The 56,739-nt window shown below is 69.2% G+C and carries 50 protein-coding genes and 1 CRISPR repeat array (1 of these 51 only partly in view); of the genes, 22 read left to right on the top strand and 28 right to left on the bottom strand.

Features of this window, described 5'->3' with window-relative positions; all coding sequences use genetic code 11:
- Positions 1 to 51 precede the first annotated feature (51 nt).
- Positions 52 to 1,182 carry a pyridoxal phosphate-dependent aminotransferase gene (locus CEK65_RS18070; RefSeq protein WP_152182578.1) on the top strand — a complete coding sequence of 377 codons (1,131 nt, stop codon included), beginning with the start codon at positions 52 to 54 and terminating at the stop codon, positions 1,180 to 1,182.
- A gap of 355 nt (positions 1,183 to 1,537) precedes the next feature.
- Here the strand turns inward: CEK65_RS18070 and zipA are convergent, their stop codons facing one another.
- From zipA to CEK65_RS18100, 6 genes are all read right to left on the bottom strand, one after another.
- Positions 1,538 to 2,275 carry a cell division protein ZipA gene (gene zipA / locus CEK65_RS18075; protein WP_152182579.1) on the bottom strand — a complete coding sequence of 246 codons (738 nt, stop codon included), beginning with the start codon at positions 2,273 to 2,275 and terminating at the stop codon, positions 1,538 to 1,540.
- Between the two features lie 114 nt (positions 2,276 to 2,389).
- The gene (smc, locus tag CEK65_RS18080; RefSeq protein ID WP_152182580.1) at positions 2,390 to 5,893 is read right to left on the bottom strand and encodes a chromosome segregation protein SMC; all 3,504 of its coding nucleotides are present in this window, start codon (positions 5,891 to 5,893) and stop codon (positions 2,390 to 2,392) included.
- Between the two features lie 331 nt (positions 5,894 to 6,224).
- Positions 6,225 to 6,674, bottom strand: a complete 450-nt coding sequence (gene rplI / locus CEK65_RS18085) for a 50S ribosomal protein L9 (RefSeq protein WP_010342531.1) — start codon at positions 6,672 to 6,674, stop codon at positions 6,225 to 6,227.
- Between the two features lie 191 nt (positions 6,675 to 6,865).
- Entirely contained in the window at positions 6,866 to 7,096 is a 231-nt protein-coding gene (rpsR, locus tag CEK65_RS18090; protein WP_002804494.1) for a 30S ribosomal protein S18, read from the bottom strand.
- Positions 7,097 to 7,107: 11 nt separating this feature from the next.
- Entirely contained in the window at positions 7,108 to 7,542 is a 435-nt protein-coding gene (gene rpsF / locus CEK65_RS18095; RefSeq protein WP_010342529.1) for a 30S ribosomal protein S6, read from the bottom strand.
- 346 nt (positions 7,543 to 7,888) lie between these two features.
- Positions 7,889 to 8,236: an iron-sulfur cluster assembly accessory protein gene (locus CEK65_RS18100; protein ID WP_017907178.1), complete on the bottom strand. Its 348-nt coding sequence runs from the start codon at positions 8,234 to 8,236 to the stop codon at positions 7,889 to 7,891.
- Between the two features lie 137 nt (positions 8,237 to 8,373).
- Here CEK65_RS18100 and asnS point away from each other — a divergent pair, with 137 nt between their 5' ends.
- From asnS to CEK65_RS18120, 4 genes are read left to right on the top strand one after another with little or no spacing between them, the layout of a single operon-like run.
- A complete protein-coding gene (gene asnS / locus CEK65_RS18105; protein WP_017907179.1) occupies positions 8,374 to 9,768 on the top strand; it encodes an asparagine--tRNA ligase in 1,395 nt (464 codons plus the stop codon).
- Positions 9,769 to 9,790: 22 nt separating this feature from the next.
- Positions 9,791 to 10,096 carry a hypothetical protein gene (locus CEK65_RS18110; RefSeq protein WP_017907180.1) on the top strand — a complete coding sequence of 102 codons (306 nt, stop codon included), beginning with the start codon at positions 9,791 to 9,793 and terminating at the stop codon, positions 10,094 to 10,096.
- Positions 10,093 to 10,407, top strand: a complete 315-nt coding sequence (locus CEK65_RS18115) for a hypothetical protein (RefSeq protein ID WP_017915419.1) — start codon at positions 10,093 to 10,095, stop codon at positions 10,405 to 10,407. Before CEK65_RS18110 ends, CEK65_RS18115 begins: the two co-directional genes overlap by 4 nt.
- A 7-nt stretch (positions 10,408 to 10,414) precedes the next feature.
- On the top strand, positions 10,415 to 11,035 hold the full coding sequence (locus CEK65_RS18120; protein ID WP_152182581.1) for an FMN-binding negative transcriptional regulator: 621 nt from the start codon (positions 10,415 to 10,417) through the stop codon (positions 11,033 to 11,035).
- Between the two features lie 75 nt (positions 11,036 to 11,110).
- On the opposite strand, the gene CEK65_RS18125 is transcribed toward CEK65_RS18120, so the two are convergent.
- From CEK65_RS18125 to CEK65_RS18165, 9 genes are all read right to left on the bottom strand, one after another.
- Positions 11,111 to 11,821, bottom strand: a complete 711-nt coding sequence (locus CEK65_RS18125; RefSeq protein WP_017912470.1) for a response regulator transcription factor — start codon at positions 11,819 to 11,821, stop codon at positions 11,111 to 11,113.
- Between the two features lie 334 nt (positions 11,822 to 12,155).
- Entirely contained in the window at positions 12,156 to 13,202 is a 1,047-nt protein-coding gene (locus tag CEK65_RS18130) for a hypothetical protein (RefSeq protein ID WP_152182582.1), read from the bottom strand.
- Between the two features lie 48 nt (positions 13,203 to 13,250).
- Entirely contained in the window at positions 13,251 to 14,033 is a 783-nt protein-coding gene (locus tag CEK65_RS18135) for a hypothetical protein (protein ID WP_193314829.1), read from the bottom strand.
- Positions 14,034 to 14,074: 41 nt separating this feature from the next.
- The gene (locus CEK65_RS18140) at positions 14,075 to 14,263 is read right to left on the bottom strand and encodes a hypothetical protein (protein ID WP_017910929.1); all 189 of its coding nucleotides are present in this window, start codon (positions 14,261 to 14,263) and stop codon (positions 14,075 to 14,077) included.
- Positions 14,256 to 14,714, bottom strand: coding sequence for a hypothetical protein (locus CEK65_RS18145; protein ID WP_152182583.1), 459 nt, complete (start codon positions 14,712 to 14,714; stop codon positions 14,256 to 14,258). Before CEK65_RS18145 ends, CEK65_RS18140 begins: the two co-directional genes overlap by 8 nt.
- A complete protein-coding gene (locus tag CEK65_RS18150) occupies positions 14,714 to 14,974 on the bottom strand; it encodes a hypothetical protein (protein ID WP_017910927.1) in 261 nt (86 codons plus the stop codon). The genes CEK65_RS18145 and CEK65_RS18150 overlap by 1 nt, the downstream gene beginning before the upstream one ends.
- A 46-nt stretch (positions 14,975 to 15,020) precedes the next feature.
- A complete protein-coding gene (locus tag CEK65_RS18155) occupies positions 15,021 to 15,653 on the bottom strand; it encodes a DUF2589 domain-containing protein (protein ID WP_026143450.1) in 633 nt (210 codons plus the stop codon).
- A gap of 13 nt (positions 15,654 to 15,666) precedes the next feature.
- A complete protein-coding gene (locus tag CEK65_RS18160) occupies positions 15,667 to 16,245 on the bottom strand; it encodes a DUF2589 domain-containing protein (protein WP_173003349.1) in 579 nt (192 codons plus the stop codon).
- A 70-nt stretch (positions 16,246 to 16,315) separates the two neighbouring features.
- On the bottom strand, positions 16,316 to 16,855 hold the full coding sequence (locus tag CEK65_RS18165; RefSeq protein WP_017910924.1) for a glycosyl hydrolase 108 family protein: 540 nt from the start codon (positions 16,853 to 16,855) through the stop codon (positions 16,316 to 16,318).
- A 194-nt stretch (positions 16,856 to 17,049) separates the two neighbouring features.
- On the opposite strand from CEK65_RS18165, the gene can reads away from it, so the two are divergent.
- The 8 genes from can to CEK65_RS18205 all read left to right on the top strand — a co-directional run bounded on the left by can (position 17,050) and on the right by CEK65_RS18205 (position 26,120).
- Positions 17,050 to 17,712: a carbonate dehydratase gene (gene can / locus CEK65_RS18170; RefSeq protein ID WP_152182584.1), complete on the top strand. Its 663-nt coding sequence runs from the start codon at positions 17,050 to 17,052 to the stop codon at positions 17,710 to 17,712.
- 37 nt (positions 17,713 to 17,749) lie between these two features.
- The gene (locus CEK65_RS18175; protein ID WP_017910922.1) at positions 17,750 to 18,271 is read left to right on the top strand and encodes a 3-hydroxyanthranilate 3,4-dioxygenase; all 522 of its coding nucleotides are present in this window, start codon (positions 17,750 to 17,752) and stop codon (positions 18,269 to 18,271) included.
- A 31-nt stretch (positions 18,272 to 18,302) separates the two neighbouring features.
- Positions 18,303 to 20,447, top strand: a complete 2,145-nt coding sequence (locus CEK65_RS18180; protein ID WP_152182601.1) for an FUSC family protein — start codon at positions 18,303 to 18,305, stop codon at positions 20,445 to 20,447.
- 139 nt (positions 20,448 to 20,586) lie between these two features.
- A complete protein-coding gene (kynU, locus tag CEK65_RS18185) occupies positions 20,587 to 21,858 on the top strand; it encodes a kynureninase (protein ID WP_152182585.1) in 1,272 nt (423 codons plus the stop codon).
- Positions 21,859 to 21,904: 46 nt separating this feature from the next.
- On the top strand, positions 21,905 to 23,269 hold the full coding sequence (locus CEK65_RS18190) for an NAD(P)/FAD-dependent oxidoreductase (RefSeq protein ID WP_152182586.1): 1,365 nt from the start codon (positions 21,905 to 21,907) through the stop codon (positions 23,267 to 23,269).
- 83 nt (positions 23,270 to 23,352) lie between these two features.
- Positions 23,353 to 24,792, top strand: coding sequence for an exodeoxyribonuclease I (gene sbcB / locus CEK65_RS18195; protein ID WP_152182587.1), 1,440 nt, complete (start codon positions 23,353 to 23,355; stop codon positions 24,790 to 24,792).
- On the top strand, positions 24,789 to 25,475 hold the full coding sequence (locus CEK65_RS18200) for a DUF2461 domain-containing protein (RefSeq protein ID WP_152182588.1): 687 nt from the start codon (positions 24,789 to 24,791) through the stop codon (positions 25,473 to 25,475). The genes sbcB and CEK65_RS18200 overlap by 4 nt, the downstream gene beginning before the upstream one ends.
- Before the next feature lie 108 nt (positions 25,476 to 25,583).
- A complete protein-coding gene (locus tag CEK65_RS18205; RefSeq protein ID WP_017914979.1) occupies positions 25,584 to 26,120 on the top strand; it encodes a DUF2939 domain-containing protein in 537 nt (178 codons plus the stop codon).
- Positions 26,121 to 26,261: 141 nt separating this feature from the next.
- Here the strand turns inward: CEK65_RS18205 and CEK65_RS18210 are convergent, their stop codons facing one another.
- From CEK65_RS18210 to CEK65_RS18230, 5 genes are all read right to left on the bottom strand, one after another.
- Positions 26,262 to 27,074 carry a fused MFS/spermidine synthase gene (locus CEK65_RS18210; RefSeq protein WP_017914980.1) on the bottom strand — a complete coding sequence of 271 codons (813 nt, stop codon included), beginning with the start codon at positions 27,072 to 27,074 and terminating at the stop codon, positions 26,262 to 26,264.
- Positions 27,071 to 28,036: a 5'-nucleotidase gene (locus CEK65_RS18215; protein WP_017907609.1), complete on the bottom strand. Its 966-nt coding sequence runs from the start codon at positions 28,034 to 28,036 to the stop codon at positions 27,071 to 27,073. Before CEK65_RS18215 ends, CEK65_RS18210 begins: the two co-directional genes overlap by 4 nt.
- 131 nt (positions 28,037 to 28,167) lie before the next feature.
- Positions 28,168 to 28,938, bottom strand: a complete 771-nt coding sequence (locus CEK65_RS18220; protein ID WP_026143327.1) for an NAD kinase — start codon at positions 28,936 to 28,938, stop codon at positions 28,168 to 28,170.
- A 201-nt stretch (positions 28,939 to 29,139) separates the two neighbouring features.
- Complete coding sequence (locus tag CEK65_RS18225; RefSeq protein ID WP_148828601.1) at positions 29,140 to 29,766, bottom strand: hypothetical protein; 627 nt, start codon at positions 29,764 to 29,766, stop codon at positions 29,140 to 29,142.
- Between the two features lie 278 nt (positions 29,767 to 30,044).
- Entirely contained in the window at positions 30,045 to 35,165 is a 5,121-nt protein-coding gene (locus CEK65_RS18230) for an NAD-glutamate dehydrogenase domain-containing protein (RefSeq protein WP_193314830.1), read from the bottom strand.
- 241 nt (positions 35,166 to 35,406) lie between these two features.
- Here CEK65_RS18230 and CEK65_RS18235 point away from each other — a divergent pair, with 241 nt between their 5' ends.
- Genes CEK65_RS18235 through CEK65_RS18245 form a run of 3 tightly spaced genes read left to right on the top strand, consistent with a single transcriptional unit; the run spans position 35,407 to position 40,526 of the window.
- Complete coding sequence (locus tag CEK65_RS18235; RefSeq protein WP_043092161.1) at positions 35,407 to 36,060, top strand: TetR/AcrR family transcriptional regulator; 654 nt, start codon at positions 35,407 to 35,409, stop codon at positions 36,058 to 36,060.
- Positions 36,057 to 37,340: an efflux RND transporter periplasmic adaptor subunit gene (locus tag CEK65_RS18240; protein WP_017907604.1), complete on the top strand. Its 1,284-nt coding sequence runs from the start codon at positions 36,057 to 36,059 to the stop codon at positions 37,338 to 37,340. The genes CEK65_RS18235 and CEK65_RS18240 overlap by 4 nt, the downstream gene beginning before the upstream one ends.
- Before the next feature lie 12 nt (positions 37,341 to 37,352).
- Positions 37,353 to 40,526 carry a multidrug efflux RND transporter permease subunit gene (locus tag CEK65_RS18245; protein WP_017914984.1) on the top strand — a complete coding sequence of 1,058 codons (3,174 nt, stop codon included), beginning with the start codon at positions 37,353 to 37,355 and terminating at the stop codon, positions 40,524 to 40,526.
- Positions 40,527 to 40,877: 351 nt separating this feature from the next.
- Here CEK65_RS18245 and CEK65_RS18250 read toward each other — a convergent pair whose 3' ends face one another.
- Entirely contained in the window at positions 40,878 to 42,026 is a 1,149-nt protein-coding gene (locus CEK65_RS18250) for an acyl-CoA dehydrogenase family protein (protein WP_017907602.1), read from the bottom strand.
- A 126-nt stretch (positions 42,027 to 42,152) separates the two neighbouring features.
- Between CEK65_RS18250 and CEK65_RS18255 the strand changes: the two genes are divergently transcribed.
- The 4 genes from CEK65_RS18255 to CEK65_RS18270 all read left to right on the top strand — a co-directional run bounded on the left by CEK65_RS18255 (position 42,153) and on the right by CEK65_RS18270 (position 48,148).
- Positions 42,153 to 43,154, top strand: a complete 1,002-nt coding sequence (locus tag CEK65_RS18255; RefSeq protein ID WP_193314831.1) for a metalloregulator ArsR/SmtB family transcription factor — start codon at positions 42,153 to 42,155, stop codon at positions 43,152 to 43,154.
- Positions 43,151 to 44,296 (top strand): homocysteine S-methyltransferase family protein, encoded by a 1,146-nt coding sequence (locus tag CEK65_RS18260; RefSeq protein ID WP_152182590.1) that lies wholly within the window; start codon positions 43,151 to 43,153, stop codon positions 44,294 to 44,296. The genes CEK65_RS18255 and CEK65_RS18260 overlap by 4 nt, the downstream gene beginning before the upstream one ends.
- Positions 44,297 to 44,399: 103 nt before the next feature.
- The gene (gene metH, locus CEK65_RS18265) at positions 44,400 to 47,162 is read left to right on the top strand and encodes a methionine synthase (RefSeq protein ID WP_152182591.1); all 2,763 of its coding nucleotides are present in this window, start codon (positions 44,400 to 44,402) and stop codon (positions 47,160 to 47,162) included.
- A gap of 74 nt (positions 47,163 to 47,236) precedes the next feature.
- The gene (locus CEK65_RS18270) at positions 47,237 to 48,148 is read left to right on the top strand and encodes an NAD(P)-dependent oxidoreductase (RefSeq protein ID WP_226980637.1); all 912 of its coding nucleotides are present in this window, start codon (positions 47,237 to 47,239) and stop codon (positions 48,146 to 48,148) included.
- A 249-nt stretch (positions 48,149 to 48,397) separates the two neighbouring features.
- Positions 48,398 to 49,278: direct repeats of the CRISPR family, unit length 31 nt; unit sequence GTCGCGCCCTCACGGGCGCGTGGATTGAAAC.
- A gap of 57 nt (positions 49,279 to 49,335) precedes the next feature.
- On the opposite strand, the gene CEK65_RS18275 is transcribed toward CEK65_RS18270, so the two are convergent.
- From CEK65_RS18275 to CEK65_RS18305, 7 genes are all read right to left on the bottom strand, one after another.
- Positions 49,336 to 50,193 carry a transporter gene (locus CEK65_RS18275; RefSeq protein ID WP_226980638.1) on the bottom strand — a complete coding sequence of 286 codons (858 nt, stop codon included), beginning with the start codon at positions 50,191 to 50,193 and terminating at the stop codon, positions 49,336 to 49,338.
- Positions 50,194 to 50,232: 39 nt separating this feature from the next.
- Complete coding sequence (locus CEK65_RS18280) at positions 50,233 to 52,380, bottom strand: acyltransferase family protein (RefSeq protein WP_152182592.1); 2,148 nt, start codon at positions 52,378 to 52,380, stop codon at positions 50,233 to 50,235.
- 2 nt (positions 52,381 to 52,382) lie between these two features.
- Positions 52,383 to 53,078: a DUF2058 family protein gene (locus CEK65_RS18285; protein ID WP_152182593.1), complete on the bottom strand. Its 696-nt coding sequence runs from the start codon at positions 53,076 to 53,078 to the stop codon at positions 52,383 to 52,385.
- Between the two features lie 27 nt (positions 53,079 to 53,105).
- Positions 53,106 to 53,342 carry a SlyX family protein gene (locus tag CEK65_RS18290; protein WP_017908102.1) on the bottom strand — a complete coding sequence of 79 codons (237 nt, stop codon included), beginning with the start codon at positions 53,340 to 53,342 and terminating at the stop codon, positions 53,106 to 53,108.
- Positions 53,332 to 54,678, bottom strand: coding sequence for a UDP-glucose/GDP-mannose dehydrogenase family protein (locus CEK65_RS18295; protein ID WP_017908103.1), 1,347 nt, complete (start codon positions 54,676 to 54,678; stop codon positions 53,332 to 53,334). The genes CEK65_RS18290 and CEK65_RS18295 overlap by 11 nt, the downstream gene beginning before the upstream one ends.
- A 15-nt stretch (positions 54,679 to 54,693) precedes the next feature.
- Positions 54,694 to 55,644: an FKBP-type peptidyl-prolyl cis-trans isomerase gene (locus CEK65_RS18300; protein WP_148827766.1), complete on the bottom strand. Its 951-nt coding sequence runs from the start codon at positions 55,642 to 55,644 to the stop codon at positions 54,694 to 54,696.
- Between the two features lie 100 nt (positions 55,645 to 55,744).
- Entirely contained in the window at positions 55,745 to 56,311 is a 567-nt protein-coding gene (locus CEK65_RS18305) for a glutathione peroxidase (RefSeq protein ID WP_017908105.1), read from the bottom strand.
- Between the two features lie 130 nt (positions 56,312 to 56,441).
- On the opposite strand from CEK65_RS18305, the gene CEK65_RS18310 reads away from it, so the two are divergent.
- Complete coding sequence (locus tag CEK65_RS18310; protein ID WP_010344229.1) at positions 56,442 to 56,684, top strand: hypothetical protein; 243 nt, start codon at positions 56,442 to 56,444, stop codon at positions 56,682 to 56,684.
- Between the two features lie 2 nt (positions 56,685 to 56,686).
- A protein-coding gene (locus CEK65_RS18315) for a GntR family transcriptional regulator (protein WP_017908106.1) crosses the window boundary here: on the top strand, positions 56,687 to 56,739 show its 5' end (the start). The gene runs 310 nt beyond the window's last position; only the first 53 of its 363 coding nucleotides appear in the window; the start codon lies at positions 56,687 to 56,689; the stop codon falls past the right edge of the window.

Below are 56,739 nucleotides of genomic sequence, written 5' to 3' on the forward strand. Positions count from 1 at the left end.
GCCCTTAACACCTCGTTAACGTGACCTCCCCCACCCGCTCTGGAGAGCCACGTGTCGCTACCGGTCTCGCGCCGTTCCTTCCTGTCCCTGGCTACCTCCGGTTTGGCGCTGGGCGCCGTGGGCCTGGCGCCCGTCGCCGAGGCGGCGCGGCGCAAGGCCGCCGACACTGCTGCGGCAACACCTGGCGTAGTGCCAGCAACCGGCCCGGTGTACCTGAATTTCAACGAATGCCCGCTGGGCCCCTCGCCCGCGGCGCTGGCGGCGGCACAGGCGATCCTGCCGCGCAGCGGGCGCTATCTGTTCGAGCTGTCGGACGAGCTGATCGCCGCTTTCGTCGGCCAGCAGCGCCTGCCGGCCGACCACGTGGCGGTGTATCCCGGTTCCAGCGAGCCGCTCGCCCGCGCCGCGCGCGCCTTCACCACGCCGCGCGCCGGCGTGGTGGTGGCCGATCCGACCTTCGAGGCGGTGGCCGATGTGGCTGCCGCGCATGGCGCGCCGGTGCGGCGGGTACCGCTGCGCGCCGACGGCGCGCACGACGTCAAGGCCATGGCCAGCGCCGATCCGAACGCCGGACTGATCTATCTGTGCAATCCCAACAACCCGACCGGGTCGGTGACCAAGCGCGCCGACATCGAATGGCTGCTGGCCAACAAGCCTGCGTCCAGCGTGTTGCTGGTCGACGAGGCCTACCTGCACTACAGCGACGAGCCGTCGGTGATCGACCTGATCGGCCAGCGCCAGGACCTGCTGGTGCTGCGCACCTTCTCCAAGCTGTATGGCATGGCCGGGCTGCGCCTGGGCTTGGCGGTGGCCGCGCCGGGGCTGCAGACCAGGCTGGCCGCGTTCGGCCAGAATCCGGTGTCGGTGCCTGCGCTGGCCGCCGGCATCGCCAGCCTGCAGGACCTGCAACTGGTGCCGACCCGCCGCGCCGAGAACGCGCGCATCCGCGACGCCACCATCGCCTGGCTGCAGAGCAAGGGCTACAAGTGCCTGCCGTCGCAGGCCAACTGCTTCATGGTCGACGTCAAGCGCGACGGCGCCGCCTTCGCCGCGGCGATGGCAAAGCAAGGCGTGATCCTCGGCCGCAGCTGGCCGATCTGGCCGAAGCTGGTGCGCGTCACCGTCGGCAGCGAAGCGGAGATGCTGCGGTTTCGGGAGGCGTTTGTTAAGGCGCGCAAGTAGCGCGCCTGGGATTGGGGAGTTGGGATTGGGGATTCGTAAAAGCGGGGCTGCGGCGTGGCTGAGGCGGGGCTGGTTTTGCCCCGGCCTTCTCGTTCCCCATGAACGCGATTCGCTAGTTCTGGCGCCAGCGCGCCAGGAGTGGGGAGCAGGAATTCGGAGATGAGAATTGGGGATTCGCGAGAGCCAAAGTCAGGCTTCTGGCGTCGGCGGCGGTCGTACCCTCATCCGCCCCTTCGGGGCACCTTCTCCCGAAGGGAGAAGGGAAAAGCGCGCCGGGAATCAGCGCCAGGGAATCGCTTTTACGAATCCCGACTCCCTAATCCCTAATCCCGGCGCCGCGCCGTCGGCGCGGCGCTCACCAGCGCGGCGCCTTCGTCAACGGCGGTGCCTGATGCTGGCGGTCGTAGGCGCGCAGGTCGTCGCGGATGTGGGCGATGCGCTGGCGTCCGAGGGCGTTGCGGCTGTCGTCCAGGACCACGCCGTCGAGCAGTTCGCCCATGCGCTGCACGGTCGGCAGCATCTTCTCCCAGGCGTCGAGCGCGGTCAGCGGCGCCGGCAGGGTCAGGAAGAAGGCGATCGCCGGGGTCTCCATCTCGCGGATGTGCGCCATGTCGAAGCTGCCCGGCTTCATGATGCTGGCCATGCTGAAGATCGGGCCGCGCTCGGGATGCCCTTCCACCAGGCGGTGGAACACGTTCATGTGGCCGAAGGTCAGGCCGGTCTTCTCCGCGGCCACCACGATGTCCTCGCCGCGCAGCACCTGCCCGGCGCGGGCGGCGACGTACAGCGAGACGATCTTGTCGAAATCCTGGCTCGGCCGCTTGCCGAGGTCGGCGCCGGGCGCCTCCGCCGCTGGCAGGCCCAGGTCGGGCTGGTGCGCTTCGCCGTCCGCGCCGGGCGCGACCAGCGCGTCGTCGCCGGCGGCCGGGGCGGCGTCGCCCAGCGAGGGTTCACGGCGCGGCGCGGCCGGATCGGCCGGCTCCACCCGCCGGCCCTGGCTCGGTTTCTTCGGGCGGCCGAACAGGAAGATCGCCGCAATCAACAGCAAGCCGGCGGCGAGGATGCCGATGCGTAGCATTGCCATGTCGGACATTCAGGGGTTACTCCGGCAAGGGTACACAGGGGGAAAATAACTGGCGGGTGCGCATCGGGTCCGCCAACGCGGGAACCAAGCCTCGACGCGCATCACGTCCTTTAGCATGTCACGTCAGGCCGCGCCCGCCAAACGCGCGGCCTCCTCGAGGTCCACGCTGACCAGGCGGCTGACGCCGGGCTCGCGCATGGTGACGCCGCTGAGCTGATGCGCCGCCTCCATCGTCGCCTTGTTGTGGCTGACGAACAGGAACTGCACTTTCTCGCTCATTTCCTTGACCATCGCCGCCAGGCGGCCGACGTTGGCCTCGTCCAGCGGCGCGTCCACCTCGTCGAGCAGGCAGAACGGCGCCGGGTTGAGCTGGAAGATCGCGAACACCAGGGCAACCGCAGTCATCGCCTTCTCGCCGCCGGACAGCAGCGAGATGCTGGACACACGCTTGCCCGGGGGCCGCGCCATGATCGCCACGCCGGTGTCCAGCAGGTCCTCGCCGGTCAGCTCCAGGTAGGCATGGCCGCCGCCGAACAGGCGCGGATACAGCGCCTGCACGCCGGAGTTGACCCGGTCGAAGGTGTCCTTGAAGCGGCCGCGGGTCTCGCGGTCGATCTTGCGGATGGCGTCTTCCAGGGTCTCCAGCGCGGTGTTCAGGTCGACGTCCTGCGCTTCCAGGTACTCGGCGCGCTGCGCGGCCTCGCCGTACTCGCTGATCGCCGCCAGGTTGACCGGTTCCAGCCGGCGCATGCGTCCATCGATCTGCTGCACCGCCTGCTCCCACTCGGCGGGGTCGGCGTGTTCGGGCAGGCCGTTGATCACGTCCTCGAGCACGAAGCCGGCCTTGACCACCGCCGCCGACAGCTGCTCGGCGCTGAGCACCAGCGCCTGCTGATCGAGCCGGCGCTGGGCGATGCGTTCGCGCTGCGCCAGCGCCTGTTCGTCGCGCTGCTGGCGGGTCTGCTCCAGCGCGCGCAGTTCGTTGTCGATGCCATCCAGCAGCGCGCGCGCCTCGCCGAGCGCGCGGTCGGTGCGCACGCGCTCGCTGAGCGCAGCCTGGTGTTCGGCCTCCAGCGCCAGCACCGGCGAGTCGCCCTCATTCAGCTGCGCGCTGAGTTCGCCCAGGCGCGCGTCCAGTTGCCCGCGCTGGTTGCCCATGCGCTCCAGCGCCTGGCTCAGCGAGGCGATCTGGGTGCGCTGCGACTCCAGGGTCAGGGCCAGCGCGTGCGAGGCTTCGCGCACCCGCCGCGCGGCGTCGCGGGCCAGGTCGCGCGCCTCGGTGAGCTGGCGGCGCTCGCTTTCCAGCGCGTGCCGCACCGATTCCAGGTCGCCCATGCTGGTGACCGCGTCTTCGAGCTTGGAACGCGCCTCGCGCGCCTGCTCGCGGCTGCTGTCCAGGGTTTCCAGCAGCTGCGCGACCTCCAGCTCGATGCGTTCGATGCGGGTGCGCGCGGCGTCGACCTTGCCTTGCTGGCTCTGCAACTGTCCGGCCAGTTCGGAGGCGCTGCGGTGCGCCTGGTACAGCTGGCGCTGCGCGTCCTCGCGCTGCTGCTCGCCAGCCAGCAACTGGGCGCGCATCTCGCCGAGGCGGTGTTCCAGGTCGGCCTCGCGCTCCTGCAGCGTCTCGATCTGGCCGCGCAGGCTCTGGATCTCGCGCTCGCGCAGCAGTGCGCCCTGCTTGGCCGCGCCGGACCGCGCCACGCGCAGCCAGCCCTGGCCCAGGCGTGCGCCATCGCGGGTGACGATGGAATCGCCCTCGCCCAGCTGCGGCAGCAGCGCCCGCGCTGCGCTCAAATCCTCGGCCGCGTGCAGCCGCGCCAGCAGCCGGCGAATCGCGATCGGCCCCTGCACCTTGGCCGCCAGCGAAGTCGGCGCGAAGGTCTCGGCCGCCTCCTCGCCGCTGACCAGGGCGATGCGGCCTTCGCCGAGTTCGCCCAGCGCGTCGACCAGTTGTTCCGGCGCCTCCACCAGCACGCCTTCGATCAACTGCCCGAGCGCGCCTTCGACGGCGTTCTCCCAGCCGCTCTCGACGCTGAGCCGTTCGCCGACGCGCGCCGCCGAATCCAGCCCGCGCGCCTGCAGCCAGGCCACCGCCGCGCCCTGCTCCTGGCCGAGTGCGGCCTGCTGCAGGGTTTCCAACGACGACAGCCGGCCGCGCGCGGCCTGCGCCTGCTTGCGCACGTCGGCCAGTTCGGCCTGCGCGGTGCGCTGCTGGTCCTGCAGCGCCGCGACCGCCTGCTTGCGCGCCTCGACCTGCTCGGTCAGGCCGTCCAGCGCGGCGCGCTGGGTCTCGTGCTGCAATTCCAGTTGCGCGAACGCCTCGGCCAGCGCGTCCAGGTCCAGCCCGGCGCGCTCGGCCAGCAACGCCTCGCGGCGGCGCTCGGCCTCCAGCGACTGCCGGTCCAGGTAATCGACGCGGGTGCGCTCCACTTCGCCGGCACGCGAGGCTTCGGCGGTGTTGCGCTGATGCGATTCCCAGCGCTGCTGCCAGTCGGCCAGGCGCGCCTCGGCCTCGCGCAGCGCTTCCTGCTTGTATTCGTTGTCTTCCTGCAGCTGCTCCAGCTGCGGGCCGGCCACGTCGACCGATTCGCGCAACAGGGCCAGCTTGGCCTCGTCGGTGCCGATGTGCTGGCCGAGTTCGGCCAGCGCCGTCTGCGTCTCGTCGCGCGCCTTGTGCAGGCGCTGCGACAGGTCGCGCTGGTGCTGGATCTGCTGCTCGATCCGGGCCAGGGTGCTGCCGACCTTGTAGACCTCGGCCTGCGCGGCGCTGAGCGCCTCGGCAGCCTCCTCGCGACGCACGCGGCCGGTCTCGATGCGCGCCTCGGCATCGCGCTGCTCGGCGATCAGCTGCTGCAGGCGGGTCTCTTCCTGGCCCAGCGCCTCGCGCAGGCCCTGCAGGCGCCCGTCCAGGCCGCGGTACTCCAGCGCCTTCCACTGCGCATCCTTGATCCGCCGCTCTTCCTGCAGCGCCTGGTACTGCTCGGCCTGGCGCGCCTGCCGCTTGAGGTGCTCGAGCTGCTTGCCGATCTCCTCGCGCAAATCGCCCAGGCGCTCCAGGTTCTCGCGGGTGTGGCGGATGCGGGTCTCGGTCTCCTTGCGCCGCTCCTTGTACTTGGAGATGCCGGCGGCCTCCTCCAGGTACACGCGCAGGTCTTCCGGGCGTGCCTCGATGATCTGGCTGATCATGCCCTGCTCGATGATCGAGTAGCTGCGCGGGCCCAGGCCGGTGCCCAGGAACAGATCGGTGATGTCGCGGCGCCGGCACTTGGTGCCGTTGAGGTAGTAGCTGCTGCTGCCGTCGCGGCTGACCTGGCGCTTGACCGAGATCTCGTTGAACGAGGCGTACTCGCCGGCGATGGTGTGGTCGGTGTTGTCGAAGATCAGTTCCACCGTGGCCTGCGACACGGGCTTGCGCGCCGACGAGCCGGAGAAGATCACGTCCGTCAGCGAATCGCCGCGCAGCCGGTTGGCCGAACTTTCGCCCATCACCCAGCGCACCGCGTCGATGATGTTCGACTTGCCGCAGCCGTTCGGACCGACGATGCCGGTCATGTTGGTCGGCAAGTGCAGCGTGGTCGGATCGACGAAGGACTTGAAGCCGGACAGCTTGATGGTCGACAGGCGCATGGTGCAGGCAATCCATGGCAGACGCCGCCGGCATTCCGAGCTGCGCTGCCGCTAATGAAGATCCAGGTGAGGTCCTGCTTCCAACCCATTGATGCGGCTACACCGCCGGGCCGACATCGGACACGAGTCGCTGAGTATAGCGGCCCCCGCGCGAGGCTGGGGCGGCCTGCGCCGGGCGGCGGTGATGCGACGGCGGTCGCACTCGCAGCCGGCGGGTCTTGCGCCGGCCGCGCCCGGCTAGGGCCGCATGGCCCGCCGAGGGCGGCGCCGGTCGGCAAAAACGACACGGGCACCTTGCGGTGCCCGTGTCGGTACAGCGATGACGCAAGGATCAGGCGTCGGCTTCGACCACGACCTTGACCGTGGTTTCCACGTCGGCGTGCAGGCGCACCAGCACCTCGTACTCGCCGATGTTGCGGAACGCGCCTTCGCCCAGCACCACTTCGCCCTTCTCCAGCGGCATGCCGGCGGCGGTGAAGGCCTCGGCGATGTCGCGCGGGCCGACCGAACCGTACAGCTTGCCTTCGGTGGAGGCGTTGGCCTTGACGGTCACGCTGGCGCCTTCCAGCTTGGCAGCGCGGGCTTCGGCGTCGTCGTGGATCGACTTGGCCTTGGCTTCGTACTCGGCGCGCTTGGCTTCGAACTCGGCGATGTTGGCGGCGGTGGCCGGCACGGCCTTGCCCTGCGGCACCAGGTAGTTGCGGCCGTAGCCCGGCTTGACGTCGACCTTGTCGCCGAGGCCGCCCAGGTTGGTCACTTTCTGCAGAAGAATCAGTTGCATGGTCTTGCTCCGTTATTCGTTAGCGTCGGCACGCGGCCGGCGCAACGGGTGCTGTCCGAATAGGAGAAGCCGGGATTGGGGATTGGGGAGTCGGGATTGCGCCCGACGGCACCGCACTTTTCTAATCGCCAGACTTCGCTTGAATGCCCGCACCGGAGGGTGCGGGCCGTATCGCTCCGGGAAACCCGGAATTAAACGTCGTGGTTGTCCGTGTACGGGATCAGCGCCAGGAAACGCGCGCGCTTGACCGCCGTGGCCAGCTGACGCTGGTACTTGGACTTGGTGCCGGTCACGCGGCTCGGCACGATCTTGCCGTTCTCGGTGAGGTACTGGCGCAGGGTGTTGAGATCCTTGTAGTCGATCTCCTTGACGCCCTCGGCGGTGAACTTGCAGAACTTGCGACGACGGAAGAACTTGGACATGAGCGTGCTCCTTAGGCGGCTTCGGCGGCGTCGCCGTCGGTTTCGGTGGCGGCGGCGGGCGCATCGCCCTCTTCGTCGTCGCGACGACGGCGCTCACCGCGCTCGGGCTTGTCGGCCTTCTCGTCCTTGCTCTTCATGATCAGCGACTGCTCGGTGTCGGCGCCGTCGCGCTTGATCACCAGGTGGCGCAGCACGGCGTCGTTGAAGCGGAAGCTCTCGACCAGCTCGCTCAGCACGGCCTGGTCCACTTCGATGTTCAGCATGACGTAGTGGGCCTTCACCAGGTTCTGGATCGGGTACGCCAGCTGGCGGCGGCCCCAGTCTTCCAGACGGTGGATGGTGCCCTTGCCGTTCTCGACCAGCGACTTGTAGCGCTCGATCATGGCCGGGACCTGCTCACTCTGATCCGGGTGGACCAGGAACACGATTTCGTAATGACGACTCATGGTGTGTACCTTTCGGATGTGGCCTTGCGGCCGGACAGCCCCCCGCGGTGCGACGGCGGTGGGGCAAGGACTCCTGCCGGGAAGGCAGGAAGCCGCACATTATGGCGTAGAAGTGCCGCTGTGGACAAGGTGCCGTGGCGGGCGGCCGGGTGATGTCCTGACTCGATGAAGCCGGGACCCGGGGCCCGGGACCCGGAAAAGCGAGGCCGACCAGCCTTTCGTGGCGACATGCCTCAACCAGCCTGCACCAGGCAGCGCATCCGGGCCGCTCTTCCGGGTCCCGGGTCCCGGGTCCCGGCCTTCGAGCTCATCCCACAAGGAGGCCGCGCCGCCGCAGCGGCGACGCTCAGGCCGCGCCGGCGTGCGCGGCGTCGGTGGTGAAGCTCTCGCCGCAACCGCACTCGGCGGTGGCATTCGGATTGCGGAACACGAAGGTCTCGCCCAGGCCCTGCTTGGCGAAGTCGATCTCGGTGCCGTCCACCAGCGGCAGGCTGGTGGCATCGACATAGATGCGCACGCCATCCTGCTCGAACACCGCGTCGTCCGCACGCGCCTCGCGCGCCAGGTCGGTGACGTGGCCCCACCCCGAACAGCCGGTGCGCTCCACGCCAAAACGCAAGCCCAGCGCGCCAGGCGTCTGCGCGACGAAGCGCTGCACGCGGGCATGGGCGACGGGGGTGAGACGGATGGCCATGACGAACGACTCCGGCGACTGCGAGCGGACATTATAGGAAGGTTGGCGGCCAATCGCCGCCACGCCTCGCAAGCGCTGCGCTCCAGCCAGTACACTTGCCCCTTCCATATCGAGTCGCTGCGGCGAGGATTCAAGTCATGACGGTGGTGAGCGTTGCACATGCGCTGGCCGGGAAGATCCCGGAAGGCGGCGAAGTCACGGTGCGGGGATGGGTGCGCACGCTGCGCGGATCTGCCGGACTGGCTTTCATCAACGTGTCCGACGGCTCCTGCTTCGCCCCGATCCAGGTGGTGGCGACCGATGCCCTGCCCAACTTCGACGAGGTCAAGCGGCTCACCGGCAGTTGCTCGCTGATCGCCAAGGGCGTGCTGGTCAAGTCGCAGGGCAAGGGCCAGTCGTACGAGATCCAGGCCAGCGCGGTCGAGGTGGTGGGCTGGGTCGAGGACCCGCTGACCTACCCGATCCAGCCCAAGCCGATGTCGCCGGAGTTCCTGCGCGAGGTCGCGCACCTGCGCCCGCGCACCAACCTGTTCGGCGCGGTGACGCGCATCCGCAACTGCCTGGCGCAGGCGGTGCACCGCTATTTCCACCAGAACGGCTACAACTGGATCAGCACGCCGATCATCACCACCTCCGACGCCGAAGGCGCCGGGCAGATGTTCCGCGTCTCCACCCTGGACATGGCCAACCTGCCGCGCGACGCGCAGGGCCAGGTCGACTTCGGCCGCGACTTCTTCGGCAAGGAGACCTTCCTGACCGTGTCCGGCCAGCTCAACGTCGAGGCCTACTGCCTGGCGCTGAGCAAGGTCTACACCTTCGGCCCGACCTTCCGCGCCGAGAACAGCCACACCACCCGCCACCTGGCCGAGTTCTGGATGATCGAGCCGGAGATCGCCTTCGCCGACCTGGCCGAGGACGCGCGCGTGGCCGAGGACTTCCTCAAGTATCTGTTCCGCGCGGTGCTGGACGAGCGCGCCGACGACCTGGCGTTCATCGCCGAGCGCGTGGACAAGACCGCGATCAGCAAGCTGGAGACCTTCATCAACTCGCCGTTCGAGCGCATCGAGTACGGCGATGCGATCGGCCTGCTGCAGAAGTCCGGACAGAAGTTCGAGTTCCCGGTGGAATGGGGCCTGGACCTGCAGACCGAGCACGAGCGCTGGCTGACCGAGCAGCACGTCGGTCGCCCGGTGGTGGTGACCAACTATCCCGAGCACATCAAGGCCTTCTACATGCGCCTGAACGACGACGGCAAGACCGTCGCGGCGATGGACGTGCTGGCGCCGGGCATCGGCGAGATCATCGGCGGCAGCCAGCGCGAGGAGCGCCTGGACGTGCTCGACGCGCGCATGCTGCAGTTCGGCCTGGATCCGCAGCACTACGGCTGGTACCGCGACTTCCGCCGCTACGGCACAGTGCCGCATGCCGGCTTCGGCCTGGGCTTCGAGCGCCTGGTGGTGTACGTGTGCGGGCTGAGCAACATCCGCGACGCCATCCCCTACCCGCGCGCGCCGGGCAGCGCCGAGTTCTGAGCCGGCACGGGGAGCGCGCGCCATGATCCTGTTCTTCGCGCTGTGCTTCGTCGGCGTGGCGATCGCCGGGGCCAGCGCGTTCCTGATCTTCTGGCCGCTGACCCTGGTGCACATCCGCGACCGCCATCCGCCGCTGGTGGCGGCGTTCGGGCCGGGCGCCTTCCTCAAGCCGGTCGCGCTCGGCTGGCTGCTGGCGCGGCGCTACCGTCCGCTCGGCGACCGCGGATTGTCCGGGCTGGCCACGCCGGCCTGGCTGTCGCTGATGACCATCTTCTTCGGCCTGGGCATGGCCGCCCTGCTCTGGCTGCTTTCCCTGGTGATTCCATGACCTCAGATTCTCCCGCCCACGATCAGTGGTACCTGGCCAGCCTCGGCCGCCTGCTGGTGTGGGCACGCCTGCGCGTGCGCGACGCCGGCACCGCCGAGGTGCTGGACAGCGACGGCAACACCCTCAGCTACGACAGCGAGGACACCGCCCGCGCGGCGCTGTTCGATGCCGAGTTCGTCGCCTTCGATGGCCTGGACGAGGACGATGCGCGGGCGCGCGGCTTCTCGCTGGGCGAGGTGGCGCCGCCGCAGGCCGACGACGACGCCGGCCTGCGCGGGCGCATGACCCAGACCCTGGGCGCGCGCGCCTGATCCGGGGATGCACGTTGCACCCGCCTTCGCCGAACACGACCTGGGCGCGCTCGATGCGCTGATCGCGGACCACCCGTTCGCCACCCTGGTCACCGTCGCCGACGGCCTGCCCTGCGCCACGCCGTTGCCGGTGCTGTACCGGCGCGACGGCGAACGCATCCTGGTCGAAGGCCATTGGTCGCGGGCCAACCCGCAGGCGCGGCACGCCGGGCCGGCCTTGCTGATCGTGCACGGCCCGCATGCCTACGTCTCCCCGGGCTGGTATCCGGACAAGGAAGCGATGGCGCGGGTGCCGACCTGGAACTACGCCACCGCGCACCTGCACGGGCAGCTGCAGCCCAGCGACGACGAAGCGTTGCTGGCCGACGTGGTGGCGCGGCTGAGCGAACGCCACGAACGCGCGCTGGGCAGCGACTGGCGCTACGAGCCGGACAACGACGCGCACCGGCGCCAGTTGCGCGGCATCGTCGGCTTCCGCCTGGAGGTCGAGCGGGTCGAATTGAAGTTCAAGCTCAGCCAGAACCATCCGCCGGCGAACCAGGCCGCGGTACGCGAGGCGCTGCAGGGCCAGGCCGACACCGGCGCGCAGGCCGTCGCGGCGCTGATGCACGCGCGACGTCCGGACTGAACCACGCCGCCACGCAGCGCAGCCGACCATGCAGTTGTGCGCACCGCCACGGGACGCGCGGCGGCGCGCGCCGCCTCACCCACACCGGCTGGCCGGTCCCTGCCGGTCGTGCCCGGCATGGCGCGCACTGGCCCTGCCTCCCTCCAGCGGCGACAGACCTTCGCGGATCGCATAGCGCGTCAATTGCGCGATGCTCTGCATGCCCAGCTTGAGCATGATGTGCTCGCGGTGGGTGCCGATGGTCTTGACGCTGATGTGCAGGCGCGCGGCGATTTCCTTGGTCGACAGGCCCTCCGACAGCAACTGCACGATCTCGCGTTCGCGCGAGGTCAGCAGCGTGTAGGCGGAGACGGCATCGCCGGGCGGACAGCGGTACTCGCTGACCAGCGACTGCGACAGTTGCGGGCTGATGTACAGCTGGTCGTTGCCGACCTGCTGGATCGCACGCAGCAATTCGTGGAAGGTGCTGTTGCGCGCCAGGTAGCCCTTGGCGCCGGCGTCGATGGCGGCGCGCACGTTGGCCGCGGCATCGGAGGCGGCGATGCAGATCGCCTTGCTGCGCGGGCTGCGCTGCAGCAGCCGGCGGGTGGCCTCGATGCCGTTGAGGCCCGGCAGCATCACGTCCATCAGCACGATATCCGGCTGCCGTCGGGTCACCAGTTGCACGCACTCCAGTCCGTCGACCGCGTGGCCGACCACGTCGATGTCCGGTGTGTTGTTGAGCAGGGCCACCATGCCCTCCAGCACAATGCTGCGTTCGGCGGCAATCACGATACGTGTGTTCATTCTCTACCTGTGTTGGCAATGGAACTCCCAACGCGCGACCGCGCGGCAACCCGCGTCCCCCTGCAGCGCGACGCGCCCCTTTTTCAATCGATGCGACAGCGCTGAACCTGCGCTTGCATTACATTCTCAGCTTGTCACGCTGCGTCATGGCGGCCATCGGCTTCAGGCTGATATGGATGGCGACGACGACTGAACTTGTGCGGATTGCCGCATTCGTCTCGGTTCGTAGACAGAATCCCGTGCTACCGCGCACGCGCTGTGACGCAGAACGAAATCCTGCGCCGACGAACGATGATGGGAACACGGGCGATACGCCGGTGCCGCGCCGGCGGGTTCATTCCGCTGCCGGCGATGGCGATGGCGGCGGCGGCAGACGCGCGGCTTCCACCTGCAGCATCCCGCGGGCGAACTCGGCGAGCCGCTGCTGGATCGCCGCCGGCGGTGTGCCGGCCTCGATCGACTGCTGCAGGGCCATCAACTGCGCGGCCAACTCCCCCTGCCAGCGCATGCGCTCGGTGTCGTTGCTGGCGCGCTGCACTTCCAGCGACGCCTGCGCCTGCGCCGAGGTATCGCCGCGCACCAGCGTCTCCATCAGATCGACCAGACGCTGCAGCAGGCGGTACACCGCGGTCGCGGAGAAGCCGCCCAGCATCGCCAGGGTCGGCTTGCCGAAACTGCGCATGCTGCCGCTTTCGAACAGATCCGGCGGCAACACTTCGACCAGGATCAGCCCGGCGATCAGGCCCAGGATCATGCGCGCGCCGTAGGAGGCGTCGTACTTGGGGTCGTAGCTGGCGTCGGCGACGTAGCGGTGCACCTGGAACAGCGAGGAGAACGAGGCGCCCAGGCCGGCGCAGAACAGCAGGAACAGCGCATTCCACAGCAACACGCTGCCCGAGGAATCCAGGAAGCCCAGGCGCACGTTGTCCGCGCTGACCTTGCTGGACAGGGCCGTCGCCACCACCGCGAACAGGAACAGCAGCGAGGTGGTGGTCAGCGCACGCACCAGCGGCAGCGGGCCGAGCAGGGTCGCCCAGTGCGGGCGGCGACGCTCGGCATCGAGCAGGAACACCGCCTGCGGCGTGGCCGGGCGGATCAGTTGCGCCAACCGCCGGTGGGTGAGCGCCAGTTCGTGCGCGTGCACCTCGATGTCGCCGCCATCGGCGTCCGGCGTGCCGGCGCCCAGCAGCGCCGACAGGCGGGCGATCAGCTCCGGCGGCACGGCCATGCCGTGCTCCAGCGCATAGCGCGCCATCGCTTCGCACTCGGCGCGCAGTTGCGGCAGGATGCCCGGCGGCGGCAGCCGCGGTCCGGCACGACGGGCCGCGGTGAGCCGGCGCCACGCGGCGCCGGCCAGCGTCTTGATCCAGACGAGGTTCATCGCACGACTCCTGGACGGAAACGACGGCCGGCGCGTCTGCGCGACGGATTACGGGTTGGCGGGCGCGCGTTCCAGCAGCGCGCTTTCCCGCCCCTTCCCGCCGCCGTCAACGGTCTGCAGTTCGAGCTCGCCGTCCGGCCTTGCACGCAGGGTCAGCTGGCCGTCGCTCAAACGCGTGCAGACACCCTGATTGTTCATGTCCAACGTGTACAGTGCGTCTCCTTCGCGCATGCCGAGGTAGCGGCCCTGCACCCTGCACTCGCGCGGCGCGCCGTAGCGCAGCTGCACCGTGGCGCTACCGGGAGCCTGAGGGGTCGCAGCGACACTCAGTTGCACAGCGACGACCCTATTGCCGTAGTCGGTATGAATCACTCCGCGCCACGTGCCCTGCAGCGGGCTGGGCTGGCCCGGATCGCCATGCAGCACCACCGGCAGATCCTTGCCGTCGACGTTCAAGCGCAGGTCGTCGCCGCTGCGTTGCACGCGCAGCGGCTTGCCCATCAGCTTGTCGCAGTAGGCGCCGCCATTGATCGACTCCAGTGCGAAACCGGCGCCCGGTTGCGGCTTGACCAGCAAGGCGCAGTTCAACGGCGAGCCGAACATCAGCCTGGCCTTGCCGTCGCGCTGGACCAGGCGCACGGCGGCCAGGCGCTGCGCATCCAGCGCCAGGGTGCCGCTCCATTCGCCAGGCGGCAGTGCGTCTGCGTTGGACGCTGCGGCCGGCGCAGCAGGCGTCGGCGCCTGCGGTGCGGCACCGGCGGCGAACGGCATGGCCAGGCACAGCGCCAGCCAGAGCGGGAAACGCGCAACACCACGCGAACGGATACGCATGCGACTCTCCTGTTGGATACGAAAGGAAACGATGGGTGCGGTCAGGACAGACCGAACCAGAGCAGCGCCACCACGGCCGCCACCAGGCACAGTACGGCAAGCAGCCACAGCGCCCGGCGTCGACGCCGGCGCAGCCGCTGCGCGCGGGCCAGCGAGCGCAGGTCGATGTGCAGTTCTCGGCACCACAGGTCGGTGTCGTGCCGGGACAGGATGAAGCCGTGTCTACGCATGTGCGGTCTCCTGGACGGGATCGTGCGGGGCGGGCGCATCGGACAGCTGCCACAGCTTCAGCCGCTGACCGTCGAACAGCACCTCGCCGACCGGGGTGTGGGTGCCGCGGAACAGGATCTGCAGGCGGTGCCCGGGCCGCCGCGGCCGGCGCGGCAACACCTGCAGCAGCAGGCGCGGCGCCTCGTCCGGCACCTCCTCCACGTCCAGTTCGACGTCGAAGGCCAGGGCCAGTTCGCCGATCTGCGGCAATTGCCAGGCGCGCAGCTCCCACAACGGGATCTGCAGCGACGGCGGCTCGGCCGCGTCCGTCGCCACCGGCAGCGTCCCGCCTGCGCCGAAGCAGGCGCGCAAGGCCTGTGCGTGACGCGCGCGGCAGCGCCGCTGCGCATCCAGCAGGGCCGCCGACAGCCCCTGCAGCAGCAGGTCGAACTCGCAGCGCAGGCTGGCCATCAGTCGTCCTTCATCCAGCCGGGCTTGCGCGGGAAGCCCACGTGGTAGCACAGCCACTGCATCACCACCTGGTGCTCGCCGATCTGCAGCACGGCGAAATTCTTCTCGGTGCCGATGATCGCGCCCTTCGGCGAATCGCTCAGGCAGCGGTTGAGCAAGGCCCGCGCGGCTTCGATCTGCTCGGGCGATTGCATCTGCGTCGGGTTGTCGCTGCCGACCACGACCCGCTTGACGAACTTGACTTCAGTAAGGTCGAACATCGTTGACGAGTCCCCCGACGAGATGGTTCAACGGACCGCTATGGGCTTACGCGGGAACCGGCTCGGGCTTGCCGATCTTGCGCGGCGCCACCGAGGTCTGCAGGATGTCCAGCACCCGCGCCAGACCTTCCGGCGGCCCCTTGTCCGCGGCATGCACCGAGACGTGGTACTTGGCCGAGTTGTCCGAGCTGCGCGTGTTCTCCTTGCTGGTGGAGACCGAGCCCTGGATATGCACCTTGGCCTTGAACAGGCCGAAGCCGTATTCCACGTCCGCCGACATCGACGCCGAGGCATCGGTCTTCTCCTTCGAGGAGAAGGACGACTTCACTTCCATGTCGAAGGTGATGTCCACGGTCTGGATGCTCAGGCTGGGCACGTTGACGATGGCCAGCAGCGGCACTTCCAGTTCGACCTCCTCCTCGGCGATGCCGCCGGCCTTGTCCGGGTCGTCGACCGGCCGCTTGAAGCGGAAGCTGGCGGTACGGGTGGCGCCGGTTGCCTGCGGATTCTTCGGGTCGGGGTTGTCCGGCGGCAGGAAGCCGATGACGCGGATGAAATCGGCGGTGGCGCGGGCCAGCTTGACCTGCGCGTCGCAGGCCGCATCGAGCGGGCCGCCGATCAGGTCGCCCATCGGCAGACCCTTGAATTGACTTGACATATTGACGAGTTCGTCAGCCATTGCAGTGACTCCTTCAGTTGGTGGGATTGGTTACATCGTCCGTGCCCGCGACGTCCGGCTTGTCGGCCATGACCGTCTTGAACACGCCCTGCGTCTGCGCCAGATGGTTCAGCAATCTGGCCGCTCCGTCAGTCGGTTCGGTCCCCTCCACGCGCAACACGACGTGGACGGCACTCTGGCGCTGGCTCCGCGCGCTGGCGCTGGTATCCACGCGCACGCTGGAACGGGTGGCGGTGCGCTTGGCCTGCCAGGCACCGCGTGGGCCGGGCGACTCCGGCGCGAAGAAGCCGTCGGCCGACTGCAGGCCGCCGAGGTCGCCGAGCTGCGCATCGAAGCTGATCTCCACGTCCTTGATCCGCAGCACGTTGGTCGAGACCAGCGGCAGCAGCGGCGCGCGGTAGTAGTCCTCGTCGCCTTCGGCGGCCTGCGGGTGCTGCGACGGCAGGCGGATGATCACGCTCTTGGGCCGGTGGAACTCGTCGAAGTAATCGCCGAGGTTGGCCATCTGGTGCTGCTCGATGCGGTCCTGCGCCTCGATCACGGCGCCGGCCAGCGCTTCGATCAGGTCGTTCAATGCGGTCGGTCCAGCCATGGTCGCTCCTGGGGAAAGAAGGCCGCCGTCGGCGACGGCAGCGGATCGGCGGCGCTTGCCGTGCGCGCACTCAGCTCAGGTCGGGGAAGGAGTCGGTGCGCGCCAGCCAGCCCTTGAGGAACTTGCCCAGCGGCGGCTTGGCCGCGACCAGGCGCTGGTAGTAGTCGCGCCGGCCCTGCTTGTAGCGTGCGTACAGATCGCGCTGGTCGGCGGCCTTCAGCGCCGCCAGGGTGGCCGGGCCGAACTTGCCGTCCTCCGGCAGCTGCAGCGCCGGCGCCTGCGCGTTGAGCACGCGCTGCAGCAGCTTGATGGCGTTGTTGCCGGCGTTGACCTGGAAGTCGAACAGGATGTTGGCCAGCGGCTGCAGCGCGATCTCGTCGCCGTGCACCGCGTTCCAGTAGCAGGTCTTGTAGATCACCCCGGCCTGCGCATCGGTGAGCGCGCGCAGGTTGTCCAGGGTCGGCTCCAGTTGCAGCAGGCTCTTGGCGTATAAGCGAAACGTCGCCAGGGTGATGCCCTTGTTGGTGGCGCCGCCCGGATCCACCGGATCGTTGACGAAGCCGCCCTCGTGCTTGAGCAGGGTCGGAAAGAACGCGTTGAAGTCGGCCATGGGATCCTCCGCTGATGCCCGGTGTGGGCGTGGAGGAAGTCTGCGCAGCGGGCCGCATCGGCGGGATCGGCAAAAGCCCGATCCGGCGGCGCCTGCGCACTGAGGCGCCGCGTGCATGCGGATGCCAGCCATCCGGGTACCGGCGTCGGCGCACGCCGCGCACCGGCCGCGGGCTTCTGGAATAATGCCGGGCTATGAGCAAAATCGAACAACTGCTGGACAACAACCGCTCCTGGTCCGAACGCATCAACCGCGAGGATCCGGAGTTCTTCAGCCGCCTGTCCAAGCAGCAGACCCCGGAGTACCTGTGGATCGGCTGCTCCGACTCGCGGGTGCCGGCGAACCAGATCATCGACATGGCACCGGGCGAGGTGTTCGTCCACCGCAACATCGCCAACGTGGTCGTGCATACCGACCTCAACTGCCTGTCGGTGATCCAGTTCGCGGTCGAGGTGCTGAAGGTGCGGCACATCCTGGTGGTCGGCCACTACGGCTGCGGCGGCGTGCACGCGGGCCTGACCCGCGCGCGGCTGGGCCTGGTCGACAACTGGATCCGCCACGTCACCGACGTGGCCGAGAAGCACGAACACTGCCTGCAGCAGGCCGGCGACCTCAACGTGCAGCACGCGCGCCTATGCGAGCTCAACGTGCTCGAGCAGGTGGTCAACGTCAGCCGCACTTCGATCGTGCTCGACGCCTGGGCGCGCGGCCAGGAACTGACCGTGCACGGCTGGGTCTACAGCCTGCGCGACGGCCGCGTGCACGACCTGGGCATGGAACTTGACCGCATCGACGACCTGACGCCGCGCTACGATGCCGCCCTGGCGCGCATCAGCCAGGACCGCGAGGACCGCTGAGCGGCGCGCCGCTCCGCCATCTCGATCAAGGATCCGCATGCTCCCCGGCCCGCTCAACCTGCACGCCTGGATCGACGCCCACCGGCACCTGCTGAAGCCGCCGGTGGGCAACAAGTGCATCCACGCCGGCGACTTCATCGTGATGGTGGTCGGTGGGCCGAACGCGCGCAGCGACTACCACTACGACGAAGGCCCGGAGTGGTTCTACCAGCTCGAAGGCGAGATGGTGCTGAAGATCCAGGAAGACGGCGCGGTGCGCGAGATCCCGATCCGCGCCGGCGAGACCTTCCTGCTGCCGCCGAAGGTGCCGCACTCGCCGCAGCGCGGCGCGAACTCGGTCGGCCTGGTGATCGAGCGGCGGCGCCTGCCGCACGAGCAGGACGGCCTGCTGTGGTTCTGCGAGCGCTGCAACCACCTGCTGTACGAAGCCTACTTCCCGCTGCAGAACATCGAGACCGACTTCCCGCCGGTGTTCGCGCGCTTCTACGCCTCCGAATCGCTGCGCACCTGCGCCCGCTGCGGCCACGTGCATCCGCGGCCGGCGGCCGACGCGCCGTGACCGCCCTACCCCCGTGCCGTTCCGGCTCGCGATGCTGCGCAGCCTGATCGCGCTCAAGCCACGCGACGTGCCGGTGCGCGTGGCCCTGCGCAACACCGCCGCGGTGGTCGCGCCGCTGGCGCTGGGCGTGGCCGCCGGCCATGCCGAGTTGGGCCTGGCGGTGTCCACCGGCGCGCTCAACACCATGTTCTCCGACCAGCCCGGCCCGTACCGGGCGCGGATGCAGCGCATGCTGATGGCCGCGCTGGCGGCGGGCGTGGCCGCGCTGCTGGGCATGCTGATCGGCGCGCACACCGTGGCGCTGGCGCTGAGCGCGCTGCTGCTCGGCCTCGGCGGCGGCCTGCTGGTGGCGCTGGGCCCGGTGGCGGCGCGGGTCGGGCTGACCAGCATGATCCTGCTGGTGGTCAGCGCCGACGTGCGCCTGCCGCCACTGCAGAGCGTCGGCGTGGCCACGCTGATCTTCGCCGGCGGCGTGCTGCAGATGCTGATGGCGCTGGCCGCCTGGCCGCTGCAGCGCTACCGCCCGGAACGCTTCGCCCTGGCCGACCTGATGCGGCAACTGGCCGGCATCGCCCGCCAGCGGCCCGGCGCGACCGCGGCGCCGCCGGCCACCGAAGCGGTGCTCGAGGCGATGGTGATGCTGCACGGCGAGCACCGCTCGCGCGGGCGTGCGGTGCAGGCGTTCCGGGTCATCGCCGAGCTGTGCGAACGCGCGCGGCTGGAGCTGCTGACCCTGGCCGACCTGCACGGACGCCTGGACGCAGGATCGCCCGCGCGGCTGCCGATCGAGCGCGTGCTCGAGCGCAGCGCGGTGGTGCTGGACCAACTCGCGCACGCGCTGGACAGCGCCGAGGACCCAGACGCGGCCACTGCGTCGATGACCGGATTCGACGATCTGGTGGATGCGCTGGCGCAAGTGCAGTCGCAGACCGAAGACACCCGCGAACGCCGCCTGCTGCGCATCGCCGTGGCCCGTGCGCAGGGCCTGGGCGGCCAGCTGCGCGCGCTGGCGCGCAATGGCCGCTGGGCCAGCAGCCGCGGCGAGATCCAGGCCGAACTGGCCGAGGCGCAGTTGCCGGCAGCGCTGCGTCCGCTGGCGCCGCTGCAGACCTTGCGGGCGAATCTGAAGCTGTCCTCGGTGGCGTTCCGCCACGCACTGCGCTGCGGCGTGTGCCTGGCGCTGGCGGTGCTGTTCGCCCGCTGGCAGGCGATCCCGCACGGCTACTGGATCCCGATGACCACGGCGATCGTGCTCAAGCCGGATTTCGGCGGCACCCTCAGCTTCGGCGCGCTGCGCGTGGCCGGCACCTTCGGCGGGCTGCTGCTGGCCACCGTGCTGGCCCACTTCGTGATGGACGGGGCGGTGGTGCGGCTGCTGTTGCTGACCGTGTTCTGCCTGGGGTTCCGCCTGCTGACCCAGGTCAACTACGGGCTCGGCGTGGCCTGCCTGACCGGCATGCTGGTGCTGCTGCTGTCGTTCGAGGGCATGGCCCCGGGCGAGGCGATCGGCGAACGCATCCAGGCCACCGTGCTCGGCAGCGCGCTGGCGCTGGCGGCCTACGCGCTGTGGCCGACCTGGGAACGCAAGCACATCCGCGCGATCCTGGCGCAGTTGCTGCTCGCCTACCGCGACCATCTCGATGCGGTGCTGGAAGGCCGCCTGCAGGCGCTGCCGGACACCCGCGCGGCCTCGCGCACCGCGCGCACCAACGCGCAGGCCTCGATCGAACGCCTGCGCGGCGAACCGCGGCGCAAGCGCAACCTGCGCGAACTGACCCTGGCCGAATCGGTGCTGGCCAACGGCAACCGGCTGATCCGCGCCTCGCTGGCGCTGGAGGCGGTGCTGCGCGATGCGCCGCCGCTGCCGCCGTTGCCGGAACTGCAGCAGTTCCGGCAACAGGCGCATGCCGCACTGACCGAACTGGCCGAAAGCCTGCGCAGCGGCACGCCGCCGGCACAGGCCAGCCTGCGCGCGGACGAGCGGCGCCTGGCCGAGGCGCTGGCCGCGCAGCCGCAGGACGGCAGCGACGGCGGCGCGCTGCCCGCGCTGGCCGACACCAGCGACCGCGTCGCCGACAGCGTCGGTACCCTGACCCACCTGGTCCGCAGTGCGCTGCTGCCGGCTGCCGCGGCCGCCAAGGAACAACCGCAGGTGACCGCGCGCCGCAGCGGATGAACGCGCCGTCGCCTCGCGCCGGCCGCGCATTCGCTGTTGCAGAGGTCCACGCGGCCGTGCCCCGCGCCATGCCACGCACTCACCTCCCGTCGTCCCACACGCTCTAGACTCTCGCCCTGCTTCCCGGAATCCAATGCCGATGAACGAGATCCTGTCCCGCCAGCACGCCATCGCCCTCGACGCCGCCGATCCGCTGCGCGCCCTGCGCCAGGAGTTCCTGTTCCCGCAGCACCAGGGCGCCGACCAGGCCTACTTCGTCGGCAACTCGCTGGGCCTGCAGCCGCGCGGCGCGCGCGCCGCGGTGCAGGAGGTGCTGGACAAGTGGTCGTCGCTGGCGGTGGAAGGCCATTTCAACGGCGACACCCAGTGGATGACCTACCACGAACTGCTGGCTGCGCCGCTGGCGCGCCTGGTCGGCGCGCACCCGCACGAAGTGGTGGCGATGAACACGCTGACGGTGAACCTGCACCTGCTCATGGTCAGCTTCTACCGGCCCACCCGCGAGCGCCCGGCGATCCTGATCGAGGCCGGCGCGTTCCCCTCCGACCAGCATGCGGTGGCCTCGCAGATCCGTTTCCACGGCTTCGACCCGGCCACCGACCTGATCGAAGTGCAGCCCGACGGCGTCGATGGCACCGTGTCGCTGGCGGCGATCGAGCGCGCCATCGCCGAGCACGGCCCGCGCCTGGCGCTGGTGCTGTGGCCGGGCGTGCAGTACCGCACCGGCCAGGCCTTCGACCTGGCCGCGGTGGCGCGGCTGGCGCGCGTGGCCGGCGCCGCGGTCGGCTTCGACCTGGCCCACGCCATCGGCAACGTGCCGCTGCACCTGCACGATGCCGCGCCGGACTTCGCGGTGTGGTGCCACTACAAGTATCTCAACGCCGGCCCCGGCGCGGTCGCCGGCGCCTTTGTGCACGAGCGCCACGGCCACGGCGAGACCCCGCGCTTCGCCGGCTGGTGGGGCCACGACAAGCGCACCCGTTTCCGCATGGCGCCCGAGTTCGTCGCCGCGCCCGGTGCCGACGGCTGGCAGCTGAGCAATCCGCCGATCCTGAGCATGGCCCCGCTGCGCGCCTCGCTGGACCTGTTCGAGCGCGCCGGGCTGGACGCGCTGCGGCAGAAATCGCAGCAACTGACCGGCTACCTGGAGACGCTGATCCGCGCGCGCCTGGCCGACACCCTGCGGATCATCACCCCGTCCGACCCGGCACAACGCGGCTGCCAGCTGTCGCTGCGCGTGGCCGGCGGCCGCGAGCGTGGCCGCGCCCTGTTCGAGTACCTGCAATCGGTCGGCGTGCTCGGCGACTGGCGCGAGCCGGACGTGATCCGGATCAGCCCAGTGCCGCTGTACAACCGCTACCGGGACATCTACCGCTTCGTCGAGGAAGTGGAAACCTGGGCCGGCGTCTGAGCCGACTTCTTCGCGCGGCCAGCCGCCGCGCTTTCCGGACACCGCATTGAACGCATCCCCCCGCAGCATCACCCTGATCGGCGCCGGCCTGGCCGGCTCCCTGCTCGCCATCCTGCTCTCGCGCCAGGGCTGGCAGGTCACCGTCTACGAGCGCCGCGGCGACCCGCGCGTGCACGATTACGAGCGCGGCCGCTCGATCAACCTGGCCCTGGCCGAACGCGGCCTGCACGTGCTGCGCCAGGCCGGCGCCGATGCCGCGGTGATGGCCAAGGCGGTGATGATGCGCGGGCGCATGGTGCATTTCGCCGACGGGCACCAGCAGTTGCAGCGCTATGGCCGCGACGACAGCGAGGTGATCTGGTCGGTGCACCGCAACGACCTCAACATCACCCTGCTGCAACTGGCCGAGCAGGCCGGCGCGCGCATCCACTTCTACCGGCGCCTGCACACGGTGGATTTCGATGCCGGCTATGCGCGTTTCATCGACGACCGCGATGACCAGCCCCACGACATCCGCTTCGACAGCATGATCGGCGCCGACGGCGCCGGCTCGGCGCTGCGCGCGGCGATGCAGCGCAAGGCGCCGATGGCCGAGCACATCGAGTTCCTCGACCATTCGTACAAGGAACTGGAGATCCCGCCCGGCGCCGACGGCGGCTTCCGCATCGAAGCCAACGCCCTGCATATCTGGCCGCGCGGGCACTACATGTGCATCGCCCTGCCCAACGATGAGGGCACCTTCACCGTCACCCTGTTCCTGCCCAACAAGGGCGAGCCCAGCTTCGCCACCGTGCGCAGTGGCGACGAGGCGCTGGCGCTGTTCGCGCGCGATTTCGCCGATGCACTGCCGCTGATGCCGCAACTGGCCGAGCACTGGGAGCAGCATCCGCCGGGCCTGCTCGGCACGCTGCGCCTGGAGCGCTGGCACCTGGACGGCCGCGCAGTGCTGCTGGGCGACGCCGCGCACGCGATGGTGCCGTTCCACGGGCAAGGCATGAACTGCGCGTTCGAGGATTGCGCGGCGCTGGCCGCGCACCTGCAGCGCGAGCCGGACCTGGCGCGCGCCTATGCCGCCTTCGAGGCCGAGCGCAAGCCCAACGCCGGCGCGATCCAGCAGATGGCGCTGGAGAACTACGTGGAAATGCGCGACCGCGTCGGCGACGCCGGCTTCCTGCTGCAGCGCGAACTCGGCCAGGCCCTGCAGGCGCGGCATCCGACCCGCTTCGTGCCGCACTACACCATGGTCACCTTCCTGCGCACGCCGTACGCGCAGGCGCTGGAACGCAGCGAAGTGCAGCGCGACATCCTGGTCCAGGCCACGCAGGGCCACAGCGACCTGTCGCGGATCGACTGGAACTGGCTGGAGGGCATCGTGCACGCGCGGCTGGCACCGCTGGAGGGGGCACATTGAACCGGCGTAGCCTATCCGGACACCCGCTCCTACAAGCGTCCCCACACTCCTAGCCTCGCCTGCCTCGCACCATTCGATTCGTCATGCCCGACAGCTTCCTCTTCTACGACCTGGAAACCTTCGGCGCCGATCCGCGGCGCACGCGCATCGCGCAGTTCGCCGCGGTGCGCACCGATGCCGAGCTCAACGTGATCGAGGAGCCGATCAGTTTCTTCGTCAAGCCCGCCGACGACCTGCTGCCCTCGCCGGTCGCCACCCTCATCACCGGCATCGCCCCGCAGCAGGCCTTGCGCGAGGGCGTCAGCGAAGCCGAGGCGTTCGCACGCATCTCCGAGCAGATGGCGCGGCCGCAGACCTGCACGCTGGGCTACAACTCGCTGCGCTTCGACGACGAGTTCGTGCGCCATGGTCTGTTCCGCAACTTCTACGATCCCTACGAACGCGAGTGGCGCAACGGCAACTCGCGCTGGGATCTGCTGGACATGCTGCGGCTGATGCACGCGCTGCGCCCGGAGGGCATCGTCTGGCCGCAGCGCGAGGACGGCGCCACCTCGTTCAAGCTGGAGCAACTGGCATTGGCCAACGGCGTGCGCGACGGCGATGCGCACGAAGCGCTGTCCGACGTGTACGCCACCATCGGCATGGCCCGGCACTTCCGCCGCAGCCAGCCGCGGCTGTGGGAGTACGCGCTGAAGCTGCGCGACAAGCGCTTCTGCGGCAGCCTGCTCGACGCGGTGGCGATGCAGCCGGTGCTGCACGTGTCGATGCGCTATCCGGCCGCGCGCCTGTGCGCGGCGCCGGTGCTGCCGCTGGCGCGGCATCCGCGCATCGACAGCCGCGTGCTGGTGTTCGACCTGGAAGGCGACATCGAGCCGCTGCTGCGCTATTCGCCGGAACAGATCGCCGACCGCCTGTACACCCCGCAGGCCGACCTGCCGGAGGGCGAACAGCGTATCCCGCTCAAGGAAGTGCATCTGAACAAGGCACCGGCGCTGGTCGCCTGGGCGCACCTGCGCGAAGCGGATTTCGCCCGGCTGCGGCTGGACCCCGCGCAACTCCTGGCCAAGGCCGCGCGCCTGCGCGAGGCCGGCCCGGCGCTGGCGGAGAAGGTGCGGCGGGTGTTCGCCAGCGAGCGCGCCGCGGTGCCGGTCGATGTCGACGCCTCGTTGTACGACGGCTTCCTGGCCGATGGCGACAAGCGCACGATGGCTCAGGTCCGCGCCACCCCGCCGGCGCAACTGGCCGCGCTGGAAGGCCAGTTCCGCGATCCGCGCCTGCCCGAGCTGCTGTTCCGCTACCGCGCGCGCAACTGGCCGCAGAGCCTGTCCATCGCCGAACAGGCGCGCTGGGACGACTACCGGCGGCAGCGCCTGCAGCAGGACAGCGGCCTGTCCGAACTGAGCTTCGACGCCTTCTACGCGGAACTGGCCGGTTTACGCCTGGCTCACCCGCAGGATGCTACCAAGCAAGCCCTGCTCGACCAGTTGGCCGCCTGGGGCCACGACCTGCAACGCAGCCTATGACCAGCTATTTCAGCGACGCCAGCTTCAAGTTCCTGCGTGCCCTGGCACGGCACAACGACAAGGCCTGGTTCAACGACAACCGGCACAAGTACGAAGAACACGTGCGGCAGCCGTTCCTGCGCCTGATCACCGACCTGCAGCCGGACCTGGCCCAGGTCAGCGAGCATTTCCGCGCCGACCCGCGCGGCGTCGGCGGCTCACTGTTCCGCATCCACCGCGACGCGCGCTTCTCCCACGACAAGTCGCCGTACAAGACCTGGCAGGGTGCGCGCCTGTTCCACGAGCGGCGCAAGCAGGTGCCGGCGCCGTCGTTCTACATCCACCTGCAGCCGGGCGAGAGCTTCGTCGGCGCCGGGCTGTGGCATCCGGAACCGGACACGCAGCGCAAGGTGCGCCAGTTCATCTTCGACAATCCCGGCAGTTGGAAGTCCGCCGCGCATGCGCCGGCGCTGCGCCGCCGCTTCGACTTCGAGGAAAGCGAGATGCTGGTGCGGCCGCCGCGCGGCTTCCCGGCCGACTTCGAGTGCATCGACGACCTCAAGCACAAGAACTGGGTGTTCTGGCGCCAGCTCGACGACGCGACCATGACCGGCCCGCGGCTGCGCACGCAGGTCGCCGCCGACCTGCAGACGCTGGGCCCGTTCGTGGACTATCTGTGCGCGGCGCTGGACCTGGAGTTCTAGAACGGCAGTGCTTCCCCGTCGGAGCGGCTTCAGCGGCGACAGGCATTCCCGGTCACGCGTCGCGGCTGATCCGCTCCTGCAGAACGCCCACACGCAAGGAGACATGCGATGAAGAAATGGCTGGCCTTGCTGTTCCTCGCCCTGCTCGCCCTCGGCGGCTACGTCGTCGCTGGGCCGTACCTGGCCATCCGCGGCATCGACCAGGCGTTGCGCGAGCGCGATGCGGCGGCACTGGAGCGCTACGTCGACTTTCCCACGCTGCGGGTCAACCTCAAGGCCCAGGTGGACGATGCGCTGGTGCGCCGCGCCGGCCCCGACCTGCAGTCCAGCCTGTTCGGCGGGGCGCTCCTGTCGCTGGCCGGCGGCCTCGGCGGCATGAGCGTGGATGCGATGGTCACCCCGACCGGCATCGGCGCGCTGATGCAGGGCGACGCGCTGTGGAAACGCGCCAGCGGCGACACCGTCGGCGGCGATACCTACGCCGCGCCGCGCCCGCCACAACCACTGCGCCAGGCCGAACACCGCTTCGAATCGACCACGCGCTTCGTCGCCACCGTGCACACCGCCGACGGTACCGCCGTACCCTTCGTATTCACCCGTGAGGGCCTGCGCTGGAAGCTCAGCAACATCCTGTTGCCGTTGTAGGGCGACTTGCCATCGTCCTGGCGCGTGGTGTCGCCCGGGACCGCATGCATTGTCTCCCCCGGTCGTGCTTGCACCGGCGGCGGCATGGCGTGGACTGAACCGTCTGGCCGACGCAGCCATCGCCCGACAGCGCAGCCCCGGCTAACGCACCCCGTCCGCCCCCGTCCTGCCCGCCATCGCCTGCTGCACGCGCCGGAACGGCATGCGCAGTTGCCAACGCGCCGACCACGGCAGGCGGGCCAAGGCCGCGTGCGCGTCCAGCGCCGGCAGCGCACCGGTCCAGGCGAACACCACCTGGTTGTCCATCTGTGGCTCGTCCAGGCGCAGCACGCGGCCGCCGAACAGCGCGCGCAGATGCGCCAGGTGGCGGCGGGTGTCGGTGTCGTACAGGTTCACCGCCAGTACCCCGCCCGGGGCCAGCGCCGCGTGGCAGTCCTCGTAGAAGCCGCGGCTGAGCAGCGCGGCCGGGATGCCGTCGGCGTCGTAGGCGTCGAGCAGCAGCAGGTCGTAGCGGTCGCGCCGTTGCCGCAGCAACCGCGCGCCGTCGCCGTGCACGGCCTCGAAGCGCGCATCGTCGTCCGGGATGCGGAACGCCGCGCGCAAGGCCAGCACGTCGGCGTCGGCCTCGATCGCCTCGATCCGCGCCTGCGGCAGGTGCCGATAGCAGAACTTGGCCTGCGAACCGCCGCCGAGGCCGACGATGCCGATCCGCCGCGGGTCCGGGCGCAGCAACAGTGCGGCGAGCATGCTGCGGGTGTAGCCCACCTGCAGCACGTCCGGCCACCACGTGTACATGCGGCTCTGGGTCACCTCGCCCTTGAACTGCAGGCTTGTGTAGCGCCAGCCGTGGCGCACGTAAGGCCGCCCGGGACGCAGGTCGGCAGGCGCATCCGCTCCTTGCCGCAGCAAGCGGCGCAGCGCGGCCCAGCGGCCGCCGCCGGGCGCCGCACTCACGGCTTGGCGATGTCGTTGGCGACCCCGTGCGGCACATGCCCGGCGGCGACGCGCTCGCGGGCGGCGCTGTCGATGTTGTGCTGCGAATCGTCGAAGAAGATGTCCGCGCCGAAGGCCTGCAGGAACGGCCCCTTGTGGCGGCCGCCGAGGAACAGCGCCTCGTCCAGGCGCACGCCCCATTCGCGCAGGGTGCGGATCACCCGCTCGTGCGCCGGCGCCGAGCGTGCGGTGACCAGCGCGGTACGGATCGGCGAGGCTTCGCCGGCCGGGAACGCGGACTGCAGCGCATGCAGCGCCGACAGGAAATTGCGGAACGGCCCGCCGGTCAGCGGCTCGCGCGCGTTCTCGCGCTCGTAGCGGCCGAACGCCTCCACGCCCTGCTCACGCGAGAAGCGCTCGCCCTCGTCGCCGAAGATCACCGCATCGCCGTCGAAGGCGATGCGCAACTGGGTGGACAGGCGATCGGCATCGATCGCGCCGGCGGCCGCGGCCGCTTCCTGCGCGTGCTCGCCCGGCGGCTTGGGCAGGATGGTCGCCGCGGCGATGCCATGGCTGAGCGCGCGCCGCACCGACTCCGGGTTGGCCGAAAGGAACAGATCGGTGCCAAACGGCTTGACGTAAGGCCAGGTCGCCTCGCCGGAGGTGAAGGTGGCACGCACGATGCCCAGGCCGTAGTGCTGGATCGAATTGAAGATGCGCAACCCGGTATCGGCGGAATTGCGCGACAGCAGGATCACCTCCACCGGCGGCGTCTCCGGCGGCGTGCCCTGGTTCAGCGCCAGCAGCTTGCGCACCACCGGAAACGCCACCCCGGGCGCCAGCACATCGTCCTCGCGCTCGCGCTGATACGCGCTGTACGCCTCCACCCCCTCCCGCTCGAACAGGGCATGGCCCTCTTCAAGATCGAACAGGGCGCGCGAGGTGACCGCGACGGTGAGCAGACGTGGGGAGTTGTCGGACATGAGAGCAGGGATTCGGCAGTGGGGATTGGGGATTGGCACAAGCGGGCAAAGGGATCGGAAGGTGCAGAGAGGAATCGGAGAAAGCGGTGCGCTGTTGCGAATCCCCAATCCCCACTCCCGAATCCCCGCCCCTACACCATAAATTGCTCGCTCAAGATCCGCTCCTCCAGATTGTGCTCCGGATCGAACAGCAGGGTGACCAGGCGGTCGCGGGATTCGCGGATGGTGACTTCGACCACGTCGCGGGTCTCGTGCGAGTCGGCGGTGACGCTGACCGGGCGTTTGTACGGATCCAGCACGCGGAAGCGCACCTCGATGTCGGCCTTGAGGATCGCGCCGCGCCAGCGCCGCGGCCGGTACGGCGCGATCGGGGTCAGTGCCAGGGTGTGCGAGCCCAGCGGCAGGATCGGTCCGTGCGCGGAGGAGTTGTAGGCGGTGCTGCCGGCCGGGGTCGACACCAGCACGCCGTCGCAGATCAGTTCATCGACCCGGGTCTGGCCGTTGAGGTCGATGCTCACGTGCGCGGCCTGTCGGGTCTGTCGCAGCAGCGAGACCTCGTTGTAGGCCAGCGAGCCGGTGGTGGCGCCGGATTCGGTCTGCGCCAGCATTTCCAGCGGGCGCAGCTTGGCCGGCTCGGCCAGGGCCAGGCGCGCGACCAGGTCGTCGTCGCGGAACTGGTTCATCAGGAAGCCGACCGTGCCCAGCTTCATGCCGAACACCGGCTTGCCCAGGCTGCCGTGGCGATGCAGGGTCTGCAGCATGAAGCCGTCGCCGCCGAGCGCGCACAGCACATCGGCGTCGGCCGGCTCGCAATCGCCGTAGCGCCCGACCAGTTGAGTGCGCGCGTGCTGCGCCTCCGGCGCGACGCTGGCGAGGAAACAGATGCGGGGCGAGGACGGCAGGACGGAAGCATTCATGGCCCCGATCATACCCGGGGCGCCATGACCGGCGCGCGGCGGCGAACCGGCGGCACGCGCTTGCAGCCGAGGCAGCGGCCAATCCGCGGCAGTTGCATGCCGCGTCCGCACCGCGATGTGATGGGACCTGCGGCGACAGCCATTGCAGGCCGGTACCCGGTACCGGGCCGAGTCGCTCCGCCCGCCTTATCTGCCGGACACGAAGTCGCGGCACGCAGTCTCCGTCGCCTGCTCCTGCATCGCCTGGCGCACCGATGCCGGCACCAACGGGCCCAGATGCTCCCGCACCTGCTGCGCCAGCTCCACCGATCGGATCTCGCCCATCCCCTCCTGCGTGCGCGCATCGGCCAGGCACAGCCAATACCAGGCGCGCGCCAGATCCCTGCACGCTTCCGGGCCGCAGGCCTGGATCCAGGCCAGTTCGGGTTCCCAGCCGGCACCCGAGCACCAGCCGGGGCGGCTCCATTCGGCCAGCAGCGCGGCATGGTCCGGGATGGTGCCCACGCCGAGGAAGCGACGGCGGCCGTACGCGCGCATGGCCACGCTGCAGCCACGGATGTCCAGCCAGGTGCGCGCATAGACCGCACGCTTCAGTGCCGCCAGTGCCGCGGCCTGCTCGCCGTTGGCGTCCAGCTGCAGGAACAGCGCATATGCGGCATCGCCCACCGATTTCCTGGCAAGTGCACGCAAGCGTCGCAAGTCGCCCTGCCGTGCCTGCTGCAGCGCACGCTGCAGCCGCAGCTCCAGCGGAGGCTGCAGTGCCAGGAAGACGATCAACAACAGGAGCACTGCGGGGATGGCCAGGTACAGCATGTACGCCTCGAAATGCGGCGCTGCAGCCGTGTGCTCGCCCGATGGCGCGGATCGTATCAGCGCGGGCTGTCAGAATCCCGCGGCCTTGCATGACGCGGTCGGTCGCCGCAGCGGTGCGCCGCCGGCCTGGCTCCAACGAAGAACGTGAGGCGAGCGCGGATCCCCGCCAGGGACGCGTGACAGCAATCGCCTGCCACGCGCCATGCGTCGCCATCGGGCGACGCGGTACCGCAGTGGGCCAGACCCGCGCGCGCGGGCCTGGCCATCGGCGCGATCGGTCAGACGCCGTGCGCCGCCAGCTGGCCGAGTCGCTGCACCGCCACCGACACCGTCGGGTAGTCCAGCGTCTTCTGCGCAGCCAGCTCCTGCAGCATGCTCAGGGTGAAGCGCAGGCTGCTGTCGTCGCGCTGCAGCCAGTGCTGCACCTTGGCCTCGGCGGTGCCGCCCGGCAGGCTCAGCGCCTGGCCGGCCAGCACGCCGTGGTGCTTGGCCAGTTCGTCGCGCAGCACGCCGCGGGCCACCGCATGCCAGCGGCCGTTGACCTCCAGCGCGTCGATCTGCTCGAACAGCCACGGCAACTGCAGCGCCTCGCCCAGGCGGAAGTGCACCTTGGACACTTCCACCGGCTTGAGCTTGCGGGTGCGCGCCATTTCGATGATGTCGAACGCCGGCTCCAGGAAGCGCAGTTCCGACAGCTGCTGGGCGAGCGCCGGCGGCAGGCCCTTGTCCTGCCACTCCTGCACCAGGGCCTCGTAGCGCGGACGCTGCGAATCGGGCAGCACGCCGGAGGCGACGCGGATGTCGTTGAACGGCTCGTAGTAGCGCTCCACCGCCGCGGTGATGCCCGGCATCGGGCCCGGGCGGAACAGCAGCCAGCGCACGAAGGCGCGCTGCAGCGTCCAGATCACCTCCAGCGCGTCGATCTGCACCGACTCGGGCACCTTGCCGTCCAGCGCGTCGATCTGCGTCCACAGCGCGCGCGCATCCAGCGTCTCACGGCTGATGGTGTAGGCCTTGGCAACCTCGGCGATGCTGCGGCCGGTGTCTTCCTGCATGCGCATCAGGAAGGTGGCGCCCATCCGGTTGATGGTGGTGTTGGTCACCGCGGTGGCGATGATCTCGCGCTTGAGGCGGTGCCGCTCCATCGCATCGGCGTACTTCTTCTGCAGCGGCTGCGGGAAGTAGCGCTGCAGTTCCTTGGACAGGTACGGGTCCTCGGGGATGTCCGATTCCAGCAGCTGCTGGAACGCCACCAGCTTGGAGTAGGACAGCAGCACCGCCAGTTCCGGCCGGGTCAGGCCCTGGCCACGCGCCTTGCGCGCGGAGATCTCCGCGTCCGAGGGCAGGTATTCGATCTGCCGGTCGAGCAGGCCCTGCGCCTCCAGGGTGCGGATGAAGTGCTGCTTGGAGCCCAGGCGGGTGACGCTCATCCGCTCCATCAGGCTCAGCGCCTGGTTCTGGCGGATGTTGTCCCACAGCACCAGCTCGGCGACCTCGTCGGTCATCGACGCCAGCAGCTTGTTGCGCGCATCCAGGGTCAGCTTCTTGGCCTGCACCACGTCGTTGAGCAGGATCTTGATGTTGACCTCGTGGTCGGACGTATCCACGCCGGCCGAGTTGTCGATGAAGTCGGTGTTGAGCAGCACCCCGACCTGCGCGGCCTCGATACGGCCGAGCTGGGTCAGGCCGAGGTTGCCGCCCTCGCCCACGACCTTGCAGCGCAGCTCGCCGCCGTTGACGCGCAGGCCGTTGTTGGCGCGGTCGCCGACATCGCCGTGGGTCTCGCTGGCGGCCTTGACGTAGGTGCCGATGCCGCCGTTCCAGAACAGGTCCACCGGCGCCTTGAGGATGGCGTTCATCAGGTCGTTCGGCGAGAGTTGCTTGACGCCCGGCTCCAGGCCCAGCGCCTCGCGCACCGGCGCACTGATCTCGATCGACTTGAGCGTGCGCGGATAGATGCCGCCGCCGGCGCTGATCAGCTTGGCGTCGTAGTCGGCCCAGCTGGAGCGCGGCAGCTTGAACAGGCGCTCGCGCTCGGCGAAGGACGCCGCCGCGTCCGGGTTCGGGTCGAGGAAGATGTGGCGGTGGTCGAACGCGGCCAGCAGGCGGATGTGGCGCGACAGCAGCATGCCGTTGCCGAACACGTCGCCGGACATGTCGCCGATGCCCACGCAGGTGAAGTCCTCGCTCTGGCAGTCGCGGCCCAGGGCGCGGAAGTGGCGCTTGACCGACTCCCAGGCGCCGCGCGCGGTGATGCCCATGCCCTTGTGGTCGTAGCCGACCGAGCCGCCGGAGGCGAACGCATCGCCCAGCCAGAAGCCGTGGTCCAGCGCCAGGCCGTTGGCGATGTCGGAGAAGGTGGCCGTGCCCTTGTCGGCGGCGACCACCAGGTACGGATCGTCCTGGTCGTGGCGCACCACCTGCGGCGGCGGCACGATCTTGCCGCCGACGATGTTGTCGGTGATGTCCAGCAGGCCCTGGATGAACAGCTTGTAGCAGGCGATGCCTTCGGCCAGCACCGCGTCGCGGTCGCCGCCGACCGGCGGGCGCTTGCAGAAGAAGCCGCCCTTGGCGCCGACCGGCACGATCACCGTGTTCTTGACCATCTGCGCCTTGACCAGGCCCAGCACCTCGGTGCGGAAGTCCTCGCGCCGGTCGGACCAGCGCAGGCCGCCACGCGCCACCGCGCCGAAGCGCAAGTGCACGCCTTCCACGCGCGGGCCGTACACGAAGATCTCGCGGTACGGACGCGGCTTGGGCAGGTCCGGCACCTTGGCCGAATCCAGCTTGAAGCTGATGCAGTGACCCAGCCCGCCATCGGCGGTGCGCTGGTAGTGGCTGGTGCGCAGGGTCGCCTCGATCACGCCCTTGAAGCTGCGCAGGATGCGGTCCTCGTCAAGGCTGGCGACCTGGTCGAACAGCTTCAGCAACGCGGCCGAGACCGCCTCCAGCTGCGCGTCGCGGCTGCCGCTGCGCGCATCGATCACCGGCTGCAGCGCCTTCAGCGCCGCGGCATCGTCCTTGGCCAGCAGATGCAGTTGCGCCGTCAGCGCGGCCTGTCCCTCGGCGATCTGCGCCTTGCTCTCGTTGCCGGTGGCCGGATCGAAGCGCGCCTCGAACAGCTCCACCAGCAGCCGCGCCAGCAGCGGATAGCGGTTGCAGGTCTCTTCCACGTAAGCCTGCGAGAACGGCACGCCGGTCTGCAGCAGGTACTTGCAGTAGCCGCGCAGCACCGCGACCTGGCGCCAGCTCAGGCTGGCACCGACGATCAGGCGGTTGAAGCCGTCGTTCTCGGCGTCGCCGCGCCAGATCCGCACGAACGCCTCGCACAGCGGCGCGTCGGCAGCGGCCACATCGATGCTGCCGGCCAGCGGCTCGACCTCGAAGTCCTGGATCGACAGCGCGGTGCCGTCGACCACCAGCCGATAAGGACGCTCGGAGATCACCCGCAGGCCCAGGTTCTCCATCATCGGCAGCACGTCCGACAGCGGCAGGTCGTCGTGCTGGCGGTACAGCTTCAGGCGCAGGCTGTCGGCGCCGTCGCGGCGCAGCGCCTGCAGGCTCAGGTGCAGGTCTTCCGGACCGCGCAGCGCGGCCAGGCGCTCGACGTCGCGCGCGGCGATCTGCGCGGTCGACTCCTCGATGTAGCCGGCCGGCAGCGCGCGGCCGTAGCCGGCGGCCAGGCGCAGGCCATCGCGCTCGCCGCAGCTGGCCACCAGCGCCTCGCGCAGGTCGTCGTGCCAGTTGCGCAGCAGGTGCGCCAGGCGCGACTCCAGTTCGGTGGTGTCGAACTCCAGCGCCTCGCCGGGCTTGGGCCGCACGATCATGTGCAGCTGCGCCAGCGGCGATTCGCCCAGCACCACGTTGGAATCGATGTACTCGCCGTGCAGCGCGTCCTTCAGCAAGGCCTCGATGCGCAGGCGCACGTCGGTGTTGAAACGCTCGCGCGGGATGTACACCAGCGCGGAAATGAAGCGGCCGTACTTGTCGCGGCGCAGGAACAGGCGGCTGCGCACCCGCTCCTGCAGGCCCAGAATGCCCATCGCGGTGCGGTACAGCTCTTCCTCGTTGGACTGGAACAGCTCCTCGCGCGGCAGCGTCTCCAGGATATGGCGCAGCGCCTTGCCGCTGTGGCTGCTCGGGGTCAGTTCGGACTTGCGCATCACGTAGTCGAAGCGCTCGCGCACCAGCGGGATCTCCCACGGGCGGCGGTTGTAGGCGCTGGAGGTGAACAGGCCGAGGAAGCGCTGTTCGGCGACGATGCGGCCCTTGGCGTCGAACTCCAGCACGCCGATGTAGTCCATGTAGCCGCTGCGGTGCACCCGCGAGCGCGCATTGGTCTTGGTCAGGATCAGCGCTTCCTTGGTGCCGGACTCGCTGAGACCGTGTGCGGCCAGCGTGCGCACCGGCCGCGCCGGCGACTTGTCCTGCCCGCGCAGCAGACCCAGGCCACTGTCTTCCAGCGGCGCCAGCACGTCTTCGCCGCCCTGCTTCTCCACGCGGTATTCGCGGTAGCCGAAGAAGGTGAAATGGTCGGCCGCGGCCCAGCGCAGGAATTCCTGCGCCTCGCGCCGGCCCTTGTCGTCCACCGGCAGGCGCCGCGTGGTCAGGTCGTCGGCCAGCGCCAGCATCTTCTCGCGCATGCCGCCCCAGTCGCGCACGATGTTGCGCACCTCGCCGAGGATGCGCCGGATCGCCGCTTCCACCTGCGCCATGTCTTCCGGCGGCTGGCGGTCGATCTCCAGCGCCATCAGCGATTCCGCCTTGCCCTCGCCCACGTTCTCCAGCGTGCCGCCCTTGTCGCGCTGCATGCGCAGCACCGGGTGGCCGAGCACGTGCACGCCGATGCCCAGCTCCGCCAGCGCCATGCTCACCGAGTCGACCAGGAACGGCATGTCGTCGTTGACGATCTGCAGCACCGTGTGCGAGGACTCCCAGCCGTCGTCCTTCAGGTTCGGGTTGAACACCCGCACGTTGACCGTGCCCGGCTTGCGCTTGCGTGCGAACTCCAGCATCGACGCGGCCAGCGCCGCCCACTCCTGCGCGCTGTGGTGGGGGAACTCGTCCTCCTCCATGCGCTTGTAGAACTCCTCGGCGAAGGTCTGCGCCTCCTCCTGGCGCGCGGCCGGATAGCGCTTGCGCAGCGCCGCGAACACCGACGCCAGGCTGAAGGCGCTGGCGGCCGGCGCCGCGTCGATCACCTTGGCGGTCGCCGGCACGGTCGCGGCCAGCCTGGGCGGCGTCGCGGCCTTGCGCGGGGCGGCGGCCTTGGCCGCAGGCTTGTTGGCGGCCGCCTTGGTCTTGGCAGGCGCCTTGGCCGGCTTGGTGGCGGACGGGGTCGCGGAGGTGTGGGTGGCGGCCGAAGATTTGGAACGGGAAGCGGCGTGTTTGGGTTTCATGACGGAGAGCAGCAACGATGCTCGATGGGAAAGCCGGAATTGTACCGGTGCTCCGTTCAACTACCTTGCTGCATCGCAAACCAATGGAGCGGCCGCGGCGACGCGCCAGATCGCGCAAAGCGACCGCAACACCATCATCACGCGGCGGTCACCATGCTTTGCCGGCCACGCTGTTGTCAGCAAGAACACCCCTGTGTCAAGGCTGTTCTAATTCTAAACTGGACGGTATAGTCCACAATCGATGAGCACTCCCCTCGCCTCCGCCGCACAGCGCCAGGCGCGCGACCAGCGCGTGTACGCTGCCGTGCGCGAATTGCTGGCCGAGGAAGGCATGGGCCTGAGCATGGATGCAGTGGCGGCACGTGCCGGCTGCTCCAAGCAGACCCTGTACAGCCGCTACCGCAGCAAGCAGGGCCTGCTGCGGCGGGCGATGCAGGATCACCTGGACCTGGCCACCGCGCACCTGGAGCCGGTGCAGGACGACCTGCGCGGCAGCCTGCTGCGTTTTGCCTGCGAGTACCTGGAACAGCTGTCGGAACCGCGTGTGCTGCAGAGTTGCCAGCTGATCGCCGCCGAGTCGCGGCACTTCCCCGAAGAAGCGCGCGCCATGTTCCGCGACAGCGCCGGCGCGCTGATGCAGCGCCTGAGCGAGCGCCTGCGCGGCGCCATGGCGCGCGGCCAGCTCCGGCATGACGATCCGCACTTCATGGCCGAGCTGCTGTTGAGCATGATCGTCGGCATGGATTTCGAGCGTCAGCGCTTCCACAGCGCGCATCGCGGCGACGCCGCCGCGCAGCGCGCCTGGGCCGAGTTCGCCGTGGACGGCTTCTTGCGCGCGTTCGCCGCCGCCCCTTCCCTTCCTTCTACAAAACCAGACCGGAGTACCACCCGATGACCTCCCCGTTGCGTTCTCTCGCCCTGGCCTGCGCCGTCGTGGTGGTGTTGGCGTCCTGCAAGAAACAGGAGCAACAGCAGGCCATGCCGCCGCCGGAAGTAGGCGTGCTGCAGGCGCAGCCGCAGACCGTGCCGCTTGAGCGCGAACTGGTCGGCCGCCTGTCCGCGTTCCGCAGCGCCGACGTGCGCGCCCGCGTGCCCGGCGTACTGGAAAAGCGCCTGTACACCGAAGGCACCGACGTCAAGGAAGGCCAGCCGCTGTTCCAGATCGACCCGGCGCCGCTGCGTGCGACCCTGGCCTCGGCGCAGGGCCAGCTGGCCGCGGCCGAAGCCACCTACGCCAACGCCAAGGCCGCCGCCGCCCGCGCGCGCAGCCTGGCGCCGCAGGCCTACGTGTCCAAGTCCGACCTGGACAACGCCGAGGCCACCGAACGCAGCTCCGCCGCGTCGGTGCAGCAGGCCCGTGCGGCGGTGGAAACCGCGCGCATCAACCTCGGCTACGCCACCGTCACTGCGCCGATCGCCGGCCGCGCCGGCAAGCAGCAGGTCACCGAGGGCGCGCTGGTCGGCCAGGGCGACAGCACGCTGCTGACCACGATCGACCAGCTGGACCCGCTGTACGTCAACTTCTCGATGAGTTCCGACGAACTGGCGCAGCTGCGCCAGGCGCAGACCGAAGGCAACGTCGCCCTCAACGCCGAGGACAAGTCCACCGTGCAGATCAAGCTCGGCGACGGCAGCACCTATGCGCATGCCGGCACCCTGGACTTCTCCGGCGCGGCGGTCGACCCGAGCACCGGCTCGGTGACGCTGCGCGCGCTGCTGCCCAATCCGGACCGGGTGCTGCTGCCCGGCGCCTTCGTCAGCTTCTCGGCCAACCTGGGCCAGCGCAAGGACGTGTACCTGATCCCGCAGGCGGCCGTGCTGCGCGACGCCAAGGGCGCCTATGCCCTGGTCGTCGGCAAGGACAGCAAGGTGGTGCGCAAGGACCTGACCACGGTCGGCCAGCAGGGCGACAAGTGGATCGTCAGCGGCGGCCTGCAGAACGGCGACCAGGTCGTGGTCAGCGGCCTGCCCAAGGTCAAGGAAGGCGCACCGGCCGTGGCCAAGCCGTGGGATCCGAATGCCGCCGCCCAGGGCCAGGGCCCGGGTGCCGGCGCAGCGCCCGGCCAGGGTGCCCAAGGCGCCGCGGCGCCGGCCAAGGGCGCCGCCCCGGCGCAGGGCGCAGCGCACGGCGATGCGCCGAACGCCGCCTCGCCTTCCGACCAGCCGAAGCAGTAACGGACTCCCCCCATGCCTAAGTTCTTCATCGAACACCCGGTCTTCGCCTGGGTGGTGGCGATCCTGATCTCGCTCAGCGGCGTGATCGCCATCCTCAATCTCGGCGTCGAGTCGTATCCCTCGATCGCCCCACCCCAGGTCACCGTCAACGCCACCTATCCCGGCGCCAGCGCCAGCACCACCGAACGCTCGGTCACCCAGGTCATCGAGCAGCAGCTGACCGGCATCGACCACCTGCTGTACTTCAGCTCGTCGTCGTCCTCCAGCGGCAGCGCCACCATCACCCTGACCTTCGAGACCGGCACCGACCCGGACATCGCCCAGGTGCAGGTGCAGAACAAGGTGTCGCTGGCGACCCCGCGCCTGCCCTCGGAAGTGACCGCGCAGGGCGTGGTGGTGGCCAAGGCCAACGCCGGCTTCCTCAGCGTGATCGCGCTGCGTTCGGACAACCCGTCGATCGACCGCGACGCGCTCAACGACATCGTCGGGTCGCGCGTGCTGGAACAGATCTCGCGCGTGCCCGGCGTCGGCAGCACCCAGCAGTTCGGTGCCGAGTACGCCATGGACATCTGGTTGAACCCGGAGAAGCTGCAGGGTTACCACATGTCCGCCACGGACGTGTACAACGCGATCCGCGCGCAGAACGTGCAGTTCGCCGCCGGTTCGCTCGGTTCGGATCCGGCGCCGCAGGGCCAGTCGTTCACCGCCACGGTCAGTGCCGAGGGCCGCTTCACCTCGCCCGAGCAGTTCGAGAACATCATCCTGCGCGCCGACGGCAACGGCACCGTGGTGCGGCTGAAGGACGTGGCCCGGGTCGCGTTCGGCCCGACCAACTTCGGTTTCGACACCCAGTACAACGGCAAGCCGACCGGCGCCTTCGCCATCCAGCTGCTGCCGGGCGCCAATGCGCTGAGCGTGTCCGAGGCGGTCAAGGCCAAGATGGACGAGCTGCAGCCCAGCTTCCCGCAGGGCGTCACCTGGTTCACGCCGTACGAGAGCACCACCTTCGTCAAGATCTCGATCGAGGAGGTGGTCAAGACCCTGGCCGAGGCGATCGTGCTGGTGTTCCTGGTGATGCTGGTGTTCCTGCAGAACTTCCGCGCCACCATCATCCCCACCCTGGTCATCCCGGTTGCGCTGCTGGGCACCTTCCTGGGCATGTGGGCGATCGGCTTCACCATCAACCAGCTGACCCTGTTCGCGATGGTGCTGGCGATCGGCATCGTGGTCGACGACGCGATCGTGGTGATCGAGAACGTCGAACGCATCATGTCCGAGGAGCACCTGGCGCCGAAGGCGGCCACGCACAAGGCGATGACCCAGATCACCGGCGCGGTGGTGGCCATCACCGTGGTGCTGGCGGCGGTGTTCATTCCTTCGGCGATGCAGCCCGGCGCGGCCGGCGCGATCTACAAGCAGTTCGCGATCACCATCGCCATGTCGATGGCGTTCTCTGCCTTCCTGGCGCTGAGCTTCACCCCGGCCCTGTGTGCGGCATTCCTCAAGCCCACCCACAACGACAACCCGAACTGGGTCTACCGCACCTTCAACAAGTACTACGACAAGCTGGCGCACCGCTACGTCGGCGCGGTGGGCAACACCATCCGCCGCGCGCCGCGCTGGATGGCGGTGTTCGCCCTGCTGGTGGTGCTGTGCGGCTTCCTGTTCACGCGCATGCCGGGCAGCTTCCTGCCGGAAGAGGACCAGGGCTTCGCGCTGGCGATCGTGCAGCTGCCGCCGGGTGCGACCAAGACCCGCACCAACGAGGTGTTCGCGCAGATGCGCGGCGTGCTGCAGCAGCAGAAGGCGGTCGAAGGCATGCTGCAGGTGGCCGGCTTCAGCTTCCTGGGCCGCGGCGAGAACGTGGGCATGGGCTTCATCCGGCTCAAGCCCTGGGACGAGCGCGACATCGCCGCCGGCGACCTGATCCAGCAGTTGAACGGGATGTTCTACGGCATCAAGGACGCGCAGATCTTCGTGGTCAACCTGCCCACGGTGAACGGCCTGGGCCAGTTCGGCGGCTTCGACATGTGGCTGCAGGACCGCAGCGGCCAGGGCGAGGAAGCCCTGCTGCAGGCACGCAACATCGTGCTCGGCAAGGCCGCGCAGCGCCAGGACACCCTGGCCGGCGTGCGTCCGAACGGCCTGGAGAACTCGCCGCAGCTGCAGTTGAAGGTGGACCGCGTGCAGGCGCAGTCGATGGGCCTGTCGGTCAACGACATCTACCAGTCGATCCAGCTGATGCTGGCGCCGGTGTACGTCAACGACTTCTTCTACGAAGGCCGCATCAAGCGCGTCAACATGCAGGCCGACGCGCCGTTCCGCACCGGTCCGGAGTCGCTGCGCAACTTCTACGTGCCCAGCAGCACCGCCTCCGATAGCAGCGGCCTGCCGCAGATGATCCCGCTGAGCACGGTGGTGAGCTCGGACTGGATCTACAGCTCGCCGTCGCTGAGCCGCTACAACGGCTACTCGGCGATCAACATCGTCGGCAACCCGGCGCCGGGCGGCAGTTCCGGCCAGGCGATGAGCGCGATGGAGGACATCGTCAACAACGACCTGCCGCCGGGCTTCGGCTTCGACTGGAGCGGCATGTCGTACCAGGAAATCATCGCCGGCAACACCGCCACGCTGCTGCTGGTGCTGTCGATCGTGGTGGTGTTCCTGTGCCTGGCGGCGCTGTACGAAAGCTGGTCGATCCCGGTGTCGGTGCTGCTGGTGGTGCCGATCGGCGTGCTCGGCGCGGTGGCGTTCTCGCTGCTGCGTGGCCTGCCCAACGACATCTACTTCAAGATCGGCCTGATCACGGTGATCGGCCTGGCCGCCAAGAACGCGATCCTGATCGTCGAGTTCGCGGTGGAGCAGCGGGCGATGGGCAAGACCCTGCGCGAGGCCGCGGCCGAGGCGGCGCACCTGCGTTTCCGTCCGATCCTGATGACCTCGTTCGCCTTCATCCTCGGCGTGCTGCCGATGGCGATCTCCACCGGCGCCGGCGCCAATGCCCGCCACGCCATCGGTACCGGCGTGATCGGCGGCATGCTGTTCGCCACCGTGCTGGGCGTGCTGTTCATCCCGCTGTTCTTCGTGATGGTGCGGCGCATGCTCGGCGACAAGCTGGACGAGCCGTCGAAGGAGTTCATGCAGATGCAGGAAGCCGGCCTGGCGCGGCATCAGCCGGATCGCTGAGGCGCCGGGATGAGCAGCCATTCGGCTGCTGAAAAGCCAGGGATTCGGGAGTGGGGATTCGTGAATCCTCCTCTCGGACTTGATCCTTCCGCCTTGTAGAGGCAAACAAAGAGCGGCCGCAAGGCCGCTTTTTGTTGTCCGGGAATCTGGTCGGGAAGCGCGACCCAACGCCCCATGCAGGCGGAGCGCTCCTTGAAGGCTGAGCGCTCCTTGTGGGAGGGACTTCAGTCCCGACGCGTTGCAGCCAGACGCCGCTTATGCCCTTCCACACAAGGAAAAAAAGCGGCCCTGCGGCCGCTTTTTTCCTAGATCCTCAAGCGATTCGGGAACCGGCAATCCCCACTCCCGGCCTCACCGCAACCCGGTCTCGTTGCGGGCGATCACCAGGCGCTGGATCTCGCTGGTGCCCTCGTAGATCTCGGTGATCTTGGCATCGCGGAAGTAGCGCTCCAGCGGCATCTCCTTGGAATAGCCCATGCCGCCGTGGATCTGCACCGCCTGGTGGGTGATCCACATCGCCGCCTCGGAGGCGGTCAGCTTGGCCACCGAGGCCTCGGTGGTGAAGCGCTGACCCTGCCCCTTCAGCCAGGCCGCGCGCAAGGTCAGCAGCAGCGCCGCATCCAGCTTGCACTTCATGTCGGCGATCTTGGCCTGTGTCATCTGGAACGCGCCGATCGGCGAACCGAACGCCTTGCGCTCCTTCACGTACTCCAGGGTGGCCTCGTAGGCGGCGCGGGCCAGGCCGATCGCCTGCGAGGCGATGCCGATGCGGCCGGCGTCGAGCACGCTCATCGCGATCTTGAAGCCCTCGCCCGGCGTGCCCAGCACCTCGTCGGCGCTGGCCACGTAGTCCTGGAACTCGATCTCGCAGGTGGCCGAGGCGCGGATGCCCAGCTTGGGCTCGGTCTTGCCGCGGTGGAAGCCGGGCTTGTCGGTGTCGACCACGAAGGCGGTGATGCCGCGCGCGCCCTTGTCCGGCTCGCTCATCGCGAACAGCACGATGTACTTGGCGACCGGGCCGGAGGTGATCCAGCTCTTCTTGCCGTTGATGACGAAGCTGCCGTCGTCCTGGCGCACCGCGCGGCACCGCATCGCGGTGGCGTCGGAGCCGGACTGCGGCTCGGTCAGCGCGAAGGCGCCGATCTCGCGGCCTTCGGCGATGGCGCGCACATACTTTTGCTTCTGTTCCTCGTTGCCGTTCTTGAGGATGCCGGCGCAGAACAGCGAGTTGTTGACCGACATGATGGTCGAATGCGCCGCATCGCCGGCGGCGATCTCGACCATCGCCAGCACATAGGCGATCGGGTCCATGCCGGCGCCGCCGTACTCTTCCGGCACCTCGATGCCCATCAGCCCGTTCTCGCCCAGCAGGCGGATGTTCTCCAGCGGGAATTCGCCGGCACGGTCGTGGTGCTCGGCGCTGGGGGCGATGCGCTCCTGGGCGATGCGCCGCGCCACGTCCTGGATCATCAATTGCTCTTCGGTAAAGCTGAAATCCACGTCGAACCCCTCCCGGGCATATTGGTCCGGCCATTGTAGCCGTGCCGACCATACGCCGGCGTGTGCAACTTGACCGGAACCGCCGCGCGGACCAAAATATCTCTATATCGCGATAGGAAGATATTTATGGATCTGGAGGACTGGTCGTCCCGGCTGAAGGTCTTCGCCGACGCCACCCGCGTGCGCCTGCTGGCACTGCTGGAACAGGAGGAGCTGACCGTGGCCGAGTTGTCGGCCATCACCCGCCTGGCGCAGCCGCGGGTCTCGACCCACCTGGCCAAGCTCAAGGAGGCCGGGCTGGTGCGCGACCGCCGCGCCGGCGTGTCGGCCTATTATCGCTTCGACGAGACCCTGCTGGATCCGGCCCAGCGCGCGCTGTGGCTGGCGTTGAGCACCGGCAGCGACGACCCGCTGCTGCGCCAGGACGCCGAGCGCGTGGCCGCGGTGCTGGCCAACCGCGCCGCCGACCAGAACTGGGCCGACTCGGTGGCCGGCGACATGGAGCGCCACTATTCGCCCGGCCGCACCTGGGAAGCGCTGGCACGCACCGCCCTGCCGCTGCTGGAGACCGGCGACGTGCTCGACATCGCCTCCGGCGACGGCGTGCTGGCCGAACTGGTGGCGCCGCACGCACGCCGCTATGTCTGCATCGACACCAGCGCACGGGTGGTGGCCGCGGCCAGCGAACGCCTGCGCCGGCTCGGCAACGTGGAAGTGCGGGAGGGCGACATGCATGCCCTGCCCTTCGCCGATGCCAGCTTCGACCTGGTGGTGATGATGCATGCCCTGACCTATGCGACCAAGCCGGCGCAGGCGGTCTGCGAGTCGGCGCGGGTGCTGCGCCCGGGCGGCCGCCTGCTGCTGTGCAGCCTGGCGCGCCACGAGCACAAGGCCGCGGTGCAGGCCTACGGCCACGTCAACCTCGGCTTTTCGGCCAAGGAACTGCGCAAGTTCGTCGGCAAGGCCGGGCTCGAAGTCTCCAGCCTGGAAACCGTGACCCGCGAGAAGCGCCCGCCGCACTTCGAAGTGATTTCGTTGATTGCGGGGAAGCCGGGAATCGGGATTGGGGAATCGGGAATCGAAAAAGCAACCGCCAAGGCCAAGGCGGCCGCAGGAGATGTCGCATGAGCGCCGTCGCTCCTCCCCCATTCCCCATTTCCCATTCCCCTCTCCCGGCCTCCCAATGGCTCCACCCGCAGCGCGCCGAAGCGCTGCTGCAGGCCTTGTCCCAGCGCATCCTGATCATCGATGGAGCGATGGGCACGATGATCCAGCGCCATGGGCTGCAGGAGGCCGACTATCGCGGCGAGCGTTTCGCCGAGGGCTACGACGCGCAGGCCGGGCACGTGCACGGCCCCGGCTGCGACCACGCGCCGCAGGGCCACGATCTGAAGGGCAACAACGACCTGTTGCTGCTGACCCGGCCGGAGGTGATCGCCGAGATCCACCACGCCTACCTCGACGCCGGCGCCGACCTGCTCGAGACCAATACCTTCAACGCAACGTCGATCAGCCAGGCCGACTACCACCTGGAACACCTGGTCTACGAACTCAACAAGGCCGGCGCGCAGGTCGCGCGTGCCTGCTGCGACGCGGTCGAGGCGCTGACGCCGGACAAGCCGCGGTTCGTGATCGGCGTGCTCGGTCCGACCAGCCGCACCGCCTCGATCAGCCCGGACGTCAACGACCCCGGCTTCCGCAACACCAGCTTCGACGAACTGCGCGCCACCTACCGCGAGGCCATCGACGGCCTGATCGACGGCGGCGCCGACACGCTGATGGTGGAGACCATCTTCGACACGCTCAACGCCAAGGCCGCGCTGTACGCGATCGAGGAGGTGTTCGACGCACGCGGCGGGCGGCTGCCGGTGATGATCTCCGGCACCATCACCGATGCCTCCGGCCGCACCCTGTCCGGGCAGACCGCCGAAGCGTTCTATGCCTCGGTCGCGCACGGGCGGCCGCTCTCGGTCGGGCTGAACTGCGCGCTCGGCGCCAAGGACCTGCGGCCGCACGTGGAGACCCTGGCGCGGATCGCCGACGGCTACGTCAGCGCGCATCCCAACGCCGGCCTGCCCAACGCCTTCGGCGAATACGACGAGACGCCGGAGGAAATGGCGGCGACGCTGCGCGAGTTCGCCGAGTCCGGGCTGCTGAACCTGGTCGGCGGCTGCTGCGGCACCACCCCGGCGCACATCCGCGCCATCGCCGAGGCCGTGCGCGGGCTGCCGCCGCGCGTGCCGCTGGCGGCGCCGGCGCAGGCCGCCTGATGTCCGCCGCGCGCACGCCCGCCGCCCCCACCTGCGCAGTCCTGCGCGGGCACGCTGCCGCCTGCGCGTGCGCCGGCACCTCCCCGTTTTCGGAACGCTGACCATGTCCTCCGCCCGCCACACCCGCCTGTCCGGCCTGGAGCCGTTGCTGCTGACCCCGGACCTGCTGTTCGTCAATGTCGGCGAGCGCACCAACGTCACCGGCAGCGCGCAGTTCCGCAAGCTGATCAAGGAAGAGCGTTACGAGGAGGCGGTGGAGGTGGCGCGCCAGCAGGTCGCCAACGGCGCGCAGATCCTCGACGTCAACATGGACGAGGGTCTGATCGACTCGGAGAAGGCGATGGTGCGCTTTCTCAACCTGATCATGTCCGAGCCGGACATCGCACGCATCCCGGTGATGGTCGACTCCTCCAAGTGGAGCGTGATCGAGGCCGGGCTGAAGTGCCTGCAGGGCAAGAGCGTGGTCAACTCGATCTCGCTCAAGGAAGGCGAGGCGCCGTTCGTCGAACACGCGCGCAAGGTGCTGCGCTACGGCGCCGCGGCGGTGGTGATGGCCTTCGACGAGGTCGGCCAGGCCGACACCTGCGCGCGCAAGGTGGAGATCTGCACCCGCGCCTACCGCATCCTCACCGAGCAGGTCGGGTTCCCGCCGGAAGACATCATCTTCGATCCGAACATCTTCGCCGTGGCCACCGGCATCGAGGAGCACGACAACTACGCGGTCGACTTCATCGAAGCGACCCGCGAGATCAAGCGCACCCTGCCGCACTGCCATGTCTCCGGTGGTGTGTCCAACGTGTCGTTCTCGTTCCGCGGCAACGAGACCGTGCGCCAGGCGATCCATTCGGTATTCCTGTACCACGCCATCGCCGCAGGCATGGACATGGGCATCGTCAACGCCGGCGGCATGCCGATCTACGACGAACTGGACCCGGAGCTGCGCGAGCGCGTGGAGGACGTGATCCTCAACCGCCGCCGCGACGCCACCGAACGCCTGCTGGAGATCGCCGAGCGCTACAAAAAGGCGGGGAATCGGGATGCGGGAATCGGGAATCGGGAAAAGCTGGCGTGGCGCGAGAAGACGGTGCGCGAGCGGTTGAGCCATGCGCTGGTGCATGGCATCGACGAGTTCGTCGAGGTCGATACCGAAGAGGCGCGGCAGCAGGCCGCGCGGCCGCTGGACGTGATCGAAGGCCCGCTGATGGACGGCATGAACGTGGTCGGCGACCTGTTCGGCGCCGGCAAGATGTTCCTGCCGCAGGTAGTGAAGTCGGCGCGGGTGATGAAGAAGGCGGTCGCCTACCTGCTGCCCTACATCGAGGCGGAGAAGCTGCGCAGCGGCGACACCGGTAAGTCCAACGGCAAGATCGTCATGGCCACGGTCAAGGGCGACGTGCACGACATCGGCAAGAACATCGTCGGCGTGGTCCTGGCCTGCAACAACTTCGACGTGATCGACCTGGGGGTGATGGTGCCCACCCAGACCATCCTCGACCGCGCCCGCGCCGAGAACGCCGACATCATCGGCCTGTCGGGGCTGATCACCCCGTCGCTGGAGGAGATGACCCACGTCGCCCGCGAGATGCAGCGGCAGGGCTTCTCGATGCCGCTGCTGATCGGCGGCGCCACCACCTCGCGCGCGCACACCGCGCTGAAGATCGACCCGCATTACGCGGCGCCGACGGTGTGGGTGAAGGACGCCTCGCGCGCGGTGGGCGTGGCGCAGTCGCTGATCTCGCGCGAACTGCGCGCGGCCTTCGTGGCCGCCAACGACGCCGACTACGCCGAGATCCGCCAGCGCCACAAGAACCGCGGCGACGCCAAGCGCCTGGTCTCGCTCGCGCACGCGCGCGGGCAGCGCTTCGACGGCGGCTGGGACGCCTACACCCCACCGGTGCCCAGGCAGCCCGGCCTGCACGTGTTCGACGACTACCCGCTGGACGACCTGGTCCCCCTGATCGACTGGACCCCGTTCTTCCAGGCCTGGGAACTGGCCGGCAAGTTTCCGGCGATCCTCACCGACGAGATCGTCGGCCAGCAGGCCAGCGAGCTGTACCAGGACGCGCGCGCGATGCTGCAGCGGATCGTCGCGGAGAAATGGCTGACCGCCAAGGCCGTGTTCGGGCTGTGGCCGGCGCAGTCGGTGGGCGACGATGTTGTGGTCCTGACGGACCGGGAATCGGGAAACGGGAATGGGGAATCGTCAGGCGCGACCGCGCCGCTCGACCATTCCCGATTCTCCATTCCCCATTCCCTGCACTTTTTGCGACAACAGGTCGACAAGCCCGCCGAGCGCCCGGACTTCTGCCTGGCCGACTTCATCGCGCCGCGCGACAGCGGCAAGCAGGACTGGATCGGTGCATTCGCGGTGACCGCCGGCATCGGCATCGAACCGCACGTGACGCGCTTCGAGGCGGCGCACGACGACTACAACGCGATCCTGCTCAAGGCCCTGGCCGACCGCCTGGCCGAGGCGCTGGCCGAGCGCCTGCACCAGCGCGTGCGCACCGAGTTCTGGGGCTATGCCGACGACGAGGCGCTGGACAACGAAGCGCTGATCGCCGAGCGCTATCGCGGCATCCGTCCCGCGCCCGGCTATCCGGCCTGCCCCGACCACAGCGAGAAGCAGACCCTGTTCGCCCTGCTCGATGCCGGTCGCAACGCCGGCATGTCGCTGACCGAGAGCTTCGCGATGCTGCCGACCGCGGCGGTGTCCGGCTACTACTTCAGCCACCCGCAGAGCCAGTACTTCGTGGTCGGCCGGCTGGGCAAGGACCAGCTCGCCGACTACGCCCGGCGCAAGGGCGTCTCGCTGCGACAGGCCGAACGCTGGCTGGCCTCGAACCTGGACTACGATCCGGAGTGAGCCCACGCCGACTGCAGGCGCCCCGCATAGCGCCTGTGCCACCCCACGCGCCTTCGAGTCCATCGCCGATGCCCATGTCCACTCCGTCCCCGCTGAAGATCGTGGTCACCGGCAGTGCCGGCCGGGTCGGCCGCGCGATCCATATTCGGCTCGCGCGCGAGCACCACGTCAGCGGCTTCGACCGGACGCCCTGCTCCACCGCCGACTGGGTCGGCGACCTCGACGATGCCGCGTTGCTGGCACGGGCGCTGCAGGGCGCGGACGCGGTGATCCACACCGCCGCGCTGCACGCCCCGCACGTTGCGCATGTGCCGACGGCGCGCTTCCGCCAGGTCAATGTCGACGGCACGCGCCGCGTCCTGGATGCCGCGGCGGCGGCCGGCGTGCGCCGCATCGTGTTCACCAGCACCACCGCGCTGTATGGCGACGCCGCCACTCCCGACGGCAGCGCCGGCTGGGTCGACGAGACGCTGACGCCGCAGCCGCAAACCATCTACCACCACACCAAACTGGAGGCCGAGACGCTGCTGCGCGAAGCGGCCGACCAGGGCGGGCCGAGCGTGCGTATCCTGCGCATGTCGCGCTGCTTCCCGGAACCGGTCAACGTGATGGCGGCATTCCGCCTGCATCGCGGCATCGACGCGCGCGACGTCGCCGAGGCCCATGCGGCGGCATTGCGGCATGCCGGGCCGGCAAGCGCGACGTTCGTGATTTCCGGCGCCACCCCGTTCCTGCGCGAGGATTGCGCCGAGTTGCACACCGCGGCACCGGCGGTCCTGCACCGCCGCGCGCCGGCGTTGGTGGCGGCGTTCGCGCAACGCGGCTGGGCACTGCCGGAACGGATCGATCGCGTCTATTCGCCGCAACGGGCGCTGGACGCGCTGGGCTGGCAACCGCGTCATGGTTTCGCGGAAGTGCTGCACCAATACGACACGCACGTGCCCGAGGTGCTGCCGCCCAACGACGGACGCGCCGTCAGCGACTGAGCGCCCGGCGCTGATCGGCACACCGGGTTCGGATGGCGACGCAAGGACGTGCGCCGTCGGCGCGAACCGGAAGCGCCCGGGGTTTTCCCGGCCGGTTCGCGAATCCCGATAAGCACTTGATCGAAAAAGTGAAATGCCTTGGCACCATGAAACCGGGCAAGGCAGCCCCGCCCCCTGCACGTCGCCGCACGCCTGTTTCGCGAAATCGGCACTTTTTCCTTAGTCCCGGCCGGCAGTTATGCTGAGGGCGTCGCACCCTCACGGGCGCGTGGATTGAAACTACTTCAAGAAGGGCGAGAACACCGCAGCTGTGCGGTCGCACCCTCACGGGCGCGTGGATTGAAACAGCAGCATCACCGAATCAACCGTGTGGGGCGTCGCACCCTCACGGGCGCGTGGATTGAAACTGCAGCCCCCGGCCAATTTCCAGCTTCAACCAGTGTCGCACCCTCACGGGCGCGTGGATTGAAACGGGTTCGCGAGGTCGCCTGCCATCTGCTGGTAGGTCGCACCCTCACGGGCGCGTGGATTGAAACCTCAGAATGTCCTGTCCGGCGGAGGTGCCGAGCGGGTCGCGCCCTCACGGGCGCGTGGATTGAAACTGGTTCGCCCGGACGATCAGCAGCTTGCGTTCGGTGGTCGCGCCCTCACGGGCGCGTGGATTGAAACCAGTTGAAATGCCACTCCATGAAGGTGGACGCCTGGTCGCGCCCTCACGGGCGCGTGGATTGAAACAAACCGGAGGGCTGACATGTCGGAGAAGAAGCCCGGGTCGCGCCCTCACGGGCGCGTGGATTGAAACGCTTCCGGTGGCACGCCGCCTAAGACGCGCTTCATGGTCGCGCCCTCACGGGCGCGTGGATTGAAACACGTTCGCGATCCACTGACCAAGCAGCGCAGTGGTTGTCGCGCCCTCACGGGCGCGTGGATTGAAACTGCGGCGTGGCGCAGATGTAGAGCTTCGAACCGCGTCGCGCCCTCACGGGTGCGTGGATTGAAACCTGGCTTGCAAGATCGACGCGCTGGTCGGTTCCGGTCGCGCCCTTACAGGCGCGTGGATTGAAACCCCTTGCCGGCAGGGACTCGCTCACGCATGCCTGTCCCGCCATCCAAGGCGCCTGGGTGAAACCGTGCCAGGCCCTTGGTTGCGCGGAGGCGCGATTCACGACATCACCGCACCATGGACCTCAGCGCAGCAGCACCGAAATGCCGAGGCCGCCCTGCCAATCCGGGGTCTGCGACGACAGGCCGCGCAGCACCGACAGATCCAGTTGCACGCGGTTGGCGAACAGCCAGGTGACGCCGCTGCCGAGCGCGCGCATCTCGTCCTCGCCGCCGCCGATGCCGGCCTCGACGTAGGCGCTCAGCGTGTCGCCGGCGTAGAAGGTGTAGCTCGGCGAGACGCTCCAGCCGGAGCCGTCCTCGCTGTCGCTGACATTGCCGTACAGCGCCAGGCTACGCCCCTCCGGCAGGTCCCAGCCGGCGCTCACGCCCAGGTCGTAGCGGTGGCCGGCATCGCCGTACGGCGCGCGCCCGACCGGCAGGCTGGCGCTGCCGAGCAAGGCCCAGCTGACGCGGTCGCTGGCGCTGGGCAATGCCTGCTTCAAGCCGATGCTGGCGTCGCCGCCACTGTGCCCGCGCTGGTCCTGCCCGCCGCCGCGCACGCGCTGCCACACCTGGCTGTCGATCGCCAGCTGCAACTCGGTGCGTGCGCTCAGGCCGAACCGCAGCCGGCTGTTGGCGACGTATTCGGTGCTGCGCACGTCGCCGTCGCGGTCGTAGCTGCCATCGAAGAACGCCTGCTCCCAGGCCAACTGTCCACGCTGCAGGGTGGTCGAAGCGAAGCCGATACCGGGCCGGTCGAACGCCGGCGCGTCCTCGGCGCAGGCCACGCCGGCAGTGCCGGTAGTGGCCGCCAGCAGCAGCGCCCCGCGCAGCAGCGCATCGCCGCGGCGGTGCAACTGCGGCCGGCAGCCATGGTGGGTGGCGACGAACGACGGCACCGCCCGCGATCGCTGCGGCGCGAGAAAAGGCAGAACAGGCATGCGCGAACTCCTTGCGATGCGGGAGCGGAGGGCTGCGCCTCAAGGCGCCGGCGGCGAGTGTGCCTGGATCGCCGCTATGTGCGATGTGAAGCCCGGCAGCAGCACCCGGTTGCCGTAGCCGCTGAGGTGATCGGCATCGAAGAACAGCGGGCGCCCGTCGCGGCTGCCGCTGCAGTACTGCGCGTCGCACAGCAGCGGCAACGGATCCCACACCGAGGCATGCGGCAGCTGCGCGGCGATGCGCTGCAGGCTCCGCAGCACCGGCGCACGGTAGCGCTCCATCGTCGCGCGTGCGATCGGGATGCCGCGCGCGCAGATCGGATTGCCGCGGTTGAACCAGTCCGAACAGCGATACGGCGGCGCGCGCAGCACCGGCTTGGGCGCTTCGAAGACGATGCGCACGCCGCGCTGCGCCAAGGGCTGCAGCAGCGCGACCGCAGCCGCTTCGCCAGCGCTGCGCGCGGCCTGCGCCTCGGCACCCTCCTGCTCGGCCATCGCCGCGGTCTCGTCGAACAGGCGGTCCTGATCGGCCAGACGCAGCACGCGCAGGGCGGGCAGAAACAGCACATCGCCGTCGCGCGCGTGCGCGGCGACGTCGGCCAGGGTGCTGCGCTCATAGGCCTGGCAGCCGGGATTGCTGGCCTGCCAGGCCTGCAGGCCGACGATCGGGCAACCGCCGACACCGTAAAGTCGCACCGGCACCCCGCTCTGCAGCGCGAAGCGCCGCAGCAGTTCGTTGTAGGCCAGCGCATGCGAGTCGCCGGCCACGAACACCTGGCCGCCGCCATCGCGGTTGGGCAGCGTGCAGGCGCCGCGCTCGAACAGCTTGGCGCTGCCCACCTGCACCGGCACCTGGCGGGTCTGCAGCGCGCACTGCGGAAACTCCCGGCGCAGGCCCTTGGCATAGGCGTACCAGTCCAGCGGATGCCGGCTGACCGTGCTCAACCCGTAATAGCGCTGGGCGTTCTGCAGCAGCGCATGGGTGCCGCCGGCGAGCAGCACCAGGCCCAGCCCGGCGAGGATGGTCCGCGCCGGCGTGCGTGCGCGGCCGATGCGGCCATGCCGCCACGGCAGCTCCACCCAGCGGTACGAGGCCAGAGCCAGCAAGGCGACCAGCAGCAGCGCCGCGGCTCTGGTCGGCGCCGATTCCAGACCGACGGTCCAGCGGAACAGCACGAACACCGGCCAGTGCCACAGATACAGCGAGTACGACACGCGGCCGATCGCCACCGGTACGCGGTGCGCCAGCGCACGCCGGGTCCAGCCGGCCGGGGCACCGTGCAGCAACGCCAGCAAACCGAGCGTGCCCAGCACCGGCCACAGTCCATCCGGCCACGGCGAGTGGCCGGGACGCGCGCACCACAGACCGACCACCACCGCCGCCAGCGCCATCGCCAGCAACGGCGAACGCCAGCTCCAGGCGCCCGGCGGCGGCGCCTGCGTCCCGGCCTCGAAGCGTCCGCGCAGCGCCAGCACTTGGTAAAGCAACACGCCGCTGCCCAGTTGCCAGAAGCGTGCGGTGGTCAGGTAGAACGCGGCCGCCGCATCGCCGGCATCGCGGCTATGCCGCCAGGCGAACGCCAGCGAGACGGCCGAGGCCAGCGCCACCAGCAGCGTCGACCACACCCGACCGCGGCCGCCACGGTTCCAGGCCAGGAACAGCAACGGGAACAGCAGATAGAACTGCTCCTCCACGCCCAGCGACCAGGTATGCGTGTACGGATTGAATTCGGCCTTGGGCGAGAAGTAATCGTTGCCGGTCGCGGCCAGCACCCAGTTGCTGAGGCCGACGAAGGCCATGCGCCCGGTCCTGGCGCTGGTCTCGCTGAGCCAGGACTCGGGAATGAACAGGCCGCTGGCCAGGGCCGTGACCAGCAGGCATGCCACCAGGGCCGGAGCGATGCGGCGCAGGCGCCGCGCATAGAACTGCGCGAACACGCCCAGCTGTCCGGCCGCCGGCAGGCGCTGCAACGACGCGCTGACCACGAAGCCGGAGATCACGAAGAACATGTCCACGCCGGTGAACCCGCCCGGCAGCCACGCCGGATCGAGGTGGTAGGCGATCACCGCCAGCACCGCGATCGCGCGCAGCCCGTCCACGTACGGCAGATAGCCGCCGCCGGCCTGCGCGTGCGGCGGCGTGTGGCCGCGCCCGGCGGCCAGCGTGCCCGTCCCTGGCAGCGCCACGTTTACCAGACCAGATCGTCGGGGATCTGGTACTTGGGATCGGCGTAGGGGTCTTCTTCCGCCGTCGCGTTCGGATCGACCCGCAGCGCCACCGCCGCCGGGAAGATCGCTTCGGCCTGGTCCAGCAGCGCCGCGGTCACCAGCAGGTAGCGGCCGTTCTGCTGCAGCACGCCCAACTCGCCGGCGTTGAGCGCCTTGAGCTGATCGGCAGTGACGTAGATGCGCTTGATCTTGCCGCCATAGGGGAAATGGCGGGCGATGTCGGCCTCGGCGTGGTTCAGCGCCTGGCCCTTGAGCAGTTCGTCGAGCTTGGCCCGCGCCTCGCGGCGCAGGCGCGCTTCTTCCTGCTTCTGCCGCTCGGCCTCGATGCGCTCGTCCTTCTCGCGCTGGGCACGGATCGCATAAGCCTTGGCCAGATCGATGTCCTCACGGCTGCGCGGCGGCCGCCCCGGCTGGCCGCCCGCGCCCTGCGGCTTGCCCTGGCCAGGGCCGTTCCCGTGCGGACGGCTGCGCCCGCCGCCGGGCTTGCCGGCGTTGGGCGCGCCGCCGGGAGCGCGCTCGCCGCGCGCCCCGGCCGGTGCCGGGCGCTGGCCCGGCCGTCCCTGCGGCCGCGGCGCGGCAGGCGGGGCTTTGCGTTCGGGTTTCGGCGCGGGCTTGAAGCCCAGGCCCAGCAATTGCTCGCGGAGGGTATCGCTCATCGGGACGGCATCGGTCGGTTCGGGGGATCAGTAATGCGGCGGCGGCGGTTCGTCGGCCGGATCGGCGTAGAGCGTGCTGCGCACCTTGCCCAGATCTTCGAGCAGGTGACGCAGCAACTCGGCGTTGCGCTGGCTTTCGATACGCGCTTCGGCCAGGGCATCGCTCATTTCCGACAGCGCCTGCTCCTGGAAGGAGAGGCGCGTTTCCAGCTCGATCAGGCGGTTTTCCAGCAACCGATCCTGGGTGGAAAAATCATGCTGCATGGATCGAACGTCCGCGGCCGATGCCGTAATACGCCAGGCCGAAGCTCTCGATTTCCTGCGGATCGTAGAGATTGCGGCCGTCGAACACCACCGCATCGCCGATCAGCTCCTTCATGCGGGTGAAGTCGGGGCTGCGGAACTGCTTCCACTCGGTGACCACCGCCAGCGCATCGGCGCCTTCCAGCGCGTCGAAGGCATCGTCGCAGAAATGCAGATCGGCGCGCTCGCCGAAGATGCGCTTGGCCTCGTCGGTCGCCTCCGGATCGTAGGCACGCACCGTCGCGCCCGCCTCCCACAATTGCGCCAGCAGACGGCGGCTGGAGGCGGCACGCATGTCGTCGGTGTTGGGCTTGAAGGCCAGGCCCCACACCGCGAAGGTCTTGCCCTTCAGCGACTGCGCCGCACCGTAGTGGCGCTGGATCAGCTCGTACAGATGGCCCTTCTGCGCCTCGTTGACCGCTTCCACCGCATCCAGCAGCCGGGGCGCATGCCCGACCTGCTGCGCGGTGCGCGCCAGCGCCTGCACGTCCTTGGGGAAGCACGAGCCGCCGTAACCGGCACCCGGGTAGATGAAGTGCCAGCCGATGCGCGGATCCGAGCCGATGCCCTGACGCACCTTCTCCACGTCGGCACCGACGCGCTCGGCGATGTTGGCGATCTCGTTCATGAAACTGATCTTGGTCGCCAGCATGGCGTTGGCCGCGTACTTGGTCAGCTCGGCCGAGCGCACGTCCATCTCCACGATGCGGTCGTGGTTGCGGTTGAACGGCGCGTACAGACGACGCAGGCGCGCGGCCGAGCCGGGCTTGCTGCTGCCGATGACGATGCGGTCCGGGCGCATGCAATCGGCGACGGCATCGCCTTCCTTCAGGAACTCCGGGTTGGAGACCACATCGAACTCGATCGCCTCGCCGCGTGCTTCCAGTTCGGCGGCGATCGCCGCGCGCACCTTGTCGGCGGTGCCGACCGGCACCGTCGACTTGTTGACCACGATGGTCGGCCCCTGGATGTGCTGGCCGATGGTGCGGGCCACCGCCAGCACGTACTGCAGATCTGCGCTACCGTCCTCGTCCGGCGGCGTGCCGACGGCGATGAACACGATATCCCCATGCGCGATGGCGCTGGCCGCATCGGTGGTGAAGAACAGCCTCCGTGCGGCGTGATTGGCCTTGACCATCGGCGAGAGGCCAGGCTCGTAAATCGGGACCACGCCCTTGTTGAGCCCATCCACCTTGGCCTGGTCGATGTCTACGCACACCACATGGTGGCCGACTTCGGCCAGACAGGTTCCGGTGACGAGCCCGACATAGCCGGTGCCGAATATCGCTACGCGCATGTAATCTCCTTTCGGTTATTGAAGGATGTTCAAAAGTTCCACGTCGAAGGTCAACATCGCATCCGGGCCGATCGGGCTGCCCGGCATTCCCTGCGGGCCGTAGCCCAGATTGGATGGAATCCAGAAGCGGTACTTGGACCCCACCGGCATCAGCGCCACGCCCTCGCTCCAGCCCGGCACGACCTGGTTCAGCGCGAACTCAGCCGGCTGGCCGTTCTTGTAGGAGCTGTCGAAGACGGTGCCGTCGAGCAGCTTGCCCTCGTAGTTCACCCGCACCTTGCTGCTGGACGTGGGCCGCGCGCCGCTGCCTTCGCGCAGCACCATGTACTGCAGGCCGGACGGGGTGGTGATCACGCCCTTCTGGTTCTTGTTCTGGGCCAGGAAGGCATTGCCTTCCTGCTTGTTCTTGGTCGCCACCGCGGCCTGCTTGGACGCACCGAAGGCCTGCAGCGTGGCCATCGCCTGCTCCTGGGTCATCGCGGTCTGGCCCTTGGCGAACACCGTGCGAACCGCGCCCATCAGCGTCGGCAGATCGATGTCGTTCTGGATCCGCGCCAGCGACGGACCGACCGCACGGTCGCCCAGCATCAGGCCCACGTTCTCCTTGGACACCGGCGGCGGCTGCGTGCCCGGCGCCATGCCCGGCACCGGCTGGCCGTTGCGCGCGGCCAGCTGCGTGCGCAGCGCGGTATCGGTGGCCTGGGTCTGTTCATCGGACAGCAGCGGCTTGCCCTGCTTGAAGGCGTTCTCGATCGCGCGCTGCATCGCGTCCACGTCGATGTCCTGGGCGATGGGCTCGAACGAACGCGCCACATCCATGCCGATCGCGTAGCTGACCTTCTGCTTCTCCGTGCTCAGCGTCGTCGCCGTGCCGCCGGCCGCCGGCGCCTGCGCGGACGCGTGACCGGCGACCATCGCCATCCCCACCACCAGCGACGCCACGGCGCCGCGCATTCCCATCTTCATTCGCTACTTTCCCTGGAAGTGAACTGTGAACTGGACGCGCCGAACTGGCGCAGACAGAAGCCGGCATTGTCGCATGCGCGGCCGAGATGTTGACCCGCTTTCAGTGCGACGCCGGCTGCGCTTTCAGTTCGCGTTCGATGGCACTGCGCAAGGCCGGATCGTCCGGCGTGACCTTGCTCGGGAATTGCGCGACCACGCGCCCATCGCGCGAGATCAGATACTTGTGGAAATTCCAGCCCGGCGCCACGCCGGTGGCCTGGGTCAGTTGCTTGTACAGCGGCGTCGCCTCGTCGCCGATCACGTGCACCTTCTCGAACATCGGAAACTTCACCCCGTAGGTGAGCGTGCAGAATTCCTGGATCTGCTTCTCCGATCCGGGCTCCTGGCCCTTGAAGTCGTTGGACGGGAAGCCGAGCACGCTGAAGCCCTGCGCCGCGTACTGCTGCTGCAGCTTCTCCAGGCCGTCGTATTGCGGGGTGTAGCCGCACTTGCTGGCGGTGTTGACCACCAGCAGCACCTTGCCGCCGTAGGTCTTGTTCAGGTTCACCTTCTCCTTGCCGGCCAGCGGACGGTAGTCCCGGTCCAGCAGGGAGCCGGCCCAGGCACTGCCGACGGTGCCGGCAGCAGCCAGGATCGCGAGGAAAAACAGACGCTTGGGAAGTTTCATGGGGCACCGTCGAGAAGAAGTAAGGGAGTGGCACGCGACCAGGTCGGACGTTGGGTCAGCAGCGTGTTGACATGCCGTGTAACGGTGTTATAGTTAAATACAACACCACTCACCCAGAGCAGGTCCCACGATGAATCTCAAACGCCTCCAGCGCAGTCTTCCGGCCCTGGTCATCGTCGGCACCCTGCTCTGCGCGAGCTGGATCGGCGCCCAACGCCACCAGGGACGGCCGCTGGATTATGGCGCCAGCACGCCGCACGACGACAGCGCCGCCGGCGCCGCACCTTCTACCGTCCCGGCGGTGCGGCGTCTGCGGGCTTCGCTGTCCGTGCCTTATTTCTCCTTCGCGCGCACCCTGCGCCCACGGAGCTGACCATGAGCGATATCCAATGGAGCGACGGCGCTCCGATCTACCGCCAGCTGAAGGA

The sequence above is a fragment of the Xanthomonas sp. LMG 12459 genome (genome assembly GCF_009192905.1).
GTDB lineage: Bacteria > Pseudomonadota > Gammaproteobacteria > Xanthomonadales > Xanthomonadaceae > Xanthomonas_A > Xanthomonas_A sontii.

Bases quoted from the DNA above. Each gene is read 5' to 3' on its own strand.
- zipA (WP_152182579.1), bottom strand. From the start codon at position 2,275: ATGTCCGACATGGCAATGCTACGCATCGGCATCCTCGCCGCCGGCTTG.
- smc (WP_152182580.1), bottom strand. From the start codon at position 5,893: ATGCGCCTGTCGACCATCAAGCTGTCCGGCTTCAAGTCCTTCGTCGAT.
- rplI (WP_010342531.1), bottom strand. From the start codon at position 6,674: ATGCAACTGATTCTTCTGCAGAAAGTGACCAACCTGGGCGGCCTCGGC.
- rpsR (WP_002804494.1), bottom strand. From the start codon at position 7,096: ATGTCCAAGTTCTTCCGTCGTCGCAAGTTCTGCAAGTTCACCGCCGAG.
- rpsF (WP_010342529.1), bottom strand. From the start codon at position 7,542: ATGAGTCGTCATTACGAAATCGTGTTCCTGGTCCACCCGGATCAGAGT.
- CEK65_RS18100 (WP_017907178.1), bottom strand. From the start codon at position 8,236: ATGGCCATCCGTCTCACCCCCGTCGCCCATGCCCGCGTGCAGCGCTTC.
- asnS (WP_017907179.1), top strand. From the start codon at position 8,374: ATGACGGTGGTGAGCGTTGCACATGCGCTGGCCGGGAAGATCCCGGAA.
- CEK65_RS18110 (WP_017907180.1), top strand. From the start codon at position 9,791: ATGATCCTGTTCTTCGCGCTGTGCTTCGTCGGCGTGGCGATCGCCGGG.
- CEK65_RS18115 (WP_017915419.1), top strand. From the start codon at position 10,093: ATGACCTCAGATTCTCCCGCCCACGATCAGTGGTACCTGGCCAGCCTC.
- CEK65_RS18120 (WP_152182581.1), top strand. From the start codon at position 10,415: ATGCACGTTGCACCCGCCTTCGCCGAACACGACCTGGGCGCGCTCGAT.
- CEK65_RS18125 (WP_017912470.1), bottom strand. From the start codon at position 11,821: ATGAACACACGTATCGTGATTGCCGCCGAACGCAGCATTGTGCTGGAG.
- CEK65_RS18130 (WP_152182582.1), bottom strand. From the start codon at position 13,202: ATGAACCTCGTCTGGATCAAGACGCTGGCCGGCGCCGCGTGGCGCCGG.
- CEK65_RS18135 (WP_193314829.1), bottom strand. From the start codon at position 14,033: ATGCGTATCCGTTCGCGTGGTGTTGCGCGTTTCCCGCTCTGGCTGGCG.
- CEK65_RS18140 (WP_017910929.1), bottom strand. From the start codon at position 14,263: ATGCGTAGACACGGCTTCATCCTGTCCCGGCACGACACCGACCTGTGG.
- CEK65_RS18145 (WP_152182583.1), bottom strand. From the start codon at position 14,714: ATGGCCAGCCTGCGCTGCGAGTTCGACCTGCTGCTGCAGGGGCTGTCG.
- CEK65_RS18150 (WP_017910927.1), bottom strand. From the start codon at position 14,974: ATGTTCGACCTTACTGAAGTCAAGTTCGTCAAGCGGGTCGTGGTCGGC.
- CEK65_RS18155 (WP_026143450.1), bottom strand. From the start codon at position 15,653: ATGGCTGACGAACTCGTCAATATGTCAAGTCAATTCAAGGGTCTGCCG.
- CEK65_RS18160 (WP_173003349.1), bottom strand. From the start codon at position 16,245: ATGGCTGGACCGACCGCATTGAACGACCTGATCGAAGCGCTGGCCGGC.
- CEK65_RS18165 (WP_017910924.1), bottom strand. From the start codon at position 16,855: ATGGCCGACTTCAACGCGTTCTTTCCGACCCTGCTCAAGCACGAGGGC.
- can (WP_152182584.1), top strand. From the start codon at position 17,050: ATGAGCAAAATCGAACAACTGCTGGACAACAACCGCTCCTGGTCCGAA.
- CEK65_RS18175 (WP_017910922.1), top strand. From the start codon at position 17,750: ATGCTCCCCGGCCCGCTCAACCTGCACGCCTGGATCGACGCCCACCGG.
- CEK65_RS18180 (WP_152182601.1), top strand. From the start codon at position 18,303: ATGCTGCGCAGCCTGATCGCGCTCAAGCCACGCGACGTGCCGGTGCGC.
- kynU (WP_152182585.1), top strand. From the start codon at position 20,587: ATGAACGAGATCCTGTCCCGCCAGCACGCCATCGCCCTCGACGCCGCC.
- sbcB (WP_152182587.1), top strand. From the start codon at position 23,353: ATGCCCGACAGCTTCCTCTTCTACGACCTGGAAACCTTCGGCGCCGAT.
- CEK65_RS18200 (WP_152182588.1), top strand. From the start codon at position 24,789: ATGACCAGCTATTTCAGCGACGCCAGCTTCAAGTTCCTGCGTGCCCTG.
- CEK65_RS18205 (WP_017914979.1), top strand. From the start codon at position 25,584: ATGAAGAAATGGCTGGCCTTGCTGTTCCTCGCCCTGCTCGCCCTCGGC.
- CEK65_RS18215 (WP_017907609.1), bottom strand. From the start codon at position 28,036: ATGTCCGACAACTCCCCACGTCTGCTCACCGTCGCGGTCACCTCGCGC.
- CEK65_RS18225 (WP_148828601.1), bottom strand. From the start codon at position 29,766: ATGCTGTACCTGGCCATCCCCGCAGTGCTCCTGTTGTTGATCGTCTTC.
- CEK65_RS18230 (WP_193314830.1), bottom strand. From the start codon at position 35,165: ATGAAACCCAAACACGCCGCTTCCCGTTCCAAATCTTCGGCCGCCACC.
- CEK65_RS18235 (WP_043092161.1), top strand. From the start codon at position 35,407: ATGAGCACTCCCCTCGCCTCCGCCGCACAGCGCCAGGCGCGCGACCAG.
- CEK65_RS18240 (WP_017907604.1), top strand. From the start codon at position 36,057: ATGACCTCCCCGTTGCGTTCTCTCGCCCTGGCCTGCGCCGTCGTGGTG.
- CEK65_RS18245 (WP_017914984.1), top strand. From the start codon at position 37,353: ATGCCTAAGTTCTTCATCGAACACCCGGTCTTCGCCTGGGTGGTGGCG.
- CEK65_RS18255 (WP_193314831.1), top strand. From the start codon at position 42,153: ATGGATCTGGAGGACTGGTCGTCCCGGCTGAAGGTCTTCGCCGACGCC.
- CEK65_RS18260 (WP_152182590.1), top strand. From the start codon at position 43,151: ATGAGCGCCGTCGCTCCTCCCCCATTCCCCATTTCCCATTCCCCTCTC.
- metH (WP_152182591.1), top strand. From the start codon at position 44,400: ATGTCCTCCGCCCGCCACACCCGCCTGTCCGGCCTGGAGCCGTTGCTG.
- CEK65_RS18270 (WP_226980637.1), top strand. From the start codon at position 47,237: ATGTCCACTCCGTCCCCGCTGAAGATCGTGGTCACCGGCAGTGCCGGC.
- CEK65_RS18275 (WP_226980638.1), bottom strand. From the start codon at position 50,193: ATGCCTGTTCTGCCTTTTCTCGCGCCGCAGCGATCGCGGGCGGTGCCG.
- CEK65_RS18285 (WP_152182593.1), bottom strand. From the start codon at position 53,078: ATGAGCGATACCCTCCGCGAGCAATTGCTGGGCCTGGGCTTCAAGCCC.
- CEK65_RS18290 (WP_017908102.1), bottom strand. From the start codon at position 53,342: ATGCAGCATGATTTTTCCACCCAGGATCGGTTGCTGGAAAACCGCCTG.
- CEK65_RS18295 (WP_017908103.1), bottom strand. From the start codon at position 54,678: ATGCGCGTAGCGATATTCGGCACCGGCTATGTCGGGCTCGTCACCGGA.
- CEK65_RS18300 (WP_148827766.1), bottom strand. From the start codon at position 55,644: ATGAAGATGGGAATGCGCGGCGCCGTGGCGTCGCTGGTGGTGGGGATG.
- CEK65_RS18305 (WP_017908105.1), bottom strand. From the start codon at position 56,311: ATGAAACTTCCCAAGCGTCTGTTTTTCCTCGCGATCCTGGCTGCTGCC.
- CEK65_RS18310 (WP_010344229.1), top strand. From the start codon at position 56,442: ATGAATCTCAAACGCCTCCAGCGCAGTCTTCCGGCCCTGGTCATCGTC.